Annotated in this window: 60 protein-coding genes and 1 pseudogene (2 of these 61 cut by a window edge); 17 read left to right on the top strand and 44 right to left on the bottom strand. The window is 65.8% G+C overall.

The genetic code is table 11. From position 1 onward, the window contains the following. Both MSP7336_RS22910 and MSP7336_RS22905 read right to left on the bottom strand, forming a co-directional pair. Positions 1–60, bottom strand: partial view of a cutinase family protein gene (locus MSP7336_RS22910; protein WP_069396540.1) — the beginning only. 642 nt of this gene lie to the left of the window's left edge; 60 of the gene's 702 nt are visible here — the first part of the coding sequence; the start codon lies at positions 58–60; the stop codon falls past the left edge of the window. A 66-nt stretch (positions 61–126) separates the two neighbouring features. Next, on the bottom strand, positions 127–1,101 hold the full coding sequence (locus MSP7336_RS22905) for an NADPH:quinone oxidoreductase family protein (protein WP_069396539.1): 975 nt from the start codon (positions 1,099–1,101) through the stop codon (positions 127–129). 112 nt (positions 1,102–1,213) lie between these two features. On the opposite strand from MSP7336_RS22905, the gene MSP7336_RS22900 reads away from it, so the two are divergent. Together MSP7336_RS22900 and MSP7336_RS22895 are read left to right on the top strand one after the other, a co-directional pair. Next, positions 1,214–2,683: a flavin-containing monooxygenase gene (locus tag MSP7336_RS22900; protein WP_069396538.1), complete on the top strand. Its 1,470-nt coding sequence runs from the start codon at positions 1,214–1,216 to the stop codon at positions 2,681–2,683. A gap of 53 nt (positions 2,684–2,736) precedes the next feature. After that, complete coding sequence (locus MSP7336_RS22895) at positions 2,737–3,693, top strand: alpha/beta fold hydrolase (protein ID WP_069396537.1); 957 nt, start codon at positions 2,737–2,739, stop codon at positions 3,691–3,693. Here the strand turns inward: MSP7336_RS22895 and MSP7336_RS22890 are convergent. Genes MSP7336_RS22890 through MSP7336_RS22880 form a run of 3 tightly spaced genes read right to left on the bottom strand, consistent with a single transcriptional unit; the run spans position 3,688 to position 7,314 of the window. Beyond that, entirely contained in the window at positions 3,688–5,034 is a 1,347-nt protein-coding gene (locus tag MSP7336_RS22890; protein WP_069396536.1) for a flavin monoamine oxidase family protein, read from the bottom strand. The two genes, MSP7336_RS22895 and MSP7336_RS22890, sit on opposite strands and share 6 nt — an antisense overlap. 31 nt (positions 5,035–5,065) lie before the next feature. Continuing rightward, on the bottom strand, positions 5,066–6,181 hold the full coding sequence (locus MSP7336_RS22885; protein ID WP_069396535.1) for an Rv3169 family protein: 1,116 nt from the start codon (positions 6,179–6,181) through the stop codon (positions 5,066–5,068). Beyond that, positions 6,181–7,314 carry a phosphotransferase family protein gene (locus MSP7336_RS22880; protein WP_069396534.1) on the bottom strand — a complete coding sequence of 378 codons (1,134 nt, stop codon included), beginning with the start codon at positions 7,312–7,314 and terminating at the stop codon, positions 6,181–6,183. Before MSP7336_RS22880 ends, MSP7336_RS22885 begins: the two co-directional genes overlap by 1 nt. Positions 7,315–7,358: 44 nt before the next feature. Here MSP7336_RS22880 and MSP7336_RS22875 point away from each other — a divergent pair, with 44 nt between their 5' ends. Further along, positions 7,359–7,973 carry a TetR/AcrR family transcriptional regulator gene (locus MSP7336_RS22875; RefSeq protein WP_069396533.1) on the top strand — a complete coding sequence of 205 codons (615 nt, stop codon included), beginning with the start codon at positions 7,359–7,361 and terminating at the stop codon, positions 7,971–7,973. Beyond that, positions 7,970–8,848, top strand: coding sequence for an SDR family NAD(P)-dependent oxidoreductase (locus tag MSP7336_RS22870; RefSeq protein WP_069396532.1), 879 nt, complete (start codon positions 7,970–7,972; stop codon positions 8,846–8,848). The genes MSP7336_RS22875 and MSP7336_RS22870 overlap by 4 nt, the downstream gene beginning before the upstream one ends. On the opposite strand, the gene MSP7336_RS22865 is transcribed toward MSP7336_RS22870, so the two are convergent. Genes MSP7336_RS22865 through MSP7336_RS22855 form a run of 3 tightly spaced genes read right to left on the bottom strand, consistent with a single transcriptional unit; the run spans position 8,823 to position 11,046 of the window. Continuing rightward, positions 8,823–9,293 carry a polyketide cyclase gene (locus tag MSP7336_RS22865; RefSeq protein WP_232321045.1) on the bottom strand — a complete coding sequence of 157 codons (471 nt, stop codon included), beginning with the start codon at positions 9,291–9,293 and terminating at the stop codon, positions 8,823–8,825. The two genes, MSP7336_RS22870 and MSP7336_RS22865, sit on opposite strands and share 26 nt — an antisense overlap. A 10-nt stretch (positions 9,294–9,303) precedes the next feature. Further along, a complete protein-coding gene (locus MSP7336_RS22860) occupies positions 9,304–9,717 on the bottom strand; it encodes a hypothetical protein (protein ID WP_232321044.1) in 414 nt (137 codons plus the stop codon). A 9-nt stretch (positions 9,718–9,726) separates the two neighbouring features. Further along, positions 9,727–11,046 carry an aminotransferase class I/II-fold pyridoxal phosphate-dependent enzyme gene (locus MSP7336_RS22855; RefSeq protein ID WP_069396529.1) on the bottom strand — a complete coding sequence of 440 codons (1,320 nt, stop codon included), beginning with the start codon at positions 11,044–11,046 and terminating at the stop codon, positions 9,727–9,729. Between the two features lie 37 nt (positions 11,047–11,083). Here MSP7336_RS22855 and MSP7336_RS22850 point away from each other — a divergent pair, with 37 nt between their 5' ends. Continuing rightward, a complete protein-coding gene (locus MSP7336_RS22850; protein WP_372507672.1) occupies positions 11,084–11,755 on the top strand; it encodes a pyridoxamine 5'-phosphate oxidase family protein in 672 nt (223 codons plus the stop codon). 60 nt (positions 11,756–11,815) lie between these two features. Here the strand turns inward: MSP7336_RS22850 and MSP7336_RS24535 are convergent, their stop codons facing one another. After that, the gene (locus MSP7336_RS24535; protein WP_142706846.1) at positions 11,816–12,637 is read right to left on the bottom strand and encodes a hypothetical protein; all 822 of its coding nucleotides are present in this window, start codon (positions 12,635–12,637) and stop codon (positions 11,816–11,818) included. A 115-nt stretch (positions 12,638–12,752) separates the two neighbouring features. Between MSP7336_RS24535 and MSP7336_RS22845 the strand changes: the two genes are divergently transcribed. The 7 genes from MSP7336_RS22845 (at position 12,753) to MSP7336_RS22815 (ending at position 18,222) form a co-directional block, all read left to right on the top strand. Further along, complete coding sequence (locus MSP7336_RS22845; protein ID WP_069396527.1) at positions 12,753–13,211, top strand: SRPBCC family protein; 459 nt, start codon at positions 12,753–12,755, stop codon at positions 13,209–13,211. A 6-nt stretch (positions 13,212–13,217) separates the two neighbouring features. After that, positions 13,218–13,994, top strand: coding sequence for a PhzF family phenazine biosynthesis protein (locus MSP7336_RS22840; RefSeq protein WP_069396526.1), 777 nt, complete (start codon positions 13,218–13,220; stop codon positions 13,992–13,994). A gap of 92 nt (positions 13,995–14,086) precedes the next feature. Beyond that, positions 14,087–15,028 (top strand): DUF4129 domain-containing protein, encoded by a 942-nt coding sequence (locus tag MSP7336_RS22835; RefSeq protein ID WP_069396525.1) that lies wholly within the window; start codon positions 14,087–14,089, stop codon positions 15,026–15,028. After that, positions 15,025–15,507, top strand: coding sequence for a hypothetical protein (locus MSP7336_RS22830; RefSeq protein WP_069396524.1), 483 nt, complete (start codon positions 15,025–15,027; stop codon positions 15,505–15,507). The genes MSP7336_RS22835 and MSP7336_RS22830 overlap by 4 nt, the downstream gene beginning before the upstream one ends. Then, entirely contained in the window at positions 15,504–16,463 is a 960-nt protein-coding gene (locus MSP7336_RS22825; protein ID WP_069396523.1) for an AAA family ATPase, read from the top strand. The genes MSP7336_RS22830 and MSP7336_RS22825 overlap by 4 nt, the downstream gene beginning before the upstream one ends. Then, on the top strand, positions 16,460–17,716 hold the full coding sequence (locus MSP7336_RS22820) for a DUF58 domain-containing protein (RefSeq protein WP_069396522.1): 1,257 nt from the start codon (positions 16,460–16,462) through the stop codon (positions 17,714–17,716). Before MSP7336_RS22825 ends, MSP7336_RS22820 begins: the two co-directional genes overlap by 4 nt. Then, a complete protein-coding gene (locus MSP7336_RS22815; protein WP_069396521.1) occupies positions 17,713–18,222 on the top strand; it encodes a hypothetical protein in 510 nt (169 codons plus the stop codon). The genes MSP7336_RS22820 and MSP7336_RS22815 overlap by 4 nt, the downstream gene beginning before the upstream one ends. Here the strand turns inward: MSP7336_RS22815 and MSP7336_RS22810 are convergent. The 28 genes from MSP7336_RS22810 to MSP7336_RS22675 all read right to left on the bottom strand — a co-directional run bounded on the left by MSP7336_RS22810 (position 18,197) and on the right by MSP7336_RS22675 (position 45,714). Beyond that, positions 18,197–19,381 carry an FAD-binding domain gene (locus MSP7336_RS22810; protein ID WP_069396595.1) on the bottom strand — a complete coding sequence of 395 codons (1,185 nt, stop codon included), beginning with the start codon at positions 19,379–19,381 and terminating at the stop codon, positions 18,197–18,199. The genes MSP7336_RS22815 and MSP7336_RS22810 overlap by 26 nt on opposite strands. A 4-nt stretch (positions 19,382–19,385) precedes the next feature. After that, positions 19,386–20,147: an enoyl-CoA hydratase gene (locus tag MSP7336_RS22805; protein WP_113964681.1), complete on the bottom strand. Its 762-nt coding sequence runs from the start codon at positions 20,145–20,147 to the stop codon at positions 19,386–19,388. Then, complete coding sequence (nuoN, locus tag MSP7336_RS22800; protein WP_113964680.1) at positions 20,144–21,730, bottom strand: NADH-quinone oxidoreductase subunit NuoN; 1,587 nt, start codon at positions 21,728–21,730, stop codon at positions 20,144–20,146. The genes MSP7336_RS22805 and nuoN overlap by 4 nt, the downstream gene beginning before the upstream one ends. Then, positions 21,727–23,322 (bottom strand): NADH-quinone oxidoreductase subunit M, encoded by a 1,596-nt coding sequence (locus MSP7336_RS22795; protein ID WP_425325758.1) that lies wholly within the window; start codon positions 23,320–23,322, stop codon positions 21,727–21,729. Before MSP7336_RS22795 ends, nuoN begins: the two co-directional genes overlap by 4 nt. After that, positions 23,316–25,196: an NADH-quinone oxidoreductase subunit L gene (gene nuoL / locus MSP7336_RS22790; protein WP_069396517.1), complete on the bottom strand. Its 1,881-nt coding sequence runs from the start codon at positions 25,194–25,196 to the stop codon at positions 23,316–23,318. The genes MSP7336_RS22795 and nuoL overlap by 7 nt, the downstream gene beginning before the upstream one ends. Positions 25,197–25,200: 4 nt before the next feature. Beyond that, positions 25,201–25,500, bottom strand: a complete 300-nt coding sequence (gene nuoK / locus MSP7336_RS22785) for an NADH-quinone oxidoreductase subunit NuoK (protein WP_069396516.1) — start codon at positions 25,498–25,500, stop codon at positions 25,201–25,203. Next, a complete protein-coding gene (locus MSP7336_RS22780) occupies positions 25,497–26,249 on the bottom strand; it encodes an NADH-quinone oxidoreductase subunit J (RefSeq protein ID WP_113964679.1) in 753 nt (250 codons plus the stop codon). Before MSP7336_RS22780 ends, nuoK begins: the two co-directional genes overlap by 4 nt. Beyond that, the gene (gene nuoI / locus MSP7336_RS22775) at positions 26,246–26,773 is read right to left on the bottom strand and encodes an NADH-quinone oxidoreductase subunit NuoI (protein ID WP_084226483.1); all 528 of its coding nucleotides are present in this window, start codon (positions 26,771–26,773) and stop codon (positions 26,246–26,248) included. The genes MSP7336_RS22780 and nuoI overlap by 4 nt, the downstream gene beginning before the upstream one ends. After that, positions 26,763–28,010, bottom strand: a complete 1,248-nt coding sequence (nuoH, locus tag MSP7336_RS22770; RefSeq protein ID WP_113965214.1) for an NADH-quinone oxidoreductase subunit NuoH — start codon at positions 28,008–28,010, stop codon at positions 26,763–26,765. Before nuoH ends, nuoI begins: the two co-directional genes overlap by 11 nt. 2 nt (positions 28,011–28,012) lie before the next feature. Then, positions 28,013–30,406, bottom strand: a complete 2,394-nt coding sequence (locus MSP7336_RS22765) for an NADH-quinone oxidoreductase subunit G (RefSeq protein WP_113964677.1) — start codon at positions 30,404–30,406, stop codon at positions 28,013–28,015. Beyond that, a complete protein-coding gene (gene nuoF, locus MSP7336_RS22760; RefSeq protein WP_069396512.1) occupies positions 30,403–31,740 on the bottom strand; it encodes an NADH-quinone oxidoreductase subunit NuoF in 1,338 nt (445 codons plus the stop codon). The genes MSP7336_RS22765 and nuoF overlap by 4 nt, the downstream gene beginning before the upstream one ends. Further along, complete coding sequence (gene nuoE, locus MSP7336_RS22755; RefSeq protein ID WP_113964676.1) at positions 31,740–32,504, bottom strand: NADH-quinone oxidoreductase subunit NuoE; 765 nt, start codon at positions 32,502–32,504, stop codon at positions 31,740–31,742. The genes nuoF and nuoE overlap by 1 nt, the downstream gene beginning before the upstream one ends. Continuing rightward, positions 32,501–33,802: an NADH dehydrogenase (quinone) subunit D gene (gene nuoD / locus MSP7336_RS22750; RefSeq protein WP_069396510.1), complete on the bottom strand. Its 1,302-nt coding sequence runs from the start codon at positions 33,800–33,802 to the stop codon at positions 32,501–32,503. The genes nuoE and nuoD overlap by 4 nt, the downstream gene beginning before the upstream one ends. Next, entirely contained in the window at positions 33,802–34,494 is a 693-nt protein-coding gene (locus tag MSP7336_RS22745; protein ID WP_069396509.1) for an NADH-quinone oxidoreductase subunit C, read from the bottom strand. Before MSP7336_RS22745 ends, nuoD begins: the two co-directional genes overlap by 1 nt. Beyond that, entirely contained in the window at positions 34,491–35,045 is a 555-nt protein-coding gene (locus tag MSP7336_RS22740) for a NuoB/complex I 20 kDa subunit family protein (protein WP_069396508.1), read from the bottom strand. Before MSP7336_RS22740 ends, MSP7336_RS22745 begins: the two co-directional genes overlap by 4 nt. Before the next feature lie 8 nt (positions 35,046–35,053). Beyond that, the gene (locus tag MSP7336_RS22735; protein ID WP_069396507.1) at positions 35,054–35,431 is read right to left on the bottom strand and encodes an NADH-quinone oxidoreductase subunit A; all 378 of its coding nucleotides are present in this window, start codon (positions 35,429–35,431) and stop codon (positions 35,054–35,056) included. 183 nt (positions 35,432–35,614) lie between these two features. Beyond that, positions 35,615–36,016 carry an Rv3143 family two-component system response regulator gene (locus tag MSP7336_RS22730; RefSeq protein ID WP_069397952.1) on the bottom strand — a complete coding sequence of 134 codons (402 nt, stop codon included), beginning with the start codon at positions 36,014–36,016 and terminating at the stop codon, positions 35,615–35,617. A 22-nt stretch (positions 36,017–36,038) separates the two neighbouring features. Beyond that, on the bottom strand, positions 36,039–36,572 hold the full coding sequence (locus MSP7336_RS22725) for a YceI family protein (RefSeq protein WP_069397951.1): 534 nt from the start codon (positions 36,570–36,572) through the stop codon (positions 36,039–36,041). An 18-nt stretch (positions 36,573–36,590) separates the two neighbouring features. Next, on the bottom strand, positions 36,591–36,998 hold the full coding sequence (locus tag MSP7336_RS22720) for a nuclear transport factor 2 family protein (protein WP_069397950.1): 408 nt from the start codon (positions 36,996–36,998) through the stop codon (positions 36,591–36,593). Then, entirely contained in the window at positions 36,995–37,351 is a 357-nt protein-coding gene (locus MSP7336_RS22715; RefSeq protein ID WP_113964675.1) for a DUF6285 domain-containing protein, read from the bottom strand. The genes MSP7336_RS22720 and MSP7336_RS22715 overlap by 4 nt, the downstream gene beginning before the upstream one ends. Beyond that, positions 37,348–38,334, bottom strand: a complete 987-nt coding sequence (locus tag MSP7336_RS22710) for a phosphotransferase family protein (protein ID WP_113964674.1) — start codon at positions 38,332–38,334, stop codon at positions 37,348–37,350. The genes MSP7336_RS22715 and MSP7336_RS22710 overlap by 4 nt, the downstream gene beginning before the upstream one ends. Further along, a complete protein-coding gene (locus tag MSP7336_RS22705) occupies positions 38,331–39,569 on the bottom strand; it encodes an acyl-CoA dehydrogenase family protein (RefSeq protein ID WP_069397947.1) in 1,239 nt (412 codons plus the stop codon). Before MSP7336_RS22705 ends, MSP7336_RS22710 begins: the two co-directional genes overlap by 4 nt. Before the next feature lie 14 nt (positions 39,570–39,583). Beyond that, entirely contained in the window at positions 39,584–40,195 is a 612-nt protein-coding gene (locus tag MSP7336_RS22700) for a TetR/AcrR family transcriptional regulator (RefSeq protein WP_069397946.1), read from the bottom strand. Then, complete coding sequence (locus tag MSP7336_RS22695; RefSeq protein ID WP_113964673.1) at positions 40,195–41,091, bottom strand: hydroxymethylglutaryl-CoA lyase; 897 nt, start codon at positions 41,089–41,091, stop codon at positions 40,195–40,197. Before MSP7336_RS22695 ends, MSP7336_RS22700 begins: the two co-directional genes overlap by 1 nt. After that, on the bottom strand, positions 41,088–42,293 hold the full coding sequence (locus tag MSP7336_RS22690; protein ID WP_113964672.1) for a CaiB/BaiF CoA transferase family protein: 1,206 nt from the start codon (positions 42,291–42,293) through the stop codon (positions 41,088–41,090). Before MSP7336_RS22690 ends, MSP7336_RS22695 begins: the two co-directional genes overlap by 4 nt. Continuing rightward, positions 42,290–43,465: an alpha/beta hydrolase gene (locus MSP7336_RS22685; protein ID WP_181787024.1), complete on the bottom strand. Its 1,176-nt coding sequence runs from the start codon at positions 43,463–43,465 to the stop codon at positions 42,290–42,292. Before MSP7336_RS22685 ends, MSP7336_RS22690 begins: the two co-directional genes overlap by 4 nt. Before the next feature lie 15 nt (positions 43,466–43,480). Beyond that, positions 43,481–44,572, bottom strand: a complete 1,092-nt coding sequence (locus MSP7336_RS22680) for a homogentisate 1,2-dioxygenase (protein ID WP_069397942.1) — start codon at positions 44,570–44,572, stop codon at positions 43,481–43,483. Between the two features lie 143 nt (positions 44,573–44,715). Further along, the gene (locus MSP7336_RS22675; RefSeq protein ID WP_113964671.1) at positions 44,716–45,714 is read right to left on the bottom strand and encodes an acrylyl-CoA reductase family protein; all 999 of its coding nucleotides are present in this window, start codon (positions 45,712–45,714) and stop codon (positions 44,716–44,718) included. 80 nt (positions 45,715–45,794) lie between these two features. On the opposite strand from MSP7336_RS22675, the gene MSP7336_RS22670 reads away from it, so the two are divergent. Together MSP7336_RS22670 and MSP7336_RS24370 are read left to right on the top strand one after the other, a co-directional pair. Next, entirely contained in the window at positions 45,795–46,652 is an 858-nt protein-coding gene (locus MSP7336_RS22670; protein ID WP_113964670.1) for an oxidoreductase, read from the top strand. Between the two features lie 9 nt (positions 46,653–46,661). Continuing rightward, positions 46,662–46,748: pseudogene (locus tag MSP7336_RS24370) on the top strand (pyridoxamine 5'-phosphate oxidase family protein); the annotation flags it as partial. Here the strand turns inward: MSP7336_RS24370 and MSP7336_RS22660 are convergent. Next, positions 46,749–47,951 carry a cytochrome P450 gene (locus MSP7336_RS22660; RefSeq protein ID WP_113964669.1) on the bottom strand — a complete coding sequence of 401 codons (1,203 nt, stop codon included), beginning with the start codon at positions 47,949–47,951 and terminating at the stop codon, positions 46,749–46,751. Between the two features lie 55 nt (positions 47,952–48,006). Here MSP7336_RS22660 and MSP7336_RS22655 point away from each other — a divergent pair, with 55 nt between their 5' ends. Together MSP7336_RS22655 and MSP7336_RS22650 are read left to right on the top strand one after the other, a co-directional pair. Beyond that, positions 48,007–48,624, top strand: coding sequence for a TetR/AcrR family transcriptional regulator (locus tag MSP7336_RS22655; RefSeq protein ID WP_113964668.1), 618 nt, complete (start codon positions 48,007–48,009; stop codon positions 48,622–48,624). A 54-nt stretch (positions 48,625–48,678) separates the two neighbouring features. Beyond that, entirely contained in the window at positions 48,679–48,966 is a 288-nt protein-coding gene (locus MSP7336_RS22650; RefSeq protein WP_069397937.1) for a WXG100 family type VII secretion target, read from the top strand. Between the two features lie 98 nt (positions 48,967–49,064). On the opposite strand, the gene MSP7336_RS22645 is transcribed toward MSP7336_RS22650, so the two are convergent. The 3 genes from MSP7336_RS22645 to hisN all read right to left on the bottom strand — a co-directional run bounded on the left by MSP7336_RS22645 (position 49,065) and on the right by hisN (position 52,596). Next, a complete protein-coding gene (locus MSP7336_RS22645) occupies positions 49,065–50,273 on the bottom strand; it encodes an acyl-CoA dehydrogenase family protein (protein ID WP_069397936.1) in 1,209 nt (402 codons plus the stop codon). A 34-nt stretch (positions 50,274–50,307) separates the two neighbouring features. Continuing rightward, positions 50,308–51,696 carry an acyl-CoA dehydrogenase family protein gene (locus tag MSP7336_RS22640; protein ID WP_113964667.1) on the bottom strand — a complete coding sequence of 463 codons (1,389 nt, stop codon included), beginning with the start codon at positions 51,694–51,696 and terminating at the stop codon, positions 50,308–50,310. A gap of 123 nt (positions 51,697–51,819) precedes the next feature. After that, complete coding sequence (gene hisN, locus MSP7336_RS22635; RefSeq protein ID WP_113964666.1) at positions 51,820–52,596, bottom strand: histidinol-phosphatase; 777 nt, start codon at positions 52,594–52,596, stop codon at positions 51,820–51,822. Between the two features lie 23 nt (positions 52,597–52,619). On the opposite strand from hisN, the gene MSP7336_RS22630 reads away from it, so the two are divergent. Continuing rightward, positions 52,620–52,952, top strand: a complete 333-nt coding sequence (locus MSP7336_RS22630; RefSeq protein ID WP_113965213.1) for a hypothetical protein — start codon at positions 52,620–52,622, stop codon at positions 52,950–52,952. Here MSP7336_RS22630 and MSP7336_RS22625 read toward each other — a convergent pair. The 3 genes from MSP7336_RS22625 to MSP7336_RS22615 form a co-directional block, all read right to left on the bottom strand. Next, positions 52,846–54,000 carry a tellurite resistance/C4-dicarboxylate transporter family protein gene (locus MSP7336_RS22625; RefSeq protein WP_280524371.1) on the bottom strand — a complete coding sequence of 385 codons (1,155 nt, stop codon included), beginning with the start codon at positions 53,998–54,000 and terminating at the stop codon, positions 52,846–52,848. The two genes, MSP7336_RS22630 and MSP7336_RS22625, sit on opposite strands and share 107 nt — an antisense overlap. Before the next feature lie 149 nt (positions 54,001–54,149). Further along, on the bottom strand, positions 54,150–54,617 hold the full coding sequence (locus MSP7336_RS22620; RefSeq protein ID WP_113964664.1) for a carboxymuconolactone decarboxylase family protein: 468 nt from the start codon (positions 54,615–54,617) through the stop codon (positions 54,150–54,152). A gap of 39 nt (positions 54,618–54,656) precedes the next feature. Further along, positions 54,657–55,652 carry the 3' portion of an FAD-dependent oxidoreductase gene (locus tag MSP7336_RS22615; protein WP_113964663.1) on the bottom strand. The gene runs 369 nt beyond the window's last position, so only the last 996 of its 1,365 coding nucleotides appear in the window; the start codon falls outside the window, past its right edge; it ends in the stop codon at positions 54,657–54,659.

The raw sequence follows: 55,652 nt of genomic DNA, 5'->3' as shown, positions 1-55,652 counted from the left end.
GCCCAGCAACGCGTACGCAGTCAGCGCGGCGGCACCCAAGATCAATTTGATGAGCTTCATCTTCGCTCCAAAGCGTCATCCCGACCCGACCTCGATGCTAGAGGAGGTCGGCGACCTGCGGCCGTGTCAATCGCGTATCCGCAGCACGACCTTGCCTTTGGCGGTGCGGTTTTCCAGCGCCGCGATCGCCTCACCGGCGCGCTCCAGCGGGTAAACCTCCGGCTGCGGCGGTGGGACCGCCCCCGACGCCAGCAGCGCTTGAAGCTCCGACCACTGCTGCGACAGCGAACCTGGATGCGTCATCGCCCAGGCACCCCAGCCGACGCCGACCGCGTCGAGGTTGTTGAGCAGCAACCGGTTTAGCTTCACCGTCGGAATGTCGCCGCCGGTGAAACCGATGACCAGCAGCCGGCCGCCTTGCGCCAGCGACCGCAACGAATCCGTCACCCGATCGCCGCCGACCGGGTCCACCACGATGTCCACCCCGCGCCCGCCGGTCAGCTCGCGGACGGCGTCCTTGAACCCGTTGGCGAGCACCACATCGGTGGCACCGGCGGCGGTGGCGATCTCGGCTTTCTCCTGCGTGCTGACCACCGCGATAGTCCGTTTAGCGCCCAACGCCGGTGCTATCCGCAGCGCCGAGGTTCCGATACCCCCGGCCGCGCCGTGCACCAGCACCGATTCGCCGGCGGCCAGCCGGCCGCGTTCGGTGAGCGCAAAATGCACGGTCAGGTCGTTGAACAACAGGCCGGCGCCGGCCTCGAACGACACCGTGTCGGGCAGTGGGAACACCCGATCGGCGGGCAGGGCGATGACTTCGGCCATGCCGCCGCTCAACATGGTCAGCACGGCCACCCGGTCGCCCGCTTTGACCTGCGCGCCGGCCGGTGCGCTGCGCACGACGCCGGCGGCCTCACCGCCGAGGACAAACGGCACGTCCGGTTTGTGCTGGTAAAGCCCGCGGGTCAGCAGCACGTCGGGAAACGCGACACCTGCCGCGTAGACGTCGATGACGACCAGGTCGTCGCCGCCCGGCTCGTCGACGTCGACCACCTGCACTGCTTCCGGACCATCCAACCGGGATACCTGTACCGCCCGCATCGCGCTCCTTCCGTCGACCTCAACCGTCCGGCGACGATGCGGCCCGAGAGGGCCTGCTGAGGAGCCGGACAAATTGAACCTAGTCTGTAGGTACTCGAGAGGAGCTTGGGCCATGGATCCCTTCTTCGACGTGCTGATCATCGGCGCCGGGATATCGGGCATCGGCGCCGCCTACCGGATTCGGGAGCGCAACCCGCAGCTTCGGTTCGCGATCCTGGAAAGGCGCGAAAACCTCGGCGGCACCTGGGACCTGTTCCGCTACCCCGGGGTGCGGTCGGACAGCGACATCTACACGCTGTGCTTCCCGTGGGAGCCGTGGACCCGGCCAGAGATGATCGTCGACGGCCCACACATTTGGCAGTACCTGCAGGACACGGCGCGCAAGCATCACATCGCCGAGCACATCCGGTTCAACACCCATGTGCGTTCCGTCGACTGGGACTCCGCCACCGACACCTGGACCGTGTGCGCCCAACAGCACGGCGAAGACCAGACCTTCCGGTGCCGATTCGTGTTCTTCGCCACCGGCTATTACGACTACGACAACCCGTACCAACCGGCATTTCCCGGCATCGAAAGCTTTGCCGGCGAGGTGGTGCATCCGCAGCATTGGCCGGAGTCGCTCGACTGCACCGGCAAACGCGTCGTGGTGATCGGCAGCGGCGCGACCGCGGTCAGCCTGATCCCGACGCTGGCACAACAAGCGGATCACGTGACGATGCTGCAGCGCACACCGTCGTACATGATCTCGGCTCCGAAAGTGGAGCCGACCGCTGTTGCACTACGAAAGCTATTGCCGCTCAAGGTAGCTCACTGGATAGTCCGCTGGCGCAACGCGCTTGTGGGTGTGGTGCTGTGGGAGGTGTCGCGTCGGGCACCGGAATTCGTCAAGCGACGGCTGCGACGCACCGCCGAGCGCAACCTGCCGGCCGGCTACGACATCGATACCCATTTCAAACCGCCGTACAACCCGTGGGATCAACGGCTGTGCTTCATCGTCGACGCTGACCTCTACAGCGCGATCAGAAACGGCAGCGTCGACGTCGTCACCGACCATATCGACCGGGTCGATGCCCGCGGCATCGCATTGAAGTCCGGGCAACGCCTCGACGCCGATGTCATCGTCACCGCGACCGGGCTGCAATTGCAGGCGCTGGGAGGCATCGCTGTCAGCCTTGACGGTGAAAAGATCAACCCGCATGACCGTTTCGTCTACCGGCGACACATGCTCGACGATGTGCCGAATCTGGCGTGGTCGGTGGGTTACACGAATGCGTCGTGGACCCTGGGCGCTGACATGACTGCGCAGTCGGTCGCAAAGCTGTTGGAATACATGCAGGCTCATGGTTACACCCACGCTTATCCGCATCTGGGCGACACCGAGATGCCCGAGCAGCCGACGTTCAATCTGCAGGCGGGCTACGTGTTACGTGCTTTGGATGTGTTGCCGAAGTCCGGCACTCGCCGCCCGTGGATGGTCAGCCATCACTTCCTGCGTGACGTGATCGACCATCGGCTGCGGCCTCTCGATGACCAGATGGTGTTCGGCCAAGTTCCCGTCGATCGGCGCCAATCGGCTTAAACTGGATTGCATCCAAGTCAGCGGCGACGTGGCCGCGTCCGAGGGGAGCAGCGATGAGCGTGCAACCATCGGCCCGCTCGCGTGCCTCGATTCCCCTCGATCTGCCTCCCAGCCGTACGTTGGCCGTCCGCGCGGCTGACGGCACCCGCCTGCACACCGAGGTATTCGGGCCGGAAGACGGATATCCGATCGTGCTGGCACACGGCATCACCTGCGCCATCCGGGTCTGGGCATACCAAATCGCCGATCTGGCCCGCGATTACCGGGTGATCGCCTTCGACCACCGCGGCCATGGCCGCAGCGGGATTCCACGCCGGGGCGGTTATAGCCTGCATCACCTCGCCTCGGACGTCGACGCCGTGCTCGAGGCCGCCCTCGCACCCGGTGAGCGTGCCGTCGTTGCCGGACACTCGATGGGAGGCATCGCGATCGCGGCCTGGTCGGAGCGTTACGCGCATAAAGTGCCCCACCGCGCCGACGCCGTCGCGCTGATCAACACCACCACCGGCGACCTGCTGCACGGATTGAGACTGCTGCCGGTACCGGCGCCGTTTGCACCGGTGCGGGTCTTCGGCGCGCGTGCCCTGGTCAGCATGTTCGGCTCGTTCAGGGTGCCGCCCCCGGTGCGACGGGCCACCCGCGAGATGGTCTGTCTGCTGGCGGTTGGCGCCGATGCCGAACCCGAGGTCGGCGACTTCATCTACGAGCTGTTCAACGCCACCTCGCCGACCGCACGTGGCGGCTGGGGCAAGGCGCTCGTCGACTCACTCCAACAACGGCACATCAGCCTGTCCGGCCTGACTGTGCCGACACTGGTTATCGGCAGCGAACGTGATCGGCTGACCCCACTGCACCAGGCTCGCCGGATCGCTGCGGCGGCACCCAATCTTGTCAAGCTGGTCGTGCTGTCCGGCGGGCACTGCGCGATGCTGGAACGCCCCGCCGAAGTCAACGGCGAACTGCGCGCGCTGGCCGAATCCGTTGAGGACGACCGGCGGGTCAGCTCATAACCGCTCAGCGACCTCAGCGGCCACACGCCGCCCGGAGCGCACCGCGCCGTCCAGGAACCCGGTCCATTCGTCGGCGGTTTCGGTGCCGGCCCAGTGGATTGGCCCGATGGGGCGCCGCAACCACTCGCCGTAGCGGGTCCACGATCCGGGCGGCACCGCAGCGGTCGGCCCACCGGGGGCGAATTCCTCTGCACCCCAACGGTGATCGACATAGTCGAGCGGTTTGAGCGCGTCGTCGCCGAATAACGCTGCGAAGCTTTCCAGGGCGCGCTTGCGGCGCTGATCGGCGGGCAGTTCGTCGAAACCGCGGGCATCGACGAACCCCAGCAGGACCCCCGGCCCGTCGGGCTGCGGGCTGACATCGAACGTGATGAACACCGGCCCGTCGTCGGCGAGCGCCTGGCCGGAGTATCCGTTTTCCCGCCAGAACGGCGTGGGATACGCGGCATACGCCTTGGACAACCGGCCCTGAGGCCAGCTTGTGGCGAGCCGGTCGTACTCGGCGGGCAGTGCGGGATCGAACTCGATGCCCGCCCGATGTTCCGGAGGGATCGCGACGACGGCGAAACGGGCCTCGGCGCGGCCCTTTTCGCAGCTGATAATGACCCCGCCGTCGTGGTATTCGATGCGGCGCACCGCGGCGCCGAGTACCACCCGGTCGCCGAGCTGAGTCGCCACCGCTTGCGCGATCTGCTGTGTCCCGGCTGCGAAACGGTCTTGTTGCGCACCGTTTTTCACGTCGAGCATCCGATCCAGACCGCCGGCGGCACGCACGTAACGCGCGGCGTGCAGCATCGATACCTCGTCGGGTTCGCAGCCCCAGGTCACTCGCGACATGATGGCCAGCAGATCTCGTGTGGTGGAGCCGGCGCGCACCGAGTGCAGCCAGTCGCCCAGCGACTGGCCGTCCAGCTGGGCTGCGCGCCGCGCCGTCCACGGCTCGGCCAATGGAATTTTGCGGGCCACCCGTTCGAAACGCCAACGCACGCGGGCGATGTCGAGCAGTCCGCCCAGCGACAGACGCGGAATGGTGCCGTGGTAGGGGCGCACCATGCCGCGCCATTGGATCAGGTTGGCGCCGTCGTTGTAGGTCGGGATGGTTTCAATGCCGAGCTCGGCGGCCAGCTCCAGCACCGCATCCTGAGTCGGGCCGACGAAGGTGCCGCCCATATCGACCGGGATGCCGGCGACGTGTCCGGTGTCCGAGCGTCCGCCGACCCGCTCGCGGCCCTCGAGGACCAGCACGTTGTGGCCGAGCCGGGTGAGCTCGCGGGCGGCGGTGAGACCGGCGAAGCCGGCGCCCACCACCACGACATCGGCGGTCCAGGTCGCATTGGGCATGCGCCTATCGTATTGGCCCGGCTCCTTCTCGTTAGGGCGCTACCGAGAGCCAGTCTTTGAACCCGGACGGGTCGTGGCGGCCCAGCGCGCCGTGCTCGTAGAGACCCCAGCCTTCCACCGGCTTTGCGTCGCCGTCGCGACACAGCGCTCGGCCCACGTGGTCGATCACCCCGAAGCCGGACCGCGCGACGATCGCCGGGTCGGTCATGTCGTAGGTCAGCCGCTCGGTGAACTTCTCGCCCTTCCACATGCCGTGCAGCCAGTCCGAATCACCGCCGTAGCCTCCGCCGACGTGGATCGGCACCGCCAGCTTTGATTCGATGTCGAAGCGCACCGGCGTGCCGTCGGGTCGGCTGGCCTCGATCGTCGCGCCGGTCGGAATCCGGGTGCCGGACCGGTACTGCGTGCTCACCCGCGGCCAGCCCAGCTGCTCGACACGTCCGTCGCGCCAGATCCGGGTGCAGTCGTTGAGCGAGCGGAACCCGTCCGGGGCCTCCTGAATGATCATCACGACGGCGAAGTCGTCGAACGCCATCGGCACGTACAGCCACCACATGCCCTCGAACGGCGGGTCGGCCGGCCGGCCCGCCGGTTCCGGCTCGCCGATCGGGCGAATACCCCAAGACCGGTCGCGGCTGCCGATCCAGATCGCCGGGTCGACGGCGATCTCCTCACCGTCGATGGCGATCCGCCCGCTCCAGCTGCCCAGCTGGGCGAAGCGCTGGGCATCCAGCGTTACCCGGTTGCCGGATCGCATCAAATGCGGTTGTTCCTGCACGACGTCGAACAGGCCCTGCCAGGCCAGGTCGACGGCGATGCCTTCGGTTTCCTCGAGGACCACCCGCAGTTTGCGCAGCGGTTCGCTGACCTCGATCCGGTAGCCGCCCACCCGCTGATTGAGCCGGTCGGAGTCGATGGCGTCGGAAAGATGCACCGCGGTCTGGGCGTCGCCGCGGCGAATCAGCACGAACGCGTCCTTGACACCCAGATTCGGGTAGTACCCGATGCCGGTGATCAAGAAGATGTTGCCGGTACGGTCATGGGCGTTGAGGTAGGAGCGGTCGTAGAAGTTGCGATCCGACGACCCGGGCCAGGCGATCGGCTGTGGGATCTGATGTACCGGGAATTCGTCGAGCGGTCCGAGCATCACTGTTCTCCTAGAAGTCTTTTCAGCAATCCGGCGTGGTAGAACAGCGACTCGACGTCGTCGGGCCTTTCGACCTCACCGAAATGCACCCGCCGCGCCCCCGTGCGCATGAACACGCAGGCCCACATCACGCCCGAATACACGTAAAACCAGTGCAGATCACCAAGATCCGCGCCCGCAAGCCGACGGTAGGTATCGCGAACGTCGTCCTCGCGCATCACGTCTGGCAGGCCGGGAAGACCGGCCAATCCGGCCAGCTCCTCGAATACCATGTGGGCGAAGATCATCCACGCAACATCGAGCTCCCGCGGCCCGAGCGTCACCATCTCCCAGTCGAGCACTGCCACCGGTCTGAAGTCGCGGTAAAGCACGTTGCCTATCCGTGCGTCGCCCCAACACAGCACCGGCGGGCTGGCATCCGCCTCGGTGGGCCAGTGCGCTTCCAGCCAGTCGAAGGTGCGCTCCAGAAGCGGTGAGCGGCCGATGTCCGGCACGGCGAAGTCGTACCAGGACCGCACCCAACCGAAGTGCCGGCGCAGGGCGGTCTCATCTGTCTCGTCTTCGGACAGGAAGCCGAATGTCTTCTGCGGGTTTGGAATCGAATGCAGTTTCGCCAGCACCTCAACGGTAGCGTCCTGTAACTCACGCTGCCGCTCGACCGACGCGTCGGCGAACCAGTTGCCGCCGAACGTGTAGGGCATGACGTCAGGCGGCACCACGCCTTCGACGTAATCCATTACAAAGAACGGCTTGCCCAAAACATCGCCGGTGGTTTCGATCCAGCGCACCTGCGGGACCGGAACATCGGTGAGCTCGCCGACCAGACGCATTACTTCGAATTGGTGGTCGAGGCGGTACGACGGAAAAACCGGCACGTCCTCGGAGCTGGGAGCGACCCGGGTGGCCCACCGCTGCTCGATCGGTGAGCCGCCCTCGTCCCAGCGGCCGGTCAAGATCAGCGTTTCCGACGACATCCCGTTGGCGTCGATCCCGCTCTCCACGGTCACCTGTGGCGCAATCTTCCCGGGCAACACAGTGGAAAGCCATCGCGACATCACGGCCGGCACGGTCGTGACGTCTCGGCTGGACCTTTGCATTCGGTCGACGTCGGTGACAGCGGGTTGGTTGGCCACAAGCGCCTCCTTCGTGAGGCAATTACGATACGGTGGGTAGCGTTATGAAAGCAGACCCGTCCTCGATTGACAAGGCCCCGGGCGCCGGGCGGCCGCGGGACCGGCGTATCGACGCTGCCATATTGTCGGCGACCGCGGAACTGCTTGTGCAAATCGGCTATTCGAACCTGACCCTGGCCGCGGTGGCCGAACGCGCCGGTACCACGAAAACGGCGCTGTATCGGCGGTGGTCGAGCAAGGCCGAGTTGGTGCATGAGGCGGCGTTCCCTGCGGCGCCCACCGCGCTGGTGGGACCGGCCGGGGACATGGCCGCCGATGTGCGGGCGATGATCGCGGCCACCCGCGACGTGTTCACCAGTCCGGTGGTTCGAGCCGCACTGCCCGGACTGGTCGCCGACATGGCCGCAGACTCCGAGCTGAACGCCCGGGTGTTGTCACGCTTCGCGGAGCTGTTCGATGCGGTGCGGCTTCGGCTCGCTGCGGCCGTCGAGCGCGAAGAAGCGCATCCGGACGTGGACCCGGACCGGTTGATCGAACTAATCGGGGGAGCGACGTTGCTGCGGCTGCTGTTGCGGCCCGACGAGGAGCTCGACGACGAGTGGGTGGACCAGACCACTGCGATCGTCGTGCACGGCGTGCAACTAAGGTCAGGCAGGTGACGAGCCGACTCGACGGGCGTGCCGCGATCGTGACCGGTGCCAGCCGCGGGTTGGGTCGGGCGATCGCGCTGGCGCTCGCGGCGGAAGGTGCCGCGGTGGCCGTCGTCGGGCGCACCGAACAGGTCTGGGACGAACGGCTGCCCGGCACGATCGCCCAAACTGTCGCCGACATCGAAGCCGCCGGGGGCCGCGCGGTCGCGGTGCGCGCCGACCTACTCGACCGCGACGATATCCCGCGGCTGGTCGATGAAGCCCGAAATGCCCTGGGACCCATCACGGTTCTGGTGAACAATGCCGCTTTCACTGCACCGGGTCGCCCGCCGAAACCCGGCGAGCAGGCGCGACCCAAATCCAAGGCAGCCGGCACGGCCAAGCCGGACTGGCCGCCGCTACTCGGTACACCGCTCAGCGCCTACCGGCGCCATTTCGAGATCTCGGTGTTCGCCGCCTACGAGCTGATCCAACTGGTGTGTCCCGACATGATCGCCGCCGGACTGGGGTCGATCATCAACGTCACCTCAATCGCCTCCCGGATGCCCGGTGACGGGCCCTACGCCGACCGCAGCGGCGGCGTGCTGCCCGGTTACGGCGGATCCAAGGCGGCGCTGGAGCATCTGACCTGGTGTGCGGCGTTCGACCTGCAGGGTCACAATGTCGCCGTCAACGCTCTCGCGCCGTCCAAACCGATTATGACACCGGGACTTTCGTACTACGCCGCGGATTTCAAGGACGTGGCGACGGCCGACGAATTCGCACGGGCGGCGGTGGAGCTGGCGCTGGTCGATGCGGACACGGTCACCGGGCGCACGATCGGTCACCACCAGGTGCTCGACGGCAGCTTCTCTACATTCAGCCCGCCTCAGCCAGACGCTTGAGGTTGAGCAATTGCCGGCGAGCCATCACCAGATCGCCGAGGCACAGCGCCGGCGTGACCCAGCGGCTCATCGTCGTGACGACCTTCATCAACAGCCGCGTCGTCTGGCCTTCTGGCTCAAGGACATACGAGATGCCGGCGCCCATGATTTCACCGGTGAGGTGCTTGCGTGGCTCGACGGCGAGAATCCGCCCGAAACTGCGGATCCCAGCGGTGGTGAACGGCTCACCGACGACGGGCTCGGGTGCGCCGATCAGTTGCTGCGGTGAGCGGCGGCCGAGATTGTCAATCCAGTCGTAGGAGTACGGCGCCAGCCTGATCTGACAGATCCACGGCCAGAGCGCCTCTGGGGTGGCGTTGACCGTAACTGCACGCCAGGCCTGCAGTGTCGGCGCGCGGACGAAATCGTCACACGGATAGCGTCGGGCGACCTCGTCGTCGGTCACGTTCCAACGATCACCGATCAACGGTTTCCGCCTTGAGGCTGCTGCGCAGTCCGATGGCCAGCACGAGGGTGCCCAGCGCCAGGCCCACGAACTCCAGCAGCCCGACCGCTCTGCCGTCGGCGTGCCCGGTGTCGACGATGTGGCTCAGGGCGTGCAGCGCCCAGTGCAGCGTCGCGAACGCCAATGCGGCCACCCGCCACGTCGGCCACCGCACCGCCGCGAGCAGCAGCAGACCCAGCGGCAGCTCAAACGACGCGTTATCGAAGATGTAGTGGTTGTTGCGTGGCCCGAACGCCCCGAGGGTGTCGAAGAACATTCCCGGCGTCACCAGCATGAACAAACCCAGCAGCGTCGAGTACACCCCGAAGGCGACCAAAACCACTGTTACGAACGGTGAGCGGTTAGGCGCGGGTGTCGTTGTCACACTGTGACCCTATACGCCGACCGGCCCGAGGGCATATAGCGCCTCGACGATCGCATCTGCCAGCGAATCAATTTCGCGCGCAACAAGATTCGAGATAGTGACCCGGATGCCGGGTGACGTGTTGATTCGGAACCGGGTTCCCGGGGCCGCCGCCCAGCCCGCGCTGAGCAGTCGGGTGATCACCACCGTCTCATCCGGCACCGGGATCCAGACGTTGAGACCGGATCGGCCGTGCGACGGCACGCCGCGCTCGCGCAGCGCGGCCCGTAGTTGGCTGCGGTTGCGCGCATAGCTGGCTTCGGCTTGGTGAACCAGGCGTGCCGCCGCCGGGTCGCGCCACAAATCGACGGCCAATTGCTGCAGCAGGTAGCTCACCCACCCCGGCCCGAGGCGCAGTCGCCCGTGCACCCGTTCGACCGTGCGGCGATCGCCCGCCAGCACGGCCAGCCGAAGATCCGGGCCGTACGCCTTGGCAGCCGAGCGGATGAACGCCCAGTGGCGCGTCGACCCGGCCAGGGTGTGCAGTGGCACGCCGGCGATGCCGGCGCAGTGGTCGTCTTCGACCAACAGCAGCTCGTCGGCGTGCTCAGCCATCAGCCGGCGCAGTTCGTCGGCACGTCCCTCGGCAACCGCCGCACCGGTCGGGTTCTGCGCGCGCGTGGTCACCACTAGCGCCCGCACCCCTCGGCGCAGTGCACGCGCCACGTCAGCAACCAGCGGCCCGTCGTCGTCAACCCGCACCGGTTCCACCGAAAAGCCTTGCGCAGCAAGCAAATCTAGCAGATTCGCCCAGCCGGGATCCTCGACCGCCACCCGGTCGCCGGGCCGCAGGTGTGCCGCGAGGACGCGTTCGATGCCATCGAGTGCCCCAGATGTCGCGGCGAGGTGTTCGGCCGGAACCCCGTCGGCGGTCAGCGACGTCCGGGCGTACTCGGTCAGCTCGGCGGATAGTGCCGGTGCACCGTACAACAAGGGTTCTCGCGGTTGGAGTCGAGCGCCGGCGATGGGCAGCAGCGCCGGGTCGGGGTTGCCGGTCGACAGGTCGCGCACGCCGTCGGGAATGGCCAGCCCGCGCAGCGATCGGGGAGTGGTCGCCGGGCGGTCGCGCACCCGCGTGCCGCGGCGACCGGCGGTCTCGACGGTTCCCCGCATGCGCAGCAGCCGGTATGCCGCGGCGACGGTGTTGGGGTTGACGCCGAGCTGTCCGGCGAGTTGCCGGATCGCCGGTAGCTCGGTACCGGGCGGAAGTGCGCCGGTGGACACCCCTTCCTCGACGCTGCTGGCGATCTCGTCGGCACCGGATCCCCGAATGGTGTAATGTACGGGCACAAAAGATATTCTGTACTAGTACAAAGCTGAGATGCAAGTGGAGTCATCCGTCTATCCGCCGACCCCGCGCAGTACGCCGACCCGGTACCGCGAACGCGCGAGCTACGACCGCGCCACGGTTCACCGCATCCTCGACGAGGCGTTGATGTGCCACCTCGGCTATGTGCGCGCCGGCCGCGCAGTGGTGCTGCCGACGATGCATGCGCGCGTCGACGAGACCCTGTACCTGCACGGCTCTACCGGCAGTGGCCCGATGCTGGCCGCAACCACCTCGGCGTCGGGGCTGCCGCTGTGTCTCACGGTCACCCTGCTCGACGGACTGGTGCTGGCCCGGGCTGCAGTGCACCACTCGGTGAATTTCCGGTCGGTTGTCGTGCACGGCACTGGGCGGGTGGTGTCGGATCGCGAGGAAAAGCTGCGAGCGCTTGCCGCGTTGCTCGACCACGTGGCGCCGGGGCGGGCAGACGACAGCAGAGCGCCGAATGCCCGTGAACTGGCGGCCACCGTCGTGCTGGCGGTTGACCTGGTCGAGGTTTCGGCCAAGGTTCGCACCGGCGGGCCGCTCGATGACGCCGACGACATCGACCTGCCGTATTGGGCCGGAGTGATGCCGCTGGGCCTGTGCCCCGGAGAGCCGATGCCGGCCGACGACCTCGCTTCAGGCCTCCCGGTCCCGACCTACCTCACGCCGTATCGCAGAGAGCAGTAATTGGGGAAACGACGTCGCTTCCCCAATTACCGCGTGTATCAGGTTGTTATGCCGTGAAGGTCACTGCTCGGCTGGCCCGTGCGGTGCTTCCGGCCCCGACGCCGGTGCGCCGGGGTATGCCGGGCTGACTTCCGCTGGAGCACCTGGCGTGCCGGGTGTGCCCGGAACGGTGCCGGGTGCGCCGGGAATTGTGCCGGGTGCGGCGGGTGCGCCGGGATATGCCGGACCGACTTCCGCTGGAGCACTTGGCGTGCCGGGTGTGCCCGGAACGGTGCCGGGTGCGCCGGGAATTGTGCCGGGTGCGGCGGGTGCGCCGGGATATGCCGGACCGACTTCCGCTGGAGCACCTGGCGTGCCGGGTGTGCCCGGAACGGTGCCGGGCGCGCCGGGAATTGTGCCGGGTGCGGCGGGTGCGCCGGGATATGCCGGGCCGACCGCGCCCGGAACACCTGGCATCCCCGGTTCACCGGGCGGCCCGACGGCCTCCGGAGCACCTGGGGCGCCCGGTTCGCCGGGTGGGCCCATCGTGCCGGGCGGCACGCCTGGACCCTGGGCGCCCGGCCAGCCTGCCGGTTCGAATGCTCCGGGTGGCCCCGTGGGACCGGGAGCACCCGGATAACCTGCCGGTCCGAATGCCCCGGGTTGTCCCGGTGCTCCGGGCTGTCCGGGCGCCCCGGGTTGTTCCGGTGCTCCAGGTTGTCCCGGGGGGCCGGGTGGAACGGGTTCGTCTTGGGCAAAGCCGACCGACGGCCCCGTGGGGGTGGGGTCCGCCGCTGCCGGCGCGATAGCGGCGACACTGAGGGCTCCACCAGCGGCAAGGGCGGCCATGCCCGCCCCGATTGCCGTCAACGGACTGCGATGGGTGGTGTTGTCGTAGACCATGTATGTATCCCAACGTCGGGTGAGCTGGACCCGGTCCGCGTACCCAGCAACAGGGAAATGAAACCTGCGGACATTCCCCACCGCAGTGTCGCGGACGCAATGTTTGAATCGGGAAATGCTCGAGGACCCGCATGCCCCCCGCGTCGTGTCGGCGACCCGCGAGGTCGCGGCGGCGGCGGATCGGATTTTCGAGCTGATCGCCGACCCGTCGCAGCAGCCGCGATGGGACGGCAACGACAACCTCGCCGAGGCTGAACCGGGACAGCGGGTCGGCAAGGTGGGCGATGTGTTCACCATGCGGCTCACCCTGGGCAGCATCAGGGAGAATCATGTCGTGGAATTCGACGAAGCCCGTCGTATCGCCTGGCTGCCCTCCGAAGCGGGGCGTCGACCGCCCGGCCACCTGTGGCGCTGGGAGCTCGAGCCCATCGACGAAACGCGCACCCGGGTCACGCATACCTACGACTGGTCGAAGTTGACCGACAAGAATCGCCTTCCGCGTGCCCGACGCACGACCGCCGAAAGACTCCGAACGTCTCTGGACCGGCTCGCCGCCATTGCCGAGGAACACTGATCACACATGGCGCAGGTTTTCGGGGTCGATGCTTTCACGCAGACGATGTTCCGCGGCAACCCCGCCGGTGTGGTGTTACTGGATCGGCCGGCCGACCCGGGTTGGATGCAACTGGTCGCAACCGAACTCAGCTATCCCGCAACGGCGTTCGTAGATCTATCGAGGACGGATGGTGCGCCGAAAGGATTGCGGTGGTTCAGTCCCACCACCGAGTTGACATTGTGCGGACACGCGACGTTGGCCAGTGCACACATCCTCGGCGGCAACCAGCTCTTCGACACTCAAAGCGGGACATTGAGCTGCAGTGCCGGCCCGGACGGTGCGATAAGCATGAAATTTCCCGTCGATCCGGTTTGTCCTGAGCCGCCGTCGGTCGAATTACAGACGGGACTGGCCGACGTCACAATGCGGTCGATTTGGCGTGGTCGCATGGACGTACTGGTGGTTGTGGCATCGGCCGCAGAGGTCCGGGGGTTGCGGCCGGATCTTCGCGCGCTGGCCGATGTCGCCGCGCGCGCCGTGATCGTTTCCGCGCCCGGTGACGGCGACGCGGATATCGTCAGCCGCGTCTTCGCTCCCAGCGTTGGAATCGGGGAGGATGCCGTCACCGGATCTGCGCACTGCACCCTCGCCGATTTCTGGTGTGAGCGCCTCGGATCATCCGAGTTGATCGCCGAACAAGCGTCCCCACGCGGAGGCTTGGTGCGAGTGCGGCTCGGTGACGACGGCGTCGTTCTGACCGGCGACGCTGTCACCGTTACCAGCGGCGAACTGCACGATTGAACCTATCTGGTAGCGGCGCAGAACGCCGACGTGCCAGGATGAGCAATCGGAATGCCGCAACAGCGGCAGGCAGCCGGTCGATTGGTGTGCCAATGCCCCGAATCGACAAGGCGACAGGGCGCGTGGTCGCCGTGGTCGTGCTCGTCATCGTCGTTGCTGCAGCCCTGCGCGGGTATCTGCCCGGCGTGCAGGCGCCCGCACAGCAGGAACCGCCGCGCAGTTCGGCGTCGCTGGCCTACGTGGTGCTATTGCTAAGCATTTCATTGGCGATCATCGGCGTCGCCCTGATCGCCAGACTGCGCGATCCGCGTAGCCGGGCTGCGACCGCCGCACTGCCCGAAAACAGATTCAGCGGGGGAGTGGGTCGGCCCGGGTGGCGGGTGCTGGTGATCGCAGCCGCGGTGCTTGTGGGGTGGCTGCTGCTGGTTTGGCTGCTCACCCGATTGATCGGGGAGCACGTGGCTGTTCGACCGCCGGGCCAACCGCAACCAACCGGCACGCCGCCTACTGGCGGCGACGCGACGCCGCAAAATCCGCCGGACAACGGTGCCAGTGGGGATGTACTGGGCTACCTCATAGCGAGCACGGTGACGTTAGTCCTCCTGGTTGTGGTGGGCATCGTTGCCGCGCTACGAGCACGACGCAAGACGACCCCGCGCGTCGCCAGAGCCGCATCACCTGTGGCGCCGCCGCCGACGGAGACTGCTGAATCACTGGTTCGCGCAGCAGAAGTCGGCCTTGCCGAGATCGGAGATCTCAGTCGCGAACCACGGGAAGCGATCATCGCGTGTTATGCGGCGATGGAACGCGAACTGGCACACGTACCTGGGGCGGCTCCACAGGATTTCGACACGCCCACCGAGGTCTTGGCTCGCGCTGTCGAACACCGTGTGCTGCATGCCGATAACGCCTTGCGGTTGGTCGACCTGTTCGAAGAGGCGCGGTTCAGTTCGCATGTGATGAACGAGAACCATCGCGAAACGGCGGTCGGTGTACTGCAGTTGGTGCTCGCAGAAGTGCGGAGCGTCGTATGAACCGCCTGGTGATCCTGGGAGTCTGCCTGGTCATTGGAGTGGAAGTGACGGCGCTGACGTTGCACGACCGCCGGTTTGTGATCTTGGTATCGGGTGTGGCTGTGGCGGTGGTGTTGCTCAACATCCGCCGATACCTGGGTCACGACGCACGACCGGCTGCAGATCCGGCCACCGACGAGCTGGGGGAGTCGTTGCGCGGCTGGCTTTCGCGGACCAAGACGCTGATTCGCTGGTCGGATTCCACCCGATCAGACTGGGACCGGCATTTGCGCCCGATACTTGCGCGACGGTTCGAAATGACCACCGGGCAAAAGCAGTCCAAAGACCCGGCCGCGTTCAGGGCTACCGGTGAGATGCTCTTCGGCCCGCAACTGTGGGCCTGGGTGGATCCCAACAACGTCGCGCAAACTGGCAGGGAAGAACCCGGTCCCGGCCGAGCGGCACTCGAGGAAATTCTGCAACGGTTGGAGCAGGTATGACGGGAGCCGCGGAGGTGACCACGGCGCGCTGCGAAGCGGTGCTCGACGAAATCGAACGCGTGGTGGTGGGAAAGCGTTTTGCGCTCAACTTGATCCTGACCACGGTGCTCGCGCGGGGGCATGTGCTCATTGAAGATCTGCCCGGCCTGGGCAAGACCCTGATCGCGCGGTCGTTCGCTGCGGCGCTCGGCCTCGATTTCACCCGCGTGCAGTTCACCCCCGATTTGTTGCCCGCGGACCTACTCGGCTCGACCGTGTACGACATGCAATCGGGCCGCTTCGAATTTCGCCCCGGGCCGATCTTCACCAACTTGCTGCTCGCGGACGAGATCAACCGCACACCACCCAAGACTCAGGCGGCACTACTGGAAGCCATGGCCGAAGGCCAGGTCAGTATCGACGGTGAAACGCACCGGCTGCCAAGCCCATTCATCGTGCTCGCCACCGACAACCCGATCGAGTACGAGGGCACCTACCCGCTGCCCGAGGCACAGCTGGACCGATTCGCGGTCCGGCTCGAACTGCGCTATCTCTCCGAGCGCGACGAAACCGCGATGCTGCGCCGCCGCCTGGAGCGCGGATCGGCAGAGCCGACCGTGAACCAAATTGTCGACGGGCACGACCTGCTCGCGATGCGCGAGTCGGTGGAACAAGTGAGCGTGCATGAGGACGTTTTGCACTACGTCGTGACGTTGGCGGTGGCGACCCGCAACCACCCACAGGTCGCCGTGGGCGCGAGCCCACGGGCGGAGCTGGATCTGGTGCAGCTGGCCCGTGCGCGGGCGCTATTGCTCGGACGGGATTACGTGATTCCCGAGGACATCAAGGCGCTCGCTGTTCCTGCTGTGGCACACCGCATCACGCTGCGCCCTGAGATGTGGGTGCGCCGCATTCAGGGCTCCGATGTCATCGAGGAGCTGTTGCGCCGCTTACCCGTTCCGCGGACGCGATCGTGAATCAACCGCACGAGGTTCAGTTGCGCTGGCGCGCCTCCCCCTTGACCAAGGCGGTCGCGACGTGCGCCGGAGTGGCACTGGCCGCCGCGGTGATCGGGTTGCGCTGGCAGCTGCTGGCGTTCGCGGCACCGCTGCTCGGCATGTTGAGCTCGATCGGCTGGCAGCGGCCGTTGCCAGGCGTTCAGGTGCAATCCGAACCGGATTCGCAGCGCTGCTTTGAAACCGAAGAGACACAGTTGACGGTGTGGGCGACGACTGAAAGTCCAGGCGTTGCGGTGAATCTCTCGGTGTCCGCTGTCGACGGCATGCGGCTCGAGCTGGTCGATCGGGCATCGCCACAGCGACAGACCGTCGCCGTCGCAGCCGACCGTTGGGGCCGTTATCCGGTGCGGGCAGTGGTGAGCGTCGTCGCACATGGCGGCTTGCTGGTGGGCACGGCTGTTGCAGATGCCGCTTACGCCAACGTTTTCCCGCTCACACCACCACAACCGACGCCCACACCGCAGACCGAGCTGCTCGATCGCCTCGGCACCCACCTCACCCGGCACATCGGCAGCGGAGTCGAATACGCCGATATTCGTGCCTATGTGCCGGGCGACCAGCTGCGGACTGTCAACTGGCCAGTGAGCGCGCGCCGCGGCCGCCTGCACGTCACCCAACGGCTGACCGACCGGGCCGCCGACGTGATCGTGCTCGTCGACACCTACCCGCAGCCGGCCGGTCCGGCAACCGAAGCCACCGAACGCACGGTCCGCGGCGCCGCGCAGGTAGTACAGACCGCGTTGCGCAACGGGGACCGTGCCGGAATCGTCGCGCTCGGCGGGCGCCAGCCGCGCTGGCTGGGTGCCGACATCGGGCAACGCCAGTTCTACCGAGTGCTCGACACCGTGCTCGCTGCCGGTGGTGACTTCGAAACCACCACTGGGACTCTCGCGCCCCGGGCGGCAGTGCCGCCGGGCGCGATCGTCGTCGCATTTTCCACCTTGCTCGACACCGAGTTCGCGTTGGCGTTGATCGACTTGCGCAAGCGCGGCCATGTGGTCCTCGCAGTCGATGTCCTGCAGGGCTCCCCGTTTTACGACCGGCAGGATTCGCTGATCGACCGGCTGTGGACGTTGCAGCGCTCCGCCATGTATCGCGACATGGCAACCATCGGAGTCGACGTGCTGCCCTGGCAGCCAAACCACACCCTGGAACAGTCGATGCGAGCAATGCCCGATTATCGCCGGGTCGCACCGGTGCGCCGCCGATGATGGCGTCGGTAGTGCTGACCCGCATTCTGTCAGCCACCTGCGGAACGCTGATGGCCGCAGCCGTCGGAATCGGTTCGCACGAAGCGGCTCTCGTGGCAGCGATGCTGTGTCTGCTCGTGGTGGCGGTGGGCGTGCTGTTTCGCCCCGCCGCAACCCTTGCCGTGCTGTTGACGATAGCGGTGATTGTGTTGACTAATCCCGCACCCGCACTGGCCGCAGTGTCGGGTCTGGCCGCCGCGGTCTATCTGATGCTGCGCCATGCCGCCAGTACCGGCACCGGTCTCGATACCGTCAGCGGTGCCACCATCGTCGGGGCGGTGGGATTTACCTTGGCCGGGCTGGTGGCCACCGCGTTTCCCTTGCAGTTGCCCTGGCTGCCGTTGGCCGCGCCGCTGGCCATCCTGGCTATCTACGTGCTGGTGACACGTCCCTTCACGAGCGATCAGCTGGCGGCGGGCCGGGGTCGCCGGATACCTTCGGCTACCCGAAATACTCGGGCAACGTGATGTCGTCGCGGAATTCGCGCCGGACGGCCCAGTCGGCCAGCCACGGAACGTTGAGCAATCTCGACATCCGATTGCGGGTCCACACGCCAAGCGACGTCTTTGGCGCGAACATCGCGGCGAATGCGCGCGCCGAGCGCTGCCTGGCCTCGACGACCGGTCGCAGCCGGCGTTCATAGCGATCGAACGCCTGCCGATAATCGCCGCCCGCACGATTCAGCTCGCCCGCCAGCATGTAGGCCTCCACCATCGCCAGGCCCGCGCCTTCGCCGGCCAACAACGAGACCGCCCCCGCGGCGTCGCCGACGAGTGCGACCCGCCCATCGGACCAGCGATCCATGACAATTTGGCTCACGCGATCGAAATACACATCGCAGGCACCGTCGAGTTTGCGCAGGATTTCCGGGCATTCCCAGCCCGCATCGCCGAAAACCTGACACAGGGTGGTCTTGATCTCCGGCAAGTTCTGCGGATCGGGCGTGGTCATGTGGCTGGTCGTGAAAATGAAAAGAAACATCGTCTTGTCGCCGCGCATCGTGAATCGCCCAACCATCCGGCCGGGGCTGCTGTAGGCGAGGTAAACGAGTTCGTCGCGGGGCTGATAGCCCTCGGCTTCGAATGCGGTGACGCGATAGCCGAGATCGACCTCAAATGCCGCGTTCGGACCGAAAGCCAAACTCCGCACAGGCGAGTGGATACCGCCGGCGCCGAAGAGGAGGTCGAATTCTCGTGTGCTGCCGCGTTCGAGGGTGACCTGTACCCCGGTGTCATGTTGGGTTATGGCCGAAACACTTTCGCCGAACAACGTTTCGACGCGAGACTCGATACAGCCATAGACGATGGCGGCCAAGTCACCCCGCGGCACAGTCACGAACCGGCCACCGACGTTTCGCCGGAACACGTCCGCCGAGAAGCCGCCGACCGTCCGCGAGTTGCGGTTGACCAGCCGCACTTCCTGAACCGCATAACCGGCAGCGTGCAATTGCTCGGTGAGGCCCATCCGCTCGGCGACGGTATATCCGCCGCCCCAAAAGTCGACGGCATACCCGCCGGTGCGCAGTTGTGGCGCCTTTTCGATCAGAGTCGGCTGGTGGCCGCACCGCCATAGCCAGTACGCGAGGGTGGGTCCGGCGATGCCGGCACCGACAATTCCGACTCGCAGCGACTCAGCCACGGATCTGTCGCCGGTTACGCTCGCTGACCTCGGCATAGCGAGCGGCGAGATCGGTGGTGTCAGACAACGCGGCGGAGATCTCCTGCTCGGCGGCCAGCGCCGGATCGGTGACGGCGGCGGATCCGGTGGCGTAAATCCGCTTCAGGCCTCCCATGATTGGCGCCGGCACCTCGGCAATCTGGCCGGCCAGCTCCACTGCGCGGGCCAGCAGTTGCTCGTGGGGAACTACCTCGGTTACCAGACCGATTCGTTCGGCACGTACCGCGTCGACGACCTCGCCCGTCATCGACAACCGACGCGCCATGGCCGAGCCGACGAGCTGCGGCAACCGCGCCGTCATGCCGCCGCCGGGCAGGATACCCACCCGCGCATGGGTATCGGCGAACACCGCCCGCTCGGATGCGATCAGAAAATCACACCCCAAGGCCATCTCCAGGCCGCCGGTGAACACCGGGCCGTTGATTGCCCCAATGATCGGTGTGGCCATCTCGGCTGTCTTGCGAATGCAACTGTGGTTCCGGAACTGCTCGAAGTAAACCGTCCCAAGCCGTTGCGCCTCCTTCAGATCGACACCGGCGCAAAACGCCGGATCGACGCCGGTGAGCACCACGGCGTGCACCGATGCGTCGGCGTCGGTCTCGCCCAAAGCCGCGTACAGCGCCTCGATCAGTTCACCGTTCAACGCGTTTCGCGCCTCGGGCCGGTTAAGGGTCAGTACCCGAACGGAGCCGAGGTCCTCGCGAAGGACGATCATTTCAGTAGTTGTGCTGCCTGCTCAGCCAGATCGAGCAGCGGCTGCGGGAAAACACCCAGACCGAGAGTGACTGCTGCGCACACCGCGATTGACGCCTTGCTCCAGAAGCTCGGCATCACCACGTCCAACTCTTCGACGGGCGGTTCGGTGAAGAACATCAGCACGATCACCCGCACGTAGAAGTAGGCCGCCACGCCGCTGGCAATCACACCGATGATCACCAGCGGCACCGCACCACCCTGGGCCGCCGCCTTGAACACCGCGAACTTGCTGACAAACCCGCTGGTCAGCGGGATACCCGCGAACGCCAGCAGGAACATCGAAAACAGCAGTCCGACAACAGGATAGCGCCGCCCCAACCCGCCCCAGCGGGACATGCCGGCATTCTCCTCGCCGCTGGCGTCACGGACCAGCCCGACAACGGCGAATGCGCCGACCGTGCTGAAGCTGTAGGCGACCAGATAAAACAGCGTCGACGAGACACCGCTGGGGATGTCGGCGATCACACCGGTCAGGATGAAACCGACGTGTGCAACCGACGAGTACGCCAACATCCGCTTGACGTCAGTCTGATTCACCGCGGTGACGGTGCCGACAACCATCGTCAGGATGGAGATCGCCCATAGCACAGGCCGCCAATGATCGTGCAGTGGCGGAAGCGCGACGTAGACGACGCGCAAGAGCGCGCCGAAAGCCGCGACCTTGGTGGCCGCAGCCATGAACCCGGTGATCGGCGTCGGCGCGCCCTGGTACACGTCGGGAATCCAGGAATGGAAGGGGACTGCGCCGACTTTGAACAACAGCCCGGACGCCAACAGGGCAACACCGGTCAGCGCCATCGTGCTGCCGGGATCCGCCGCCAGTGCGCCGCGGATCTCGGGCAGGCTCAGGGTTCCGGTAGCTCCATAGATCAGCGCTACACCGTAGAGGAAGAATGCCGACGAGAATGCGCCCAGCAGAAAGTATTTCATTCCCGCTTCCTGGGAGAGCAGTCGGCGGTGCCGGGCCAGGCCGCACAGCAGGTACAGCGGCAGCGACAAGACCTCCAGCGCCACGAACATCGTCAGCAGATCGTTGGAGGCCGGGAACACCAGCATGCCTCCGACTGCCAGCATGGTGAGCGGGAAGACCTCGGTCTGGGTGACCCCGGCTTGGATCGCCTGGCGCTCACCCGGGCTGTCGGGCACCGCGGCCGCCTGAGGCGTAAAGGAGTCCAGCACAACCGAACCCGGCGTCGCTGCGCCCGGACCGGCAGCGGAATTCTCACCACGGCGGCGTTCGGCGATGAAGATGATAGCCATCACCGCAACCAGCAGAATGGTGCCCTGCAGCAATAGCGTCGGCCGGTCAATGGCCAGCGCATGCAAGACTGCCGTGGCACCGGACGCTGGAATCTGCTTGGCCACCACGATGACTGCGACAAACGCGGCGAGCAGCCCGCCGATGGCCACTAGCACCTGGGCGCCGTAGCGGGCTCGTCGCGGCAGGAACGCCTCAAACAGCACGCCGACCACCGCAACACCGAAAACGATCAGCATCGGGGACAGCAGCGAGTATTCGACGTTGGGTGCGGGCATGCTCATCGGTGCGGTCCTTCCGCCGTCCGCTGCTCCTGCAGCTGCGCGGCCCGCTCCGGCGCGGCGGGCACCGGATCCTGCTGGTTGATGGTGGCCATCGTGTTGCCCACCGCGGGATTGATGATTTCCAGCAACGGTTTCGGGTAGAAGCCGAGCAGCAGCAGCAGCGCGATGAGTGGTGCGACGACGATGAGTTCGCGCGGCACCAGGTCTCGGATCCGTTCGTTGCCGTCGCGGACGGGCCCGGTCATCACCCGTTGGTACAGCCACAGCATGTAGATCGACGACAGCACCAGAGCGGTGGCACCGAAGGCGGCTGCCAGCCAGTAGCGGTTGAACGTGCCGATCAGCACCAAAAATTCGCTGATGAACGGCGCCAATCCAGGCAGCGACAGGGTGGCCAGCGCCGCGACGAGGAAGGTGCCGGCCAAGACCGGGGCCACCTTTTGCACGCCACCGAAGGCGCTGATCGAGCGGGTGCCGCGGCGGGCGATCAGGAATCCGGCGATCAGGAACACTGCTGCGGTGGACAGGCCGTGGTTGACCATGTAGAGCGTCGAACCGCTCTGGCCTTGGGTGGTCATCACGAAAATCCCGAGGATGATGAAGCCGAAGTGCGAGATCGACGTGTAAGCGATCAGCCGCATGATGTCGGTCTGGCCGATCGCCACCACCGCGCCGTAGACCACGCTGATGACTGCTAGCACCACGATCAACGGACGGAAATACGTTGAGGCATCGGGGAACAACTGCAGGCAGTAGCGCAGCATGCCGAAGGTGCCGACCTTGTCCATCACCGCCATCATCAACACCGCGGTCGCAGGAGTGGATTCGACGGCGGCGTCGGGCAGCCAGCGGTGGAACGGCCACAGCGGCGCCTTGACCGCGAACGCAAACATAAAGCCCAGGAACAGCGCCTTGAACACCGCCGGGTCGACGCCGAGCGAACCGCGCGAGAACAAGGCGACGACCTCACGGAAGTCGAATGTGCCCGAACCGTGTTGTGCGGTCACCACGTACACACCGATGACCGCCGCCAGCATGATCAGGCCGCCGAAGAGGTTGTACAGCAGGAACTTCACCGCCGCGCGGGAGCGGTGTGCCCCGTCGCCGAAACCGCCGATGAGGAAGTACATCGGGATCAGCATGGCTTCGAAGAACACGTAGAACAGCAGTACGTCCAACGAGACCAATGAGATCAACACCATCGACTCGACGGTGAGCGTCAGCGCGACGTAGCCGTGCGGGCCGCGGCTCCGTTCGCCGGCATTGTCGCCGTCATTCCAGCCCGCCAACATCAACAGGGGCACCAGCACTGCGGTGAGCAACACCAGGACTACCGCAATACCGTCGACACCCAGCGTGTAGCCCGCGCCGAAAGCCGGTATCCAGGAGTGAGATTCGGTGAACTGATAGGTAGCGCCATCGGTGTCGAAGCCCGCGGTGATCACGACCCCCCCTGCCAGCACCGCCACGGCCATCATCAGCCCGAACCATTTGGCGAATCCCCGCCAGCCGGGCGGTAGGACGATCACCACGACGGCGCCGGCCATCGGCAGCAGCCAGAGCAGGGAAAGCCAGGGGAAGCTACTCACCACAGTTGCACCGCCAGAATCGCCGCCGCGACCAGCGCCGCGCCCACCAACATCGACAACGCGTACGAGCGAGCGAACCCGGTCTGCAAGCCGCGCAAGCGGTCGGAGGTTCGGCTCACCAGTGCCGCCAAGGCGTTGACCGAACCGTCCACGCCTCGGTTGTCGACGTCGACCAGGGCGCGGGTCAGTTGCCAACCGGGTCGCATGAACACCTCCTCGTTGAAGGCATCGCCGTACAGGTCGCGACGCGCGGCGACGGTCAGCACCGACCCGGCCGGCGCCGTCTCGGGCACCGGGCGCCGTCCGTACATCCGGTAGGCGACCCAAACTCCGACGGCGACGACAAGCACGGCCACCACGCTGATCATCCACGCCGGGGTTGCGTGAGTGGGTTCCTCGAACGTGACCACAGGTTCCAGCCAGTGCTGCAGGGCGCCGCCGATGGCCAGCAGCCCGCCGGAGAACACTGAGCCGACGGCGAGCAGAATCATCGGCCAGGTCATCACCTTCGGTGCCTCATGCGGATGCGCTTCGGCGGCCCAGCGCTTTTCGCCGTAGAACGTCATCAACATGACCCGGGTCATGTAGAACGCGGTGATCCCGGCGCCCAGCAGCGCCGCGCCGCCCAACAGGTAGCCGCGGAGCCCGCCCGCTCCCAACGCCGCCTCGATGATCGCGTCCTTGGAGAAGAAGCCGGCAAATGGCGGTACTCCGATGATCGCCAGATAGCCCAGCCCGAACGTGGCGAAGGTGATGGGCAAGGAGCTGCGCAGCGCGCCGTAACGGCGCATGTCCTGCTCGTCGTTCATCGCGTGGATCACCGCTCCGGAACCGAGGAACAGCCCGGCCTTGAAGAACCCGTGGGTGAGCAGGTGCATGATCGCGAAGACGTAGCCGGCCGGCCCTAATCCGGCCGCCAGCACCATGTAGCCGATCTGGCTGATCGTCGACGCCGCCAGCGCCCGTTTGATGTCGTCTTTGGCGCACCCGATGATCGCGCCGAACAACAACGTTGCCGCGCCGACGATCACCACCGCCAGTTGCGCGTCCGGCGCCAGATTGAATACCGGTCCCGACCGGACGATCAGGTACACACCGGCGGTCACCATGGTGGCGGCGTGGATGAGCGCCGACACCGGGGTGGGGCCCTCCATTGCGTCGCCCAACCAGGCTTGCAGCGGTACCTGAGCCGACTTGGCGCAGGCGCCCAACAGCATCAGCAGGCCTATCGCGGCCAATGCCGCGTCGCTGGCACCAGGCGCGGAGGCGAATACGCCGTCGAACCGCAACGTGCCGAAGTTCGCGAACATCAAAAACATTGCCAGCGACAGTCCGACGTCACCGACCCGGTTCATCACGAAGGCCTTCTTGGCGGCCGTGGCCGCGCTCGGCCGTTGGTACCAGAACCCGATCAGTAGGTAGGAAGCCAGGCCGACGCCTTCCCAGCCGACGTAGAGGCCAAGGTAGTTGTCCGCGACGACCAGCAGCAGCATCGCGGCGAGAAACAGGTTGAGATAGGCGAAGAATCTCCGACGGTCGGGGTCTTCAGCCATATAGCCGATCGAATAAATGTGGATCAGCGATCCGACGCCGGTGATCAGCAGGACGAAACAGATTGACAGCTGGTCGATTTGCAGCCCGAAGTCGATCTGCAAACCATTGACCGGCACCCAGCTGAACAGGTTTGGGTGAATGATGCGGTCGTCGCCGTCACGGCCGAGAAGCTCGGCCAGCAGCACCAGTCCGACCACAAATGACGCCACGGCCGCGGCGCAACCCAACAGATGCCCCCACCGGTCGGTCCGGCGTCCGCCCAGCAGCAGAATCAACGCGCCGGCCGCCGGCAGGGCCACAAGCAGCCAGGTGTAAGCCGTCATGGTTTCAGCCCTTGAGCAGGTTGGCTTCGTCGACCGAGGCCGACTTGCGGGCGCGGAAAATCGTCATGATGATGGCCAGCCCGACAACTACCTCGCAGGCGGCGACCACCATGGTGAAAAATGCGACCATTTGCCCGTCGAGGCGTCCGTGCATCCGGGCGAAGGTCACGAAGGCCAAGTTGACCGCGTTGAGCATCAGTTCGACGCACATGAACATCACAATCGCATTGCGCCGCAACAGCACACCTGCCGCCCCGATGGTGAACAGCAGCGCCGAAAGATACAAGTAATTTTGAGGGTTCATGTATTTCCGTTCTCGGACCCGTTAGGGGTGCGCGGTTGCAGCACCGGCGGCACCGACAGTTTCGAGTACGAGCCGTCGGGCAGCCGCGCGGCCATGTCGACTGCGTTGTGGCGGGCGTAAACGCCCGGTTCAGGCAATGGCGTCGGGTATCCGCCGACGCGGAACCGCTCGATCGACAACTCGCGTTGGGACTTTCGCCGTGCGAACCGCTCGCGGTGGGCCAGCACCATGGCTCCGACCGCAGCCGTGATCAGCAGGGCGCTGGTCAATTCGAACGCCCACAGGTAGCGCGAGAAGATCAGCTTCGCCAAGCCTTCGACGTTGCCGTGGGAGTTGGCGTGGGTCAGCCCGGTGAAGCCGCCCGCGGCGAAACTGCCGATGCCCGCGATCAGCAAGACACCGAACCCGGCCCCGGCGATGACGGCGGCGACCCGCTGTCCGCGAATCGTTTCCACCAGTGACTCTGCGGAATCCACGCCGATGAGCATCAACACGAACAAGAACAGCATCATCACCGCGCCGGTGTACACCACAACCTGCACCACACCGAGGAACAGCGCGTCTTGTGCCATGTAGAACACCGCCAAGATGATCATCGTCATCGCCAAGAACATCGCGGAATACACCGCGTTGGCGGCCATCACGACTCCCAGCGCGCCGATCAGGGCCAGCGCACCCAACACCCAGAACGCCACGGCCTCGCCGGTGGACGTCCGGGTCAGCATGTCCGCAGCAAGCAGGGTGGTCATTGGCCCGCCTTGGCGGTCGGTTTCACGTTGCCGCGGTAGTAATCCGCGTCGGTGCAACCCGGCGCGCGTGGATGCGGCGGGGGCTCCATGCCGGGCTCCAGCGGGGCCAGCAGCCGGTCTTTCTCGTAGATCAGGTCGGCGCGGTTGTCGTCGGCCAGCTCGTACACATTGGTCATCGTCAACGCCCGCGTGGGGCACGCTTCGACGCACAGGCCGCACCCGATGCAGCGCAGATAGTTGATCTGGTACACCCGCCCGTAGCGTTCACCGGGCGAATACCGTTCCTCTTCGGTGTTGTCCGCGCCCTCGACGTAGATGGCGTCTGCCGGGCAGGCCCAGGCGCACAGCTCGCAACCGATGCACTTCTCCAGACCGTCCGGGTACCGGTTCAGCTGATGGCGACCGTGGTACCGCGGCGCCACCGGGCCGGGCTTCTCGGGATACTCCTCGGTGATGGGCCGTTTGAACATCGTGCCGAAGGTCACTCCGAACCCGGCGATGGATTCCAGGAACTTAGGTGCCACGTGCGCCCTCCTTGATCGGTACCTCGCCCGGCAGCGGAGGCGTGGGGAATCGCGGTTCAGCGCTGATTATTTCCTCCAGCGGCTTACGCTGTTTGCGTTCGATCTCGCGAGTTTCCAGCCCGGACAACGGCCTTCGCATGTACAGCAGCAGGCCCAGGGCGACCAGGGCGCTGGCGATCGCCAGCACCCCGGTCCAGTGCTCCAGTCCGTTGTTGCGCAGCGTGCGGATGACCGCGGCGATCATCACCCACACCAGAGACACGGGTATCAGGGTCTTCCAGCCCAGGGCCATGAACTGGTCGTAACGCAGCCGCGGCAGCGTGGCGCGCAGCCAGAAGTAGATGAACAGGAAGGTCCACACCTTGGCGGTGAACCACAACAGCGGCCACCAGCCGCTGTTGGCGCCGCTCCACATGTTCAGCGGCCACGGCGCATGCCAACCGCCGAAGAACAGCGTCGCGGCCAACGCCGACACGGTCGTCATGTTGATGTACTCGGCGAGGTAGAACATCGCGAACTTCAGCGACGAGTACTCGGTGTGGAAACCGGCGACCAGTTCGCCCTCGGCCTCCGGCAAATCGAATGGGGCCCGGTTGGTTTCGCCCACCATCGAGACCAGGTAGACGATAAACGACGGCAGCAGCAAAAACGCGAACCAGACCCGGTCCTGGGCGTCCACGATCTTCGATGTCGACATCGTTCCGGCGTAGAGGAAGACCGTCGCGAACGACAGACCCATCGCCACCTCGTAGGAGATGACCTGGGCGGTGGAGCGTACTCCGCCGAGCAGCGGGTAGGTCGAGCCCGAGGACCAACCGGCCAGCACGATGCCGTAGACGCCGATTGACGACAACGCGAGGATGAAAAGTACGGCGACCGGCAGATCGGTCACTTGCAGCTGGGTTCGATGACCGAACACGCTCACCTGCGGGCCGAACGGGATGAACGCGAAAGCGGTGATCGCCGGAATGGTCGATATCGCCGGCGCCATCAGATACACCGGGCGGTCGATGCCCTTGGGCAGTATGCCCTCTTTGAGGGCCAGCTTGATCCCGTCGGCCAGGCTCTGCAGGTATCCCCGCGGACCCACCCGGTTGGGGCCCCAGCGCATTTGCATGCGACCCAACAACTTACGTTCGGCCAAGATCGCTACCAGAACCGTGAGCACCAGAAACACGAAGACCGCGATGCACTTGCCCACGATCAGCCACCAGGTGTCTTGCCCGAAGCCGGTCAGAGTCATTTGCTCACCCCGATGGAGACGACCGCTCCGACGTTGACGCCGAGCTGTTGGTGCACCGCCGAGCCAGCGGAGTTCAGCGGCAACCACACCACCCGGTCGGGCATGTCGGTCACAGCCAGCGGCAAGGTGATCGCACCGCGCGATGTGCTGACGGTGACGGCATCGCCGTCGGCGGCACCGATTTCCGAAGCCGTATCGGCGGACAAGCGCACCACCGGTTTCCGCGCGGTACCGGCCAGATGCGGTTCGCCGTCTTGCATGCGGCCCGCGTCGAGCAGCATCCGCCAGCCGGCCAAAACTGCCTCACCGGAGCCCGGTTGCGCAGGCTCGCCGGCCGCCACGTTCGGCCCGGGGCCCCGGTCACCGTTCCAAATCCCGAGCTGGCTCAGCTCGTCGCGGGCGGCCTCGACAGTGGGCAGGCCGAGGTCGATGCCCATCTCGTCGGCCAGCGTGTCGAGCACCCGCAGATCCGGTGTGGCGGCTGCCTGCAACGCGGCTTCGAAGGGGCGATAGCGGCCCTCCCAGTTGACGTAGCAACCCGACTTCTCCGCTGCCGGAGCGATCGGAAACACGACGTCCGCGCGCTGGGTGACCGCACTGTGTCGCAGTTCGAGGCTGACGACGAATTCGACGGCATCCAGCGCGGCCAGTGCCGCGTCCGGGTCGGCGAGATCGCCCGGCTCAACACCGCCGACCAGCAGCGCGCCAAGGGTCCCGTCAGCGGCCGCGGCCAGAATGCCGTCGGTGTCACGCCCAGTGCCGCTGGGCAATTCGGTGACATTCCATGCCGCGCACATCTCGGCGCGCGCACCCTCGTCGGACACCGGACGGCCACCGGGAAGCAGCGCGCCCAGCGCACCGGCCTCCAGCGCACCGCGCTCCCCGGCGCGACGCGGCACCCAGGCCAGCGAGGCGCCCGTGGCGTCGGCCAGCCGGGTCGCCGCGGACAGCCCACCGGGGACGGTGGCCAGTCGCTCGCCGACCATGATCACCGCGCCGGGTTTGCGCAGCAGGTCACTAACCTCGGCACTCAACCCGTCCAGCGCCGCGGCCTCGCCGCCGGGCGCTGTCTTCAGCAGTCGGCCCGACATCCGCTGCAGCCCGCGGCTGGCGAACGGCGCGACCGCATAGACCGGCAGCCGGTGCTTACGGGCGGCCTTGCGCAGCCGCAGGAACACGATCGGCGACTCTTCTTCGGGCTCGAAGCCGACGAGCAGCACGACCGGCGCCGACTCCAGATCGGAGTAGCTGACGCTTACCGGTCGCCCGGCGACCCGGGCCGCCAAAAACTGCGTCTCCTCTTCGGAGTGCGGCCGGGCGCGGAAGTCGATGTCGTTGGTGTCCAACGCGATTCGCGCGAACTTGGCATAGGCGTAGGCGTCTTCCCAGGTCATCCGGCCACCGACCAGAACACCGGTGCGGCCGCGGGCGGCCGCCAACCCGTCGATCGCGGCGTTCAACGCCTGGGGCCAAGAGGCGGTCACCAGCTCGCCATCGGCATTGCGGATCAGCGGAGTGGTGATCCGGTCGGCCTCGGTGGCGTAGGTGAACGCCCACCGGCCCTTGTCGCAGTTCCACTCCTCGTTGACTTCCGGGTCATCGCCGGCCAGCCGGCGCAGCACCTTGCCGCGGCGGTGATCGGTGCGCTGCGCGCACCCGGAGGCACAGTGCTCACACACGCTGGGGCTGGACACCAGGTCATACGGACGGGCACGGAACCGGTAGGCGGTACCGGTCAACGCACCCACCGGGCAGATCTGCACGGTGTTGCCCGAGAAGTAGGACTGGAAGGGCTCGCCGCCGTAAATGCCGATCTGCTGCTGCGCGCCGCGCTCGAGCACGTCGATGAACTTGTCGCCGGCGATCTGCTCGGAGAACCGGGTGCAGCGCACGCACGAGATGCACCGCTCCCGATCCAGCAGCACCTGCGACGAGATGTTGATCGGCTTAGCGAAATGCCGTTTGCTTTCGTGAAAGCGGCTCTCCGGCCGGCCGTTCGACATGGCCTGGTTCTGCAGCGGGCATTCGCCGCCCTTGTCGCACATCGGGCAGTCCAGTGGATGGTTGATCAACAACAGTTCCATCACCAGGTGCTGCGCCTTGTCGGCGACCTCCGACGTCAACTGGGTGCGAACCACCATGCCGTCGGTGGCCGCCACCGTGCACGACGTCATCGGCTTGCGCTGACCCTCGATCTCGACAATGCATTGCCGGCACGCGCCCACCGGGTCAAGCAACGGGTGCTCGCAGAACCGCGGAATCTCGATGCCGATCAACTCGGCCGCGCGAATCACCAAGGTGCCCTTGGGAACAATGACCTCGTTGCCGTCGATGGTCAACGTCACCATCTCCTGGCCGGCGACGCTCTTGTCGGTCTCGGCTTGGGTCATGAGCGCTGCTCTCCGTTCGCCGTGAGCATGGACTTGCGGGGATCGAACGGACAGCCGCCGCCCTCCACGTGGGCGACGTACTCGTCGTGGAAGTACCGAAGCGACGACTGCACCGGCATGGCCGCACCGTCGCCCAACGCGCAGAACGACTTTCCGTACAGCACGTCCGCGATGTCGAGCAAGGTGTCCAGGTCCTCGTGGGTGCCCCGGCCGGTTTCCAGTCGCTCGTAGATCGGGACCAGCCAGTAGGTGCCCTCCCGGCAGGGCGTGCATTTACCGCACGACTCGTGCCGGTAGAACTCCGACCAGCGCCGTACCGCGCGCACCACGCACGTCGTCTCGTCGAAGATCTCCAGCGCCTTGGTGCCCAGCATCGAGCCGGCCTCGGCCACACCCTCGTAGTCCAGCGGAATGTCGAGGTGCTCCTCGGTGAGGATCGGCGTCGACGACCCGCCCGGGGTCCAGAACTTCAGCCGATGCCCCTTTCGCACCCCGCCGGCGTAATCGAGCAACTCGCGCAATGTGATTCCCAGCGGTGCCTCGTACTGGCCGGGCCGGGTCACGTGCCCGGACAGCGAGTACAGCGTGAAACCGGGCGACTTCTCGCTGCCCATGGTCCGAAACCAATCGACGCCGTTGAGGATGATCGGCGGCACACTGGCGATGGTTTCGACGTTGTTGATCACGGTCGGGCAGGCATACAACCCGGACACCGCAGGGAACGGCGGACGCAGCCGGGGCTGACCGCGGCGGCCCTCCAGCGAATCCAGCAGCGCCGTCTCCTCACCACAGATGTAGGCGCCGGCGCCGGCGTGCACCACTAACTCCAGGTCGTAGCCGGAGCCGGCGATATCGCGGCCCAACAAGCCGGCCGCGTACGCCTCGGCGACGGCGTTGTGCAGTCGGCGGATCACCGGCAGCACCTCACCCCGCACGTAAATAAAGGCGTGGCTGGCCCGGATCGCATATGCGGCGATGATGATGCCTTCGATGAGGATGTGCGGGGTGGCCAACAGCAGCGGCATGTCCTTGCACGTGCCCGGCTCGGATTCGTCGGCGTTGACGACCAGGTAATGCGGCTTGGCGGCCGGACCCTCGTCACCCTGGGGGATAAACGACCATTTCGTTCCGGTCGAGAAACCCGCGCCGCCGCGCCCGCGCAGGCCGGAATCCTTGACGGTCTGCAACACCGCGTCGGGCCCCATCTCGAAAGCCTTCTGCAGCGCGCGATAACCGTCGTAGCGGCGGTAGGTGTCCAACGTCCACGACTCAGGCTCGTCCCAATAGCGGCTCAGCACCGGAGTCAGCGGTGTCAGCGGTGTAACAGACGCCATCACTCGCCGTCCCCGGAGTTGTCGTTCGGCGGGGCCTGCATGTCGCGTTCCCGCGCGACCCGCAAACCGGCCAGTGTTGCGGCGCCCGCACCCCCCTGACCGGTGTCGGGACGCTGATCGGGGAAGCCGGCCAGAATCCGTTCGGTCTGCCGGAATACGCACAATTCAGCGCCGCGGGTCGGCTTCGGCGGCTGGCCGGATCGCAAGCCGTCGACGAGTTTCTTTGCCGATTCGGGAGTTTGGTTGTCGAAGAACTCCCAGTTGACCATCACGACGGGCGCGTAATCGCAGGCGGCATTGCATTCGACGTGCTGCAGGGTGACCGTGCCGTCCTCGGTGGTCTGGTCGTTGTCGATGCCCAAATGTTCTTTCAGCGACTCGAAGATGGCGTCCCCGCCCATCACCGCGCACAGCGTGTTGGTGCACACGCCGACCAGGTAATCGCCGGTCGGTCCACGCCGATACATGCTGTAGAAGCTCGCCACCGCCGCTACCTCGGCGCCGGTCAATCCCAGCTGCTCGCTGCAGAATTCAAGACCGGCCGGGGTCAGATAACTGTCTTCGGACTGCACCAGGTGCAGCAACGGCAGCAGCGCCGAGCGCTTGTTGGGGTAGCGGCCGATGATCTCCTTGGCGTCGACTTCCAGCCGCGCCTTGACCTCTGGCGGATACGACTGCGGTGCTCCCTCGACGACGAACTGCCCGGGTTCTTCGGGCGGCGGGCCGAGACGCAGGAATATCGGTTCGCCCTGTGGTCCGGTCACCGGTCCACCCCACCCATGACGGGATCGATGCTGGCGACGGCGGCGATCACGTCGGCAACCATCCCGCCCTCGCACATCGCGGCGACGGCTTGCAGATTGGTGAACGACGGGTCGCGGTAATGCACGCGATACGGGCGGGTGCCCCCATCGCTGACCATATGCACGCCCAGCTCGCCGCGTGGGGATTCGATGGCGACGTACACCTGGCCGGCGGGAACGCGGATGCCTTCGGTGACCAGTTTGAAGTGGTGGATCAGCGCTTCCATCGAGGTGCCCATGATCTTGGCGATGTGTTCCGGGGAGTTCCCCAACCCGTCGGGGCCGACTTTCAAATCGGCTGGCCAGGCGATCTTGCGGTCCTCGACCATGATCGGGCCTGGCTTCAACTTGTCCAGACACTGCTCGACGATCTTCAGCGACTCCCTCATCTCCTTGACGCGAATCATGTAGCGGCCGTATGCATCACAGCCGTCATCAGTGATCACGTCGAATTCATAGTTCTCATAGCCGCAATAGGGTTCGGCGCGTCGCAGGTCGTACGGCAACCCGGTCGAGCGCAGACACGGTCCGGTGACGCCGAGCGCCATGCAGCCGGCAAGGTCGAGATAGCCGATGCCCTGGGTGCGGGCCTTCCAGATGTAGTTCTCGTTGAGCAGGTTCTCCAGGTCGTTGAGCCGAGTGCTCATCAGCTTGAGGAACTCGGCGATCTTGGTTTCTGTGTCGGGCGGCAGGTCTTGGGCGAGTCCGCCGGGCCGGATGTACGCGTGATTCATCCGCAAGCCGGTGATGTACTCGAACAGGTTGAGCACCAGTTCGCGTTCCCGGAAGCCCAAGAACATCGCTGTCATCGCGCCCAGTTCCATGCCGCCGGTGGCCAATGCAACCAGGTGCGACGAGATCCGGTTGAGCTCCATCATCATCACCCGGATGACATTGACCCGCTCCGGAATCTGATCGGTGATATCCAGCAGCTTCTCCACACCCAGGCAGAATGCGGTCTCGTTGAAAAACGGTGACAGGTAGTCCATTCGGGTCACGAAGGTGACACCCTGGGCCCAGTACCGGTATTCGAGGTTTTTCTCGATTCCGGTGTGCAGGTAGCCGATTCCGCACCGAGCATCTGTGACGGTCTCGCCCTCGATCTCCAGGATCAGCCGCAGCACGCCGTGCGTGGAGGGGTGTTGCGGGCCCATGTTGACGACGATCCGCTCACCGGGATCTCCGTTGCGGACTGCCTCGACGACCTCTTCCCAGTCTTGGCCGCCGGCCATCAATACCGTTTCGTCTGCTTGGCTCATCAGTTGTAGGCCCTCCGCTCGTCGGGCGGGGGAATCTGCGCGCCCTTGTACTCGACCGGGATGCCACCGAGCGGGTAATCCTTGCGTTGCGGATGACCGTGCCAGTCGTCGGGCATCTCGATCCGGGTCAGCGAGGGGTGGCCGTCGAAGATGATGCCGAAAAAGTCGTAGGTTTCCCGCTCGTGCCAGTCATTGGTGGGGTAGATGGAAAACAGCGACGGGATGTGCGGGTCACTATCTGGCGCAGCGACTTCCAAGCGAACGCGCCGGTTGTGGGTGATCGACTTGAGCGGATACACGGCATGCAGTTCGCGGCCGGTCTCGTTGGGGTAGTGCACCCCGTTGACCCCCAGGCACAGTTCGAAGCGAAGCTCCGGCTCGTCACGGAGCCGCTGGGCGACTTCGAGCAGCCGCTCGCGACGCACATGCAGCGTCAGCTCGTTGCGGTAGACCACAACTTTCTCGATTGCGTCGGCGAATTCGATGCCGTCCGCTTCCAGCTTCTCGGCCAGTAAATCGACGACCTCGTCGAAATAGCCGCCGTAGGGGCGGGGACTACTGCCGGGCAGCGTGATCTGACGCACCAGCCGCCCGTATCCCGACGTGTCGCCGGTGTCGGAAATCCCGAACATGCCCTTTCGGACGGCGATCACTTCTTCGGTCATGTGCTCATTCTGGTCGGCTGAGCTCATCGCAACAGCCCACGCATTTCAATTGTGGGCCTGGCCGCCAGCGCTGCCTGTTCGGCCTCGGCGATGGCGCGTTCCCGGTTGACACCCAATGGCATTTCTTGAATTTTCTCGTGCAGCTTGAGGATTGCGTACAGCAGCATCTCCGGGCGGGGCGGGCAGCCGGGTAGATAAATGTCCACCGGAACGACGTGGTCTACGCCCTGCACGATCGCGTAGTTATTGAACATGCCGCCCGACGAGGCGCATACGCCCATCGACAGAACCCACTTGGGCTCTGCCATTTGGTCGTAGATCTGGCGCAGCACGGGCGCCATCTTCTGGCTGACGCGGCCGGCCACGATCATCAGATCGGCTTGGCGCGGCGTCGCCGAGAACCTCTCCATCCCAAAGCGTGCGATGTCGAAGCGGGGGGACGCCGTCGACATCATCTCGATGGCACAGCAGGCTAATCCGAACGTCGCCGGCCACAACGAGTTCTTGCGGAAGTACCCCGCCAATGTTTCGACGGTGGTCAGCAGGAAACCGCTGGGCAGTTTCTCTTCCAGGCCCACGTCTTACCTCAATCCCACGTCAGGCCGCCGCGGCGCCACACGTACGCGTAGGCGACGAACACCGTGAGCATGAACACGAGCATCTCGACGAGCGCGAACACCCCCAGCGCGTCGTAAGTCACCGCCCACGGATACAGGAACACGATTTCGATGTCGAAGACGATGAACAGCATCGCGGTCAGGTAATACTTCACCGGGAACCGCTGTCCGCTGCCGGCGTGGGGGGCATTCGCGGGCTGGTCGGCGGGTTCGATCCCGCATTCGTACGCCTGCAGCTTTGCCCGGTTGTACCGCGCCGGACCGATGACAACCGCCACGAAGACCGAAAACACCGCGAAAGCGGTGGCGATCCCGCCGAGTACCAGGATCGGGGTGTAGAGATTCATCCCGCGGCGCTGCTCCCTCGGTGTTGTCTTCGTTGACTGGTTGTGAGGTCAAACACAGCCTAGCGAGCGCGCGCGAGGCCTCGCTCAGGGGTTGGGCTGTGAGGTCGAACACAGGCCGGCGACGCGGTATGTCTGCGGCGGGCGCACCGCGAAACCCGCACGGCGCTACCGTAATTGCGATCGTTAGGCGGCAGGTGCGCGCAGTACACCGGCCACCGTGCGGCTCAGCCGAATGGGATCGACCGGATGCGGGACGGACGCCTCGGCCCGCGACCAGCTGGCCAGCCAGGCGTCGTCGGCGCGGCCAGTGAGCACCACGATCGGCGGGCACTGGGCGACTTCGTCCTTGAGTTGTTTGGCGAGGCCGATCCCGCCCTCCGGCGTCGCCTCTCCGTCCAGGATGGCCAGGTCGATCCCGCCCGCGTCCACCCGCTGGACCACCATCGGTCCGGTGGCGACTTCGACGTAGCTCAACGGCGGCAGGTCGGGATGCAGCTGGGTGCCCAATGCCTGCATCACCGCTGCGCGGGTATTTGCGTTGTTGCTGTACACAAGGATCCGCAGGGTGTCATTGGTGGCAGGCACGCTGCCGATGCTACTGCCTGCGTTATTCGGCCCGGACGAAGACGGCGTCGGCCGCCGCGGTCGCCTTCTGGGCGATCATGCCCACCCGGTTCCAGTTCAGGTTGAACGTGGACCGGTCGACCTGGATCTTGGCGCTGACGCGGACCGAGCCGTCGCCGAGCCCGGTGATCTGGACCGGCAGCGGCAGCGGCTCGGTGATTCCCTTGACGGTGAATGTCGCGCGCAGGTCGGCGCCGTTGCCGCTGGTCGGCTCGACGGCGGTGACGACGACGCTGATGTCGGGGAACCGCTCGACGTCGAAGAAATCCGCCGAGCGCAGGTGCTCGTCGCGTTTGCTGATGCCGGTCCGCAGGGAGGCGGCCTTGATGTCGATGCGTCCGAAGACCGCGCCCTTGCCGGTGACCTGCGCATCACCGCTGACCTCGGTGAACTCGCCTTTGACGGCGAGCAAGCCCCAGAAGTTGCGGATCTTGAAGGTGAAGCTCGACCGTTCGGGCACGAGGTTCCACACTCCGGCGGTGTCTGGGTCGCTCAGCAGTGTTTCAACAGTGGTCACGTGCGTCTCCGTGTCCGGCTAGCTCATCAGCGGGGCGATCTCGGCGGGATCGAAATATTCGTCGATACGGCTGATCAGGGCCTGGTTCGAGGCACCGACATCCAACTTAATCACGATGCACACCCGCAGGGCGATTGAGGCTTGGCTGTGGCCGGTGGCGTGCAGGACGTGCTGCTGGACGAACCCGCCGCCGAACACCTGGCGGTCCAGGATCTCGTAGCGGCGCTCGGTGGTGACGCCGATGAACCAGTGCAGCACCCGCAACGCCCGTTGTTTGTCGTCGTCGCGGCGGGAGCCCGACCGCCACACCGCGATGTCGTCGCTGAAGAGCTGATCGAGCGTGGACTCGTCGCTTTGCTCGATTGCTGCGAACAGCCGGTCGGCCAGTTCGTTGATGACCCTCGGGCTGACGTCGGTGGCTGTCATGGGGCAGTGTCCTCGTCGTTGTGCTGGTATCCGGGGTGTGCGACCGCCAGCCGCTGGCCTACCAGCTTGCGCAGACAGGTCATGAGGTGCTTGGCGCGGTCGTCGAGCTGTCCGGCGCGGATTGCGGCAGCCAGCTCGGCTTCGGTGTCATAGCCCAGGTCGGCCAGCGCGGCGCGTGCCGCGCTGGGGCCGGTGTCGAGCAGTTCCCGCTCGACCATGCGCAGCGCGTTGGCGGCCACCCGGGCGTGAAAATTGACCTGACCGCTGGTGGCTTCCCGGACATCGGTTTCCAGGAATTCGGCGGCGGCCGCGACCAACTCCGCGGCCGTCGGGCGTCCGTAGATGCCGGTCATCGATGGCCGTCCAGCAGGGTGAGCAAGTCCCATTCCGTTTCACACACCCGCCGGCCGATCGTCGCCAGCTCCACCGACCTGGCGTTACCGCTCAGATGCCGCTCCGCCTGGAATCGGCAGATCACACCCCAGCGCAGCGTGGCCAGCACCAGCCACCAGTGGAACGCCACTCGGTCGACCGTAGTCTGCGCGGCTTGCTCATAGGCATTCAGGAAGCTGTCGATGCTGCCGAGCCCGCCGGCGGCGCGGCTGGGCGGTGCGCCGAAGCGCCAAGCCCGGATACAGAACCAGGCCAGGTCCTCGTAAACCTCGCCCACGTGCACCAGTTCCCAGTCGAGCACGGCTGCCAACTCCGATCCATCGACGATGAGGTTGCCCATCCGGTAATCGCCGTGGACCAACTTGTTTGCCGACGGCGCGGGCCGATGCGCGGCCAGCCAGCGAAACGCCCACTCGAAGGTGGCGGTGGTGTCACCCATGGCGTCCAGCCGCTCGCGCCACAGCACGAGTTGGTCCTGCGGCTGCAGGTCGTCGTCGTGCACATCCGCGCGATGGATGGCGGCCAGCGCCTGCGCGCATTGCTGCAGCAGGCGCTCGCGCGGCGCGGTCCCGCCCGCTTTTTCCAGCGTTCGCTCGATACGCCGGACGATGGTCTCGCCCTTGACCTCGTCGCAGATCAGAAATGGATTGCCAAGCGCGGCAGTAGAATTGGACGCAACAAGGATATGGGGGACGGGCGCCCCGGCCGCCGCGGCGGCGGCCTGCACGCGCGCCTCGAGCTCCATCGGCGCATGCACGTCGTCGGGCGGGCCGATGCGCAAAATCAGTGACCGGCTCTGTTGGGGGGTGATGGCGTCGAACGCCCACGTGCTGCGACTGGCCCCGCCGGTCAGCGCCCGCAGATTCTCGATCGTGACCTCGGCGCCGACAGCGCTGCCAACGACCTCGGCCAGCGCCGCCGGCGACACATGGGCGTGTGTCATTTCTTGCCGAAGTTGAACAGCCGCTGGGCCACTCGGCGGATCTGGATTTCCTCGGCGCCTTCGGTGATGCGGTAACGGCGGTGGTGGCGGTAGATGTGCTCGAACTGCTCGTGCCGGGTATAGCCCAGACCGCCGTAGATCTGCATGGCCCGGTCGGCGGCGTCGCAGACCAGTCGGTTGGCGCGATAGTTGGCCATCGACACCTTGTCGGACACCTCCATGTGGTGGTTGCGGTCCAAGTGCCACGCCGCGTACTGCACCAGAAGCCGCACCATCTGCGCTTCGGTCTGCAGCTCGGCCAGCGGCCATTGCACGGCCTGGTTGACCGACAGCGGCTTGCCGAACACCGTGCGTTTGCCGGCGTATTCCGCGGCCCGGTCGATGCAGTACTGGGCCGCGCCCAGGCTGCTGGCCGCTTGACGAATCCGGTTCTCGTGCAAGAACGTTTGCGCAACCTCCAAGCCGCGATCTACCTCACCGAGCACCGCATCGGCGGGCACACGGACGTCTTTGAGTTCGACCTCGCCGTGATCGGTGGGCATGTTGAACGTCCACCAGTAGTACGGAACGTTGAAGCCCGGCGAATCGGTGGGCACCAGGAACGCGGTGATGCCCAGCGGTTGGCCCGGCTCGCCGGATGTGCGGGCGAAGACCAAGTCGTGGGTGGCGCGGTGGACTCCGGTGTTGAACCGCTTGGAGCCGTTGATCACCCACTCGTCGCCGTCTTGTTTTGCGTGGGTTTCCAGCCAGGTTGCGTCCGAGCCGTGCAACGGCTCGGTAAGACCGAAGGCCATCGAGCGTTCGCCGGTGATCAGCGCCTCCGACCACTCCCGGCGTTGCTCGTCGGTGCCGAAGCGCTCCATCATGATCACCTGCGGGAAATTGCCGACAATCGACGATTCGTTCTGCAGGTCGTTGTGTAATCCCAGGCCCTTGCGTGCCAAATGTTCCCGAATGACGGCCATGTCAAGGTTGGTGCCGTCACGGCCGCCCAGCGAGGAGGGCAACCCGTACCTCAGCCAGCCGGCTTTGTCGGCCCGCCGGCGCATTTCGGCAAGTAGGTCCTCCCACTCGCGGGTGGGGATGCCGTCATTGTCCCAGTCGGTGCGGGCATGTTCGCGGCGATGGTCGAAGTACTGCATGTTCTCGGCTTGCAGCGGGGCGATCTCGGCCTCGATGAAGGCATCCATCTCGGCAAGCAGCCGCGGAAGATGGTCGGGCAGCGTGAAATCCACTTCTGATCCTCTCCTCAAGCGCCGTAGAGCGTCTTCTTCCAGATTGTCGACAGGGTGGCGATGGCATCCTCGTCGCTCATTTCCAGACCCAGTCCCGACGGGCCCACGAATACCGTAGTGAAGTTCTCGAAGAGCAATGAGATCGCCGCCGCGGTGTGCATCGGATCAAGGTCGTGCGAATATCCCTGCTCCTGGGCGCGGCGCACCGACGCAGCAACGATCTCCATGCCGAAGCGCCGAAACTCGTTCTGCACAGCGGCAAATCGTTGCTGGGTAGCGGCCAGCTGCGCCACCGCGATCATGATGCCGATGTTCTGCTTGAACATATTCCAGTAGCCGGTCACCACCGACGTGAAGAACGCGGAGTCGTCGGGTGAGTCGGGCAACGAGACACTCAATCCCGAAGGCGCGACCACATCGTGCAAGAACGATTCCGCCAGCGCGGCCAGGAGGTCTTCTTTGTCAGTGAAATACCGGTAGAACACCGCCGAGGACTTTCCGGCGGCAGAGGTGATGTCCGCCAGGGTGGTGCCGTGGAAGCCGCGCTCGGCGAAAAGCTTGCGGGCCGCCTGCTCGATGGCCTGGCGGGTCTGGCGGCCCTTGGCGCTCAAAGCCTCGGTGGGCATCAAACGCGTTTCCGGTCGCCGGCACGAAGCAACGCGCCGGGAAGGTCATGGCCGACCGCGCTTCGCGCAACCTCGGCGGCGGCGATCGCCTTTTGCAGGTCCACGTCGACGGTGATCCCGCTGTCGGTGAGCAGATACACCAGATCCTCGGTGGCGATGTTGCCGGTGGCGCCGGGGGCGAACGGGCATCCGCCGAGCCCGCCGACCGATGAGTCCAGCCTGCTCACCCCGGCACCGACCGCGGCGTACGCGCTGGCCAACCCGGCGCCGCGGGTGTTGTGAAAATGTCCACCCAGCGCAAGGCCGTCGATCGCCGGACGCAACTCCGCGATCAGCGACGAGACCCGACCGGGGGTGGTGGTGCCGATGGTGTCTGCGATCGACAATCGGTCGACGCCGTATTCCCGTGCTGCGGACACGATCTCGACGACACGTTGCGGGGGAGTAGGCCCCTCGAACGGGCAATCCCACGCGGTGGCGATGATGACCTCGACGACGACGCCGCCGTCGTGGGCGATGGCGACGATCTCACCGATCTGCGCGGTGGCCTGCGTGCTGGACCGCCCGACGTTGGCGTGGCTGAACGCGTCCGATGGCGACACCACGTACTCGATGGCCCGCAGGCCGGCGGCGACGGCCCGTTTCGCCCCGTTGGGGCTGGCTACCAGTGCGGAGAATTCGACATCGGGGAACCGGTGGAGTTCGGCGGCCAACTCGGCGGCGTCGGCCATCGACGGCACCTTGGACGGGGAGACGAACGCGGTGGCCTCGACCTCGCGCACTCCGGTGGCAACGATCGCCTCGAGCAGATCCAGCTTGGCAGACAACGGGATTGGCTGCTCGATCTGCAGCCCGTCGCGCATGGCGACCTCACGGATGGTCACGTGTCGGGTCATAGCGCCCCCTTGACTCGCAGCTGTTGAAGCTCCTCAGCGGTTTTGCCGAGCAGTCCGGTGTAGACCTCGGCGTTGTGCTGTCCGGGGCGTGCCGGGCCGGCGTTGCGGATGACACCGGGGGATTCGGAGAGCACCGGCACGATGCCCGGGCCCAAGACGACCCTTTCGAGTCGTTCGTCCCAGTGCTCGGCGATCATGCCGCGGGCCCGCAATTGCGGATCGGCGACGACCTCGGCCACGGTGTTGATCGGCCCTGCGATAACGCCTGCAGCAGAAAGGGTTTCGATGATGTCGTCGGGTTGGCGTTGTGCCGCCCAGTCGCCGATGATCTTGTCGAGCTCGTCCTGGTTGTGGCCCCGGGCGCCGTGGGTGGCGAACCGGTCGTCGCTGACCAACTCCGGTCGGCCCATCGCCTGGCATAGCCGGGCGAACACGCTGTCCTGATTGGCCGCGATCACCACCCAGGTGCCGTCGGCGCTGCGGTAGATGTTCGACGGTGCAATGCCTTCCAGCCGGGTGCCCGACGGTCCCCGGATGATCCCACCGACGTCGTAGTCGGGAATTGTGGATTCCTGGATGGCCAAACAGGATTCGGTCAACGCCACGTCGACCACCTGCCCTTCGCCAGTGACGCTTCGGCGGTAGAGGGCGGCCAGTGCGCCCTGTGCGCCGAACATGCCGGCCAGGCTGTCACCCAGCGACAGCGCCAGCCTCGGCGGCGGGCCGCCCGGAAAGCCGTTGAGATGACGCAGGCCGCTGGCCGCTTCGGCCACCGAGGCGTATCCGGCTTTGTGGGCATCCGGCCCGGTCTGTCCATACCCGGACACCCGGACCAGGATGATGCCGCGATTGCGTTCCCGCAAGACGTCGTAGCCCAGATTCCATTTCTCCAGGGTGCCGGGCCGGAAGTTCTCCACCACGATGTCGGACTTGTCGACGAGCTCGAGGAACAGCTCGCGACCCTCCGGCCGGCGCAGATCCAGCGTGACGACCTTCTTGTTGCGCGCGTGCACCGTCCAGAAGACGTGCTGCCCGTCGACTTCGGCCTGACCCCAGGTGCGCAGCGGGTCGGGGCTGCCGGGTGGTTCGATCTTGATGACCTCGGCGCCCATGTCGCCGAGCAACCGGCCGGCGAACGGCCCGGCGATCAGGGTTCCCAGCTCCAAAACCCGGATTCCGTCGAGGGCGCCTGTCGGGGTCACTCGGCCTCCGCGAAGTCGTGCCGGACCAGCCAGTCGGTGACGATATCGACGGCCTGGCGTAATTTGTCACGCTGGTCAGGGCCAGCGTAATAGTGTGTGGCGCCGGGGATCTCGTACATCTCCTTGTCCGGATGACCGATCGCCTCGAACAGCCGGCGGGTGTGGCTCGGCGTGCAGGCGTCGTCGGCCAGGTTGCCGATCACCAACGCAGGCACGGCGATGTCGCGTCCACATTTCACACCGTCGCCGTTGGCGTCGTCGTAGCTCCATTGCGACAGCCAGCTACGCAAGGTGCAAAACCGCGCCAGCCCGACCGGGCCCATGTTCACCACCTGCGGATCACCCAGATAACACGTGCCCGGGGTTCGTTCGTTCGGGTCGACCGTCGGGTCCAGCCAGCGTGGGTCGGCCATGGTGCCGTGCACGACGAAAGCGAATTCATCGTTCGGGCGGCCGGCCTCCTTCAGCTCAGCGAGTTTGTCCTTCACCCACGCGGTGATACGCCGGTTGCGGTCGATCTGCGCTTGCCGGTAGCGAGCCAGGAATTCCTCGGTGTAGGGCGGCTGATTGGGATTGTCCGGGTTGTAGAGGTCCAGCTCCGGATCGCGCTTGGTCGGGTCGGATTCGTCCAGGATCGACGCATCCAGCCATTCGGTCAGCGTGCCGTGCCGGCTGATGTGGGCGGCCAGCAGCATGATGCCGTCGGCGGCGGGCAGATCCAGCTGGGTCAGGTCGGGGCCGTCGCCCGACGGGCTCGACCTGACGGTCGCGTGCTGGGCCTGCTGCTGATAGAACAGCGACAGCGAGCCGCCGCCGCTCCAGCCGGCCAGCACCACCTTGCGGTAACCCAGCCGCTCCTTGGCGTCCCTGACCGCCGCACCGAGGTCCTCGACCACCTTCTCCATCAGCAGTGCCGAGTCGGTGCCACGAAATCGGCTGTTGCAGTAAATGACATGGTGGCCGGCGCGGGCCAGTCCGTTCATCATCGGTAAGTAAGCTCCGCCGCCGATGGGATGCATGAACACCAGCACCGTGTCGGACGGCTTGTTCTTCGGCTTGAGCAGGTGACTCTCGAGTACCACCAGCTCGGCGAGGCCGCCGTAGACATCGCGTACCCCGGAATTATTCTGGAACGCAACCAGATACGGGATCCGGTCGTACTCGTGCTTGATGGCTGTGGTCGTCATCTAGTGTTGTCCTAGGTCGTGCGCCAGCACTTCTGCTGACGGGGTGAGGCGGCGGCGGGTGTCGACGGCGATCACCTGCCAGTCCACATTCGAGAACTCGTCGAACTTGCGGCGTGCGCGTTCGCGGGCTTTTTCCGGTGCGCCGTGGTGAACCCCTTGCGGCGCATGGGTAATCAGCCCTGGCGGCATCGGGATGCCATAGAGCGATCCGCCGTGGAAGAAGGCGATCTCGTCGTAGTCGACGTTGCGGTGATACCACGGCGTGCGCTCGGTGCCCGGCACGCCTTCGGCCGGCCTGGGCAGAAAGTTCATCACGTACACGCCCGTAGCCTGCATGAACAGATGCACGGTGGGCGGCAGATGCACGCTATTGGAAGTGACCACGTTGTAGTCGTCGATGTTGAACGTGAACGCAAAGTTGTCACCGCGCCAGCCTTCCACATCGAGCGGATTGTGTTGATAGAACAGCGTTGTCGGGCCGCCTTCATGCACCAGCCGCACCTCGTACTCGTCGCGGCCGTCATCGTCAACCGGCGCAGGTTCGGGGATGGTGGCCTGCGACGGGTCGAACGGAAAGTGCCGGCCCAGCGCGCCGGGCGGTGGAACCCGGAACTCATCGGTGGCCTCGATCATCAACAACGTGGTCTCGCTGTCCGGCAGCTGGCGCCAGGTGGTGGCCTTCGGCAGATACACCCAGTCGCCCTGGCGATAACGCAGCGGCCCGAACTCGGTGTGCAATTCACCGGCGCCGGCATGCACGAAGCACAGCAGATCCCCGTCGACGTGCCGGATGTAAAACGGCATCGCCTCGCTGCGGCGCGACAGCGAGATACGGCAGTCGGGATTGGAGAACATCAGCAGCGGCCCGCCGTCGGCATCGGTGGCATCGCTGGGTTTGAGCTCGCTACTCAGAACATCGAGGGGGCGCAGGGGTCCGACAGCGCGATAAGCGGTGGGGTCATGGCGGCGGTACATGTTGGCGGTTCGGCCGGTGAACCCGCCGCGGCCCAGCTCATCGTCCTTGAGGCCATCCAGATCGGCATGCAGGCGCCGTGGTGTCTTGCCTTTGCGCAGGTGAACGAAGGATTCCATGGGTAACTCCCGGTTGGCGCGCTAGAACTGAAAGTGACATTACTTTTTCTTTTGTGGCGGCACAAGGTCGTCGAGCGTGGGGCCTTTGGACGGTATTTGGCTCGTTCGCGTCCATAACCCACACACTCGACGAAGTTACGGCGTCAGAAGCCGCTGGCCACCCGCACCACTGCCCGGCCGGAGAACGCGCCGGCACGCACCTGGTCGATGACGTCGATCACGTCTTTGACGTCGACCTCGGTCGTCATCTCAGCCAGATGCCGTGGCCGCAGCGAATCATCAAGGCGAGCCCACAATTTTCGGCGCGGGCCGATCGGCATTTGTACGGAGTCCATCCCGAGCAACGCCACACCACGCAGGATGAACGGCATCACGGTGGTATGCAGGGCGGCGCCGCCGGTCAGTCCGCTGCAGGCCACCGCACCACCGTAGTCGACGGCGCTGAGCACGTCGGCCAGCGTCGCACCGCCCACACAGTCGATGCCCGCGGCCCAGCGCGCCTTGGTCAGCGGACGCGGCTTGGCGTCCGGATCCGCCGGCAGCCGCCCGATAACCTCCGCCGCACCAAAGCTTTTCAAGCGATCCGCAGCCTGCGGCTTACCACTGGAGGCCACCACCTGGTAACCGGCGCCGGCGAGTAGGTCCACGCTGACCGTGCCGACGCCGCCGCTGGCACCAGTCACGACGATCGGCCCGGCGTCGGTCGCCACACCCCAGTCGATGAGCGCCTGCACACTCATCGCCGCGGTGAAACCCGCGGTGCCGATCGCAGCTGCTTCGAACGGACTCAGCCCATCGAGCTTGACCACCTGATCGGCGGGCAGGCGGGCGTATTCGGCGTAGCCGCCGTGATGGCCCGTCCCGATTTGATAACCGTGGGCCACCACCGCATCGCCCACCGCGAATTCGCGTGACCCAGACTCGACGACCTCGCCGGCCAGATCAATCCCCGGTACCACCGGATAGTCGCGAACCACGCCGCCGCCGGGCGTCAGTGCCAGCGCATCTTTGAAGTTGACACTGGAATAGAGCACTCGAATGGTCACGTCACCCGGTGGCAGATCGGCGGCGCTCAGCGTTTCGACCGCGGTGGTGATCCGATCCCCGTCCTTGCGCGCCATCAGCGCGTGAAAGGTTTCCATGAACCCGACGCTAGCCCTCGGTCGATGCCAGCGAGAAGTGCACCGTGACCGAACGAGGACGACTTTGATATCCATAACGGATGGATTCGTTTCCGATTGGTCGCTTTTCGGTGCGTCGCGTTGGCTTCGGAGCGATGCAGCTGCCTGGCCCCGGGGTGTTAGGGCCGCCCCGGGACCGCGAACAGGCGTTGGCTGTATTGCGGCGCGCCGTCGAACTCGGCGTCGACCACATCGACACCGCGCAGTTCTACGGTCCGGATGTCGCCAACGAACTGATCCGCGAGGCGCTCTTTCCATATCCAGCGAATCTGGCACTGGTGAGCAAGGTAGGTGCTCGCCGCGATGACAGCGGGGGATGGTTGCCGCTGGAGGATCCCGCCGATTTGCGGCGCGACATCGAGGCGAACTTGCAGACCCTCGGCGTTGACCAGCTGGCCGCCGTCAACCTGCGCCTGATTGACAGTGACGAGCCGGATCAACGCTTCGACGATCAGCTTTCGGTGATGATCGAGGCCCGTGACGAGGGACTAATCGGCGGAATCGGCCTTAGTGAGATCAAACTTGCGCATCTACTACACGCCTTGGAGCGCACCGATATCGTGTGTGTCCAAAACGCCTTCAACCTCATCGATCGCTCTTCGGCCGCTGTCCTGGATGAGTGCACTGCCCGCGGGATCGCGTTCGTGCCGTTCTTCCCCTTGGGATCGGCTTTCGTACAACCGAATCCGGTGCTGGGCAACGATCTGGTGCAACGCATCGCCACGCAACTCCGCTATACCGCGCCCCAGATCGTCCTTGCATGGACATTGAGTGTGGCGCCTAACGTAGTGCTGATCCCGGGCACGTCCTCCGTCCAACACCTGGAGGAGAACCTGGCCGTCGCGGACATCGAGCTCGACGACGACACCCGCGCCAAGCTGACCGCAATCGCCGCTTAGGCTTCTACGATGCTGCGTCCGCTCGCGCCCGAGCCGTTCACGCCTCCCACCGACCACGATATGCTGCCATCGGAGCGGCGTGAATTCGCCCTGACCTCAGGGCAATACGATGCGCAATCGCTCCCAGCCGCGGACCGTCGAGGTCGGCGCCAGCTGCGCGGTCTCGTAATCGATGTCCCACTCGGGCCAGCGGTTGAGCAACTCGTCGAGCGCGACCCGGCCTTCCAGGCGCGCCAGGTTTGCGCCGAGGCAATAGTGCAAACCCTTGCCGAACGTCAGATGCGAGCCGTCGTTGCGGTGGATGTTGAACGTGTCCGGGTCGGTGAAGCGGCGAGGGTCGCGGTTGGCCGCGCCGAACAGCAGCAGCATCGCGCTTCCGGCCGGTATCGTGGTGCCGTAGCACTCGAAATCGGTTGCCATCCAACGTGCGACGTGCGGGCCGGTCGGCTCGAAGCGCAGCGTCTCGTCAACCGACCGATTCAGCAATGACCGATCGTGCAACACGTCGCGGCGCTGATCGGGGTGCTCGGCGAACACCTTGGCCAGCCAGCCGATGAGGCGACCGGTCGTCTCGTTGCCGGCGCCCGCCACCACCTGGGTGTAGCGCAACACTTCGTCACGCGTCAGCTTTCGCGTCACCCTGTTCTCGTCAGTGAATTCGACGTTGAGCAGCGCGGTCATCAGATCGTCGGACGGATTCTTGGCCCGCCAGTCGATGTAGTCGGCGTAGATGCGCCCGTCGGCGATCTTGTCAGGGTCGACGACCTTCATCGGCGCGCCGGCCTTGGTCCGCAGGTTTGCGTCGTTGGCGTCACGTACGCTGATTTGCTCGTCTTCCGGGATGCCCAGGAGCATGCCGATCACCCGCATCGGCATCATCGCGGCCAGCTCGGCGATGATGTCGAACCCGTCCGTGCCGACCAGCGGGTCAAGGCAGCGCTGACAGAATCGGCGGATCTGGTCTTCGATGGCGGCCATCCGCCGCGGCGTGAAGACCCGCGACATCAGGCCGCGCAGCATCGTGTGCACGGGCGGGTCTTGGAACATCATGACGCCGGGCGGCATGTCGAAATCGGACTGGATGAGTTCGAGGATGTCGCCTCGGCTGTTGGAAAAGGTCTCCCAGTTGGCAAGCGCCTTTTCGACGTCGGCGTAGCGGGAGAGTGCCCAGAAGTCGTAGCGCTCGTTGTAGTAGATCGGCGCTTCTTCACGCAGCCGCGCATAGACCGGGTAAGGGTCGGCGACGATGTCGACGTCGTAGGGGTCGTAGTAGACGTCCGTCTCGTTGGCGATCGTCATAACGCCTGCTCCCCGTCCCTTGTTTGGGCGATCGCCCAATTACTAGGCTGAGCCCATGTCTAGCAGCCCCTCCGGCGATAGGTCAAGGGTTGGCGCTCGCGATTCGCAGACCCGCCGTGCGCTGATCCGAGCGACGGCCGAGCTCATGATCGAAGAGGGCTACGCCGCCGCGACGTCACGCCGGGTGGCTGCCAAGGCCGGTGTCCGGCCGGCGTTGGTGCACTACTACTTCCCGAGCATGGACGATCTGTTCGTGGCCACTTTGCGGGCCGGCGCGGAGAGCACCCTGCAGCGTCAGCTCCAGGCATTGGCCGGCGACGACCCGCTGCACACGCTGTGGCGGCTCAACAGCACGCAGGGCGCCCAACTGTTGCTCGAGTTCATGGCATTGGCCAACCACCGCAAGGCAATTCGCAGTGAGATCGCGGCGTACGCCGAACGGTACGGGGAGATGGAGACCGCCGCGCTGACGCAGGCCATGCGCGCCCATGGTGTCGACATGCAGAAGTTCCCACCCGTGGTGATGTCGATGATCCTGACCAGCCTCGCCCGCATCATGCTGCTCGAGCAAAGCCTCGGCATCGAACGCGGCCACGACGCGGTCCAGGAGTTCATCGGCCGCTATCTGAAGCGTTTCGAAGTCTCCTCGTCGCCCGCCGAAGAGTCCGGTTGATCGGGCCAAAAAAGTGTCCTGACCACCACTGCGGGCCTCGTAGCATCTAAGGCTATGAGCGAACAGCTGTGGAACTTCGCCGGCATCGAAGCCGGCGCCAGTGACCTTCAGGCGGCCGTCCAGACCACCCACGGTCTGCTCGACGAGGGCCGGGGTTCGCTGACGACGCTGATGGCAGCGTGGACCGGGGCCGGCTCGGAGGCCTACCAGGCTGTGCAGAACCGTTGGGATCGCACCGCGACGGAACTCAACGAAGCGCTGCAGAACCTGGCGAACACAATCAGCGAGGCCGGTCAGGCGATGGCTCAAACCGAAGCCGGCGTGACCGGAATGTTCAGCTAGCCCCTATTTCTTCGCGCCGAGCGTGCGTCCAGCCGCACGTTGAGCATCGAACGTGCGGCTAGCCGCACAACGGGCGGGGGTGGCTCCAGCTAGCCCTGCTACTTCAGCTCCGACGACGACAGGCCCAGCAACCGTCGCGCGACCACCAGCAGCTGAATCTGCTGCGTGCCCTCGAAGATGTCCATGATCTTCGAGTCGCGCGCCCACTTCTCCAGCAGGGACTGCTCGGAATAGCCGATCGTGCCGGCCAATTCGACTGCCTTACAGGTGATGTCGCTGCCCACCCGGCCGGCTTTGGCTTTGGCCATCGACGCTTCCTTGGAGTTGGGGATCTGGTTGTCGGCTTGCCACGCCGCGCGCACGGTCAGCAGGTAGCTGGCCTCCCAGTCGGCCTCCATCCGCAGGAATTCGGCGGCGGGCGCGCTTTGCGCATGCGATGGCTTGTCGTAGGAAATCTCCACGCCGGCGTTGGTCAGAATCGTCCGTAATTCCTCCAGCGCCGCGCGGGCAACCCCGAGGGCCATCGCCGCGACCACTGGGCGGGTGTTGTCGAACGTCTCCATCACCCCGGCAAACCCTTTGCCGGGTTCGATCTCGGGGTTGCCGAGCAAATTGTCCTTGGGTATCCGGACGTTGTCGAAGCGGATCACGGCGGTGTCGGAGCCCTTGATGCCGAGCTTCTTCTCCAGCCGCTCCACCGTGACACCGGGGTGCTCGCGCGGCACGACGAACGACTTGATCGCCGGGCGACCCTTCGATTTGTCCAAGGTCGCCCACACCACGATGTGGGTGGCACGCGAACCAGCGGTGACGAAGATCTTTTCGCCGTTGATCACGTATTCGTCGCCGTCGAGTTTGGCGGTCGTCGATACCGCGGCCGAGTCGGACCCGAATCCGGGCTCGGTGATGGCCATCGCAGCCCAGACCTTGCCGAACCGCTTCAACTGCTCGTCGGTGGCCACACCGGAGATCGCGGCATTGCCAAGGCCTTGGTAGGGGATCGACAGCATCATCGCCGCGTCGCCCCAACTGGCCTCCATCGTCTGCAGGACCGCTGCCATGTTGGCACCGTTGCGGTTTTCTCCGTTGGTTTCGCTGCTGCGAAACGCGTCGGCGCCGGCCATGTCGAGGGTGTTGGATGCCGCGGCTCCCTCGAAGAGGTGCGCCAAGGTATCGAGCTCGACGGGGTAGGCGTGTTCCTTCAGGTCGTACTTGCGTGCGATCGGCCGCATGAGCTCGGCACCGGCTGCATGCGCATTGTCGATGACGGCGTGCAGCTTTTTGGGAAGTTCCAGATTGATTGTCATGGTTGGTCTTTCGCTTGCAGGTCCGGGGGCACTTCTAGATGACCATGACGCCCTCGGCGACGCCGATGGCCCGCAGGTCGCGGTACCAGCGTTCGACGGGGTGTTCCTTGGTGTAGCCGTGGCCGCCGAGCAGTTGCACGCCGTCCAAACCGATTTGCATGCCCTTGTCGGCGCCGAGCCGTTTGGCAAGTGCCGCTTCCCGATTGAACGGCAGGCCCTGTTCGGCGCGCGCGGCACCACGCCAGGTGATCAGCCGCAATCCGTCGAGTTCGATCGCGATGTTGGCGCACATGAATGCCACCGACTGGCGGTGGGCGATCGGCTCGCCGAACGCTTCGCGTTCCTTGACGTAGGGGACGACGTAGTCGAGCACCGCGTGAGAGGTGCCGACCGCCAGTGCGGCCCAACCCAATCGGGACAGCGCGATCGCATCCGAGTAGTCCTCGTCGGTCGCCCCGTCTTCACCGAGCCGTGCGCTCAGCGGCACCGATACCTTGTCGAGTTCGATCTGGCCCAGCGCGGCCGCGCGCAGACCCATGCTCGGGTCGGGCTTGACCGTCAGACCCTGCGTCGACGATTCGACGATGAAAAGCGCCGGCTTGCCGTTCAGCTGCGCGGCGACGATGAACATCTCGGCGTCGGCGGCCGCGGGGACCAACGACTTCACCCCGTCGAGGCGGTAGCCGCTGGGCGTACGCACGGCAGTGGTCTTCAGGTTGGTCGGGTCGAACAACGGCTGCGGCTCGGCGATCGCCACGCAAGCCTGTGGCACGTTGTCGCCCGCAAATTCCTTGAGATACGTGGCCTGCTGATCAGCGCTGCCCCAATGGGTGAGCGCCGCGGCCACACCGGCGGGCGCGAGGATCGGCAGCGCCAAGCCCATGTCGCCATACGCGAGCGCCTCGGCGACCAGGACGTTGGTGACGCTCGAGCGGTGCTCGGCGATGCCTTCGAAGTCTTCTGGCACGTTGACCGCCGTGATCCCCAACTCCGCCGCCTTGGCGACCAGGTCGGGGGGATAGGTGGTCGCTTCGTCGGCCTCGGCCGCGGCGGGCCGCAGGACTTCTTCGGCGAACTGTCGGACGGTTTCGACGATCAGCTTTTGGTCGTCGTCGGGGGTCAGGTCGAAGTAGTCCTTGCCGCTTGCCTTCAGCCGGGTCGGCCCGCCGCCGCGACCCTGCACCCGCTTGAACTGCCGGGTGGTGGCGCCGGCCGCCGAGAATGCGGTCTTGACGCCGTAGCGCAAGGTCCGGTTCAGCGGATCGCGCAGGTGATATTTGTCCAGGAATTCCTGGCCGACGAGCGGCGTGAGCAGCGCCATGCCGATGTCGACCCCGGTTCGCCTGCGTTTGTACTCACCGACGCCGGTCTTTCGCCCGGTTCGCTTGTGGCGTCCGTTGGTGCTGGGAATGGTGTTGGTCATGTCAGCAGCCTCGCTGGTTGGCTTGATGCGATACCACTACCTTACTCCAGAGTAAGATAGGTCGGGTCTGTTAGATAATTCACACCGCGGACCGGCGCTAAACGGAAGGCGCCGCCGGCGTAGCTATCTCCGCAGTCGGCTCAGCACCGCATCGTGCAACAGGCCGTTAGTGGCCAGCGCGGTTCCACCGTGCGGTCCGGGGACGCCGTCCAAGTCGCTGAACGTTCCGCCCGCTTCGCGGACCAGCACGTCTAGGGCCGCCAGGTCCCATACCGACACTTCGGGCTCGGCGGCGATGTCCACGGCTCCCTCGGCCACCAGGCAGTACGACCAGAAGTCGCCGTACGCGCGCACCCGCCAGACCTCGTCGGTCAAACCGATGAAGCGCTCGCGCAGGCCGCGCTGCGCCCAGCCGGACAGGCTGGAAAACGACAAGCTGGCCGCGCTGAGATCGGCCACCGACGACACCGAGAGCCGACGCGGCGCCGACCCGCCGGTCTTGCCGAACGCCCCCTCGCCGCTGGCCGCCCACCATCGTCGCTGCAGGGCAGGGGCGCTGACGACGCCGATGCGCGGAACGCCGTCGTCGAGCAACGCGATCAGGCTGGCCCATACCGGCACCCCACGTACGAAATTTTTGGTGCCGTCGATCGGGTCGATGACCCACTGGCGTCCGGCCAAAGTCGTTGAGCCGCCGAATTCTTCGCCTACCACGCTGTCGTCGGGGCGCTCGTGTTCCAGCACTGCACGCAACTCGGTTTCGACGGCCCGGTCCGCGTCGGTCACTGGCGTGAGGTCAGGTTTGGTGTCGATCTGCAGATCCAGCGCGCCGAACCGGGCGACGGTCAGCTCGTCGGCGTGGTCGGCCAGTGCCAATGCCACTGCAAGATCGGTCTTCATGGGTGCAGTCCTACCATGGCCAGGTGGGTTGGGAATTCGGCGTGCTGCTCCTACTGGTCGCGATTCTCGCGGTGTTCTTGGCCCCGCGGTTCATCCGTCGCGGTCCGTACAGTGACGCGCTGCAGGGCACGCTGCTCGTCACCGGGGTCAGCCCGCGACCGGACGCCACCGGCGAGCAATTCGTCACCATCGCGGGCATCATCAACGGGCCGACCGTCAATGAGCACCCGGTGTATCAACGTATGGCTGTCAATGTTGATGACTGGCCGACGATGGGTCAGCTGATGCCGGTGGTGTACTCGCAGAAGAATCCGGACAACTGGAGCTTCGCGCCGCCCGGGTCGACCGTCGACTAGCAGAGCCACCGAGCGTTGTGGCCAGGTGGTGCAGCATCGCAACAAACGTAATCGCCCACGCCGCCAGGGCGATCCAGCTCTCGTGCGCGCCGATGGATTCCACGATCGGCAAGTGGTCGGCCTTTCCCAGATAATCGCCGCCGACCCCGTACATGCCCAGCGGGAAAACCACGCTCCACAGCGGCGCCTCGTAGCGCAGCGGGATGCGATGCACCACGTGCTTCCAGATGCCGGCGGCGATCAGCGGCGGTATCAGCCACGTGCCGAAGGCCCAGAACACCACTGACGTTCCCGCGACCAGGCCGCGGGTGGCGTCGACCATCGGCGCATGCGCCATCTCCACGATCCGGGCGCCGGCGACCACGGTGATCGCGGTGGCACCCATCGACACCCAGTACGGCGGAGTGAGGTCCTCGGGTTTCAGTCCGTAGAGCAGCATGCGCGCGCCGACGAAGATCCCCGCAGCGGCGTACAGGAATACGCCGACCGACCAGGAGAACACCGCCAGCAGCGCCAGTTCCCGTCGCCCCGTTTCCAATTCGGGCTCCAGTGCGGCGGCCAGCACGGCGACCGACTCACTGGCGACCACCCAGATGAACCAGGTGCCGTTCGCGTACTTCAAGACCGGCCGGTGAGTGGTGCGCAAACAGGCCGTCCACGGCACCACGTAGCCGAGCACCAGCCAGGCCAGCCAACCGACCAGTAGCAGCGCCGACGCAATCCGGTAATGGCTGTCGACGGCCAGTCGGGTTCCCAGCACATCGGCGGCGGCGACAAAGGTGAACGACCCGAACGCGCGGCGCGGATCCTGCAGGTCTGCGATGAGGTCGGCGCGGAAGGCGATGATTCGCACCGCGGTAACGATCAGCAGGACGGCGAAAGCCCCGCAGGCCAGCCACAGCAACGCCACCGAGAGCGGGTAGGCGCCGTGGTTGTGCATCGCGATCGACACGATGCCGGTGGCCATCACCAGCGCGAAGTAGCCGGGGTGCAGGGTTCGTACCGCTTCGTGGACACCGGTCGTGCCGGCTGTATCAGTAAGGGACACCAGTCTTCCGCCACTTCCGCCCGCCGGTGCCCGGCTCATCCGGGGGCCTCGCGACCCGGCTGCGATGACAATATAGGGCCGCCGCAGGTATCAGAGCGGATAACTCCACACACGCACCGCGGCAAAACACCTGCCGGCGGCGATCGAGGTCAGGAGGGTGCAGGCAGGTCCGGGAGGTGCTGGTGAGTCGCGATCGCTAGTCGGTTCCAGACGTTGATCGTCGCGATCGCCATCAGCAAGTGAACGATTCCGCCTTCGTCGAAGTGGGCGGTGACGTCGCTCCAGACCGAGTCGGGCACACCCTCATCGGCGATGCGGGTGACCGCTTCGGTGAGGGCGACGGCGGCTCGTTCCGGGTCGGTGAACAAGTCAGGTGCTTCGCGCCACGCTGAGAGCACATCGAGGCGGCGTTGGTCCTCGCCGGCTTTCCGGGCGTCGCGGTTATGCATGTCCAGACAGAAGGCGCATCCGTTGATCTGTGACGCGCGGATCTTGATCAGTTCATGCAGTTTCGGGTCTAGGCCGCTCTTGGCCAGATAGCGCTCCATGCCTAGGACAGCGTGATAGGCCTCGCGATCGACGCCGTTGACGTCGAGGCGTTGGTGTCCGGTGCCCATCGGCGGATCTCCTTCTGTCAGCAACGGCTGCGACCGCGGCTAGCCGTGACAGACGCGCAACAGCTCGGTCAGGCTAGCCAATTTGACCCGTGGCCGTCCGTGCGGCTCGCCGGCGGAACGCTCGTACTCGTCGATCAGCTTCCAGTGCGCGTCGGTGACGAGTTTGGGTTGACGGGAGGCCAGCAATTCGGCGAGCGTCTCGGCATGGTCGGCCCCGAAGTCCGCCAAGTCGGCGCTGGACAAGTCCGCGAGCAGGGTGTCGACGGTGTCCTGCGCGTCCTTCTTGTTGGTGCCGATCACCCCGGTGGGGCCACGCTTGATCCAGCCGACGACGTATTCGTTTCGCCTGCCCGCGACCCGGCCGCCGCTGTTGGGGATCGTTCCGGTTTTCTCGTCGAACGGCAGCCCCGGGGTCGGCACCCCGCGATAGCCCACCGAGCGCACCACCAGCTGCACAGGTAGCTCGTCGCGCATACCGGTGTCCTTGGCCACCACCCGACCGTCTTCGCTGACCAGCTCGTTGCGCCCGAGCACGATTCGCTCGACCTTGCCGTCGCCCTTGATCTCGATGGGAGAGGTAAAGAAACGGAAGACGAGTCGGCGGTGACCCGGGCGGGGCTCGCGGGTCGCGTATTCCCGCAGCACCTTGATGTTCTGCTTGCACGTCTTGCCGACCGCGGCCGCGTCCTCGTCGCTGATGCCCTGGAGATCTGCGGGATCGACCACGACGTCGACGTCCTGGAGCGCCGCCAGAGTGCCCAGCTCACGCAGCTCCAGCGTCGTGAACGCAGTCTGTAGCGGTCCCCGGCGACCTATGATCACCACTTCCTGGACAGCGCACGGGCGCAACGAATCCAACGCGTGATCGGCGATATCGGTCCGGGCCAGCTCATTCGGGTTGCTCACCAGAATGCGCGCGACGTCCAGCGCGACATTGCCATTACCGATCACCACCGCACGCGAACCGGACAGATCGGGCGACATCTGCTCGAAGTGTGGATGGGCGTTGTACCAGCCCACGAAGTCGACGGCGGC

The sequence above is a fragment of the Mycobacterium shimoidei genome (assembly GCF_900417275.1).
In the GTDB taxonomy this organism is placed as follows: domain Bacteria; phylum Actinomycetota; class Actinomycetes; order Mycobacteriales; family Mycobacteriaceae; genus Mycobacterium; species Mycobacterium shimoidei.
The sequence above is the reverse complement of the archived record's forward strand: the minus strand, read 5'-3'. Positions and strand labels throughout refer to the sequence as shown.

What these genes read in the sequence shown, in the direction of transcription:
- MSP7336_RS22650 (WP_069397937.1), top strand. Translation starts at nt 48,679, where the DNA reads ATGAGCGAACAGCTGTGGAACTTCGCCGGCATCGAAGCCGGCGCCAGT.
- MSP7336_RS22900 (WP_069396538.1), top strand. Translation starts at nt 1,214, where the DNA reads ATGGATCCCTTCTTCGACGTGCTGATCATCGGCGCCGGGATATCGGGC.
- MSP7336_RS22845 (WP_069396527.1), top strand. Translation starts at nt 12,753, where the DNA reads ATGCTCGAGGACCCGCATGCCCCCCGCGTCGTGTCGGCGACCCGCGAG.
- nuoK (WP_069396516.1), bottom strand. Translation starts at nt 25,500, where the DNA reads ATGAACCCTCAAAATTACTTGTATCTTTCGGCGCTGCTGTTCACCATC.
- MSP7336_RS22700 (WP_069397946.1), bottom strand. Translation starts at nt 40,195, where the DNA reads ATGCCCACCGAGGCTTTGAGCGCCAAGGGCCGCCAGACCCGCCAGGCC.
- MSP7336_RS22875 (WP_069396533.1), top strand. Translation starts at nt 7,359, where the DNA reads ATGAAAGCAGACCCGTCCTCGATTGACAAGGCCCCGGGCGCCGGGCGG.
- MSP7336_RS22655 (WP_113964668.1), top strand. Translation starts at nt 48,007, where the DNA reads ATGTCTAGCAGCCCCTCCGGCGATAGGTCAAGGGTTGGCGCTCGCGAT.
- nuoF (WP_069396512.1), bottom strand. Translation starts at nt 31,740, where the DNA reads ATGGCGTCTGTTACACCGCTGACACCGCTGACTCCGGTGCTGAGCCGC.
- MSP7336_RS22825 (WP_069396523.1), top strand. Translation starts at nt 15,504, where the DNA reads ATGACGGGAGCCGCGGAGGTGACCACGGCGCGCTGCGAAGCGGTGCTC.
- MSP7336_RS22660 (WP_113964669.1), bottom strand. Translation starts at nt 47,951, where the DNA reads ATGACGATCGCCAACGAGACGGACGTCTACTACGACCCCTACGACGTC.
- MSP7336_RS22640 (WP_113964667.1), bottom strand. Translation starts at nt 51,696, where the DNA reads ATGACCAACACCATTCCCAGCACCAACGGACGCCACAAGCGAACCGGG.
- hisN (WP_113964666.1), bottom strand. Translation starts at nt 52,596, where the DNA reads ATGAAGACCGATCTTGCAGTGGCATTGGCACTGGCCGACCACGCCGAC.
- MSP7336_RS22620 (WP_113964664.1), bottom strand. Translation starts at nt 54,617, where the DNA reads ATGGGCACCGGACACCAACGCCTCGACGTCAACGGCGTCGATCGCGAG.
- MSP7336_RS22815 (WP_069396521.1), top strand. Translation starts at nt 17,713, where the DNA reads ATGATGGCGTCGGTAGTGCTGACCCGCATTCTGTCAGCCACCTGCGGA.
- MSP7336_RS22645 (WP_069397936.1), bottom strand. Translation starts at nt 50,273, where the DNA reads ATGACAATCAATCTGGAACTTCCCAAAAAGCTGCACGCCGTCATCGAC.
- MSP7336_RS22680 (WP_069397942.1), bottom strand. Translation starts at nt 44,572, where the DNA reads ATGGAATCCTTCGTTCACCTGCGCAAAGGCAAGACACCACGGCGCCTG.
- MSP7336_RS22780 (WP_113964679.1), bottom strand. Translation starts at nt 26,249, where the DNA reads ATGACCACCCTGCTTGCTGCGGACATGCTGACCCGGACGTCCACCGGC.
- MSP7336_RS22715 (WP_113964675.1), bottom strand. Translation starts at nt 37,351, where the DNA reads ATGACCGGCATCTACGGACGCCCGACGGCCGCGGAGTTGGTCGCGGCC.
- MSP7336_RS22830 (WP_069396524.1), top strand. Translation starts at nt 15,025, where the DNA reads ATGAACCGCCTGGTGATCCTGGGAGTCTGCCTGGTCATTGGAGTGGAA.
- MSP7336_RS22905 (WP_069396539.1), bottom strand. Translation starts at nt 1,101, where the DNA reads ATGCGGGCGGTACAGGTATCCCGGTTGGATGGTCCGGAAGCAGTGCAG.
- MSP7336_RS24535 (WP_142706846.1), bottom strand. Translation starts at nt 12,637, where the DNA reads ATGGTCTACGACAACACCACCCATCGCAGTCCGTTGACGGCAATCGGG.
- MSP7336_RS22695 (WP_113964673.1), bottom strand. Translation starts at nt 41,091, where the DNA reads ATGACCCGACACGTGACCATCCGTGAGGTCGCCATGCGCGACGGGCTG.
- MSP7336_RS22895 (WP_069396537.1), top strand. Translation starts at nt 2,737, where the DNA reads ATGAGCGTGCAACCATCGGCCCGCTCGCGTGCCTCGATTCCCCTCGAT.
- MSP7336_RS22765 (WP_113964677.1), bottom strand. Translation starts at nt 30,406, where the DNA reads ATGACCCAAGCCGAGACCGACAAGAGCGTCGCCGGCCAGGAGATGGTG.
- MSP7336_RS22670 (WP_113964670.1), top strand. Translation starts at nt 45,795, where the DNA reads ATGGATTCGTTTCCGATTGGTCGCTTTTCGGTGCGTCGCGTTGGCTTC.
- MSP7336_RS22675 (WP_113964671.1), bottom strand. Translation starts at nt 45,714, where the DNA reads ATGGAAACCTTTCACGCGCTGATGGCGCGCAAGGACGGGGATCGGATC.
- MSP7336_RS22710 (WP_113964674.1), bottom strand. Translation starts at nt 38,334, where the DNA reads ATGACACACGCCCATGTGTCGCCGGCGGCGCTGGCCGAGGTCGTTGGC.
- MSP7336_RS22735 (WP_069396507.1), bottom strand. Translation starts at nt 35,431, where the DNA reads ATGAATCTCTACACCCCGATCCTGGTACTCGGCGGGATCGCCACCGCT.
- MSP7336_RS22805 (WP_113964681.1), bottom strand. Translation starts at nt 20,147, where the DNA reads ATGATCGTCCTTCGCGAGGACCTCGGCTCCGTTCGGGTACTGACCCTT.
- MSP7336_RS22890 (WP_069396536.1), bottom strand. Translation starts at nt 5,034, where the DNA reads ATGCCCAATGCGACCTGGACCGCCGATGTCGTGGTGGTGGGCGCCGGC.
- MSP7336_RS22885 (WP_069396535.1), bottom strand. Translation starts at nt 6,181, where the DNA reads ATGCTCGGACCGCTCGACGAATTCCCGGTACATCAGATCCCACAGCCG.
- nuoN (WP_113964680.1), bottom strand. Translation starts at nt 21,730, where the DNA reads ATGAGCATGCCCGCACCCAACGTCGAATACTCGCTGCTGTCCCCGATG.
- MSP7336_RS22835 (WP_069396525.1), top strand. Translation starts at nt 14,087, where the DNA reads ATGCCCCGAATCGACAAGGCGACAGGGCGCGTGGTCGCCGTGGTCGTG.
- MSP7336_RS22720 (WP_069397950.1), bottom strand. Translation starts at nt 36,998, where the DNA reads ATGACAGCCACCGACGTCAGCCCGAGGGTCATCAACGAACTGGCCGAC.
- MSP7336_RS22745 (WP_069396509.1), bottom strand. Translation starts at nt 34,494, where the DNA reads ATGAGCTCAGCCGACCAGAATGAGCACATGACCGAAGAAGTGATCGCC.
- nuoD (WP_069396510.1), bottom strand. Translation starts at nt 33,802, where the DNA reads ATGAGCCAAGCAGACGAAACGGTATTGATGGCCGGCGGCCAAGACTGG.
- MSP7336_RS22840 (WP_069396526.1), top strand. Translation starts at nt 13,218, where the DNA reads ATGGCGCAGGTTTTCGGGGTCGATGCTTTCACGCAGACGATGTTCCGC.
- nuoL (WP_069396517.1), bottom strand. Translation starts at nt 25,196, where the DNA reads ATGACGGCTTACACCTGGCTGCTTGTGGCCCTGCCGGCGGCCGGCGCG.